This window comes from Tardiphaga sp. 862_B3_N4_1, assembly GCF_051811085.1.
GTDB classification, from domain to species: Bacteria; Pseudomonadota; Alphaproteobacteria; order Rhizobiales; family Xanthobacteraceae; genus Tardiphaga; species Tardiphaga robiniae.
Genome location: NZ_JBPWQB010000002.1, coordinates 341,708 through 399,378, shown reverse-complemented (window position 1 = coordinate 399,378; position 57,671 = coordinate 341,708). Strand labels below are relative to the sequence as shown.

48 protein-coding genes and 1 pseudogene (1 of these 49 cut by a window edge) are annotated in these 57,671 nt (G+C 56.3%); 29 read left to right on the top strand and 20 right to left on the bottom strand.

Translation table 11 applies throughout. From position 1 onward, the window contains the following. The 9 genes from AB8B02_RS19125 to AB8B02_RS19085 form a co-directional block, all read left to right on the top strand. A protein-coding gene (locus AB8B02_RS19125; RefSeq protein WP_439064875.1) for a branched-chain amino acid ABC transporter ATP-binding protein/permease crosses the window boundary here: on the top strand, window positions 1–473 show its 3' portion. 1,282 nt of this gene lie to the left of the window's left edge; 473 of the gene's 1,755 nt are visible here — the last part of the coding sequence; the start codon falls outside the window, past its left edge; its stop codon occupies window positions 471–473. Further along, window positions 466–1,164, top strand: coding sequence for an ABC transporter ATP-binding protein (locus tag AB8B02_RS19120; RefSeq protein ID WP_439064874.1), 699 nt, complete (start codon window positions 466–468; stop codon window positions 1,162–1,164). Before AB8B02_RS19125 ends, AB8B02_RS19120 begins: the two co-directional genes overlap by 8 nt. Before the next feature lie 10 nt (window positions 1,165–1,174). Continuing rightward, the gene (locus AB8B02_RS19115) at window positions 1,175–2,053 is read left to right on the top strand and encodes an FAD binding domain-containing protein (protein WP_439064873.1); all 879 of its coding nucleotides are present in this window, start codon (window positions 1,175–1,177) and stop codon (window positions 2,051–2,053) included. After that, window positions 2,050–2,532 (top strand): (2Fe-2S)-binding protein, encoded by a 483-nt coding sequence (locus tag AB8B02_RS19110; protein ID WP_439064872.1) that lies wholly within the window; start codon window positions 2,050–2,052, stop codon window positions 2,530–2,532. The genes AB8B02_RS19115 and AB8B02_RS19110 overlap by 4 nt, the downstream gene beginning before the upstream one ends. Continuing rightward, window positions 2,529–5,003: a xanthine dehydrogenase family protein molybdopterin-binding subunit gene (locus AB8B02_RS19105; RefSeq protein WP_439064871.1), complete on the top strand. Its 2,475-nt coding sequence runs from the start codon at window positions 2,529–2,531 to the stop codon at window positions 5,001–5,003. Before AB8B02_RS19110 ends, AB8B02_RS19105 begins: the two co-directional genes overlap by 4 nt. 490 nt (window positions 5,004–5,493) lie before the next feature. Beyond that, the gene (locus AB8B02_RS19100; RefSeq protein WP_439064870.1) at window positions 5,494–5,943 is read left to right on the top strand and encodes an SRPBCC family protein; all 450 of its coding nucleotides are present in this window, start codon (window positions 5,494–5,496) and stop codon (window positions 5,941–5,943) included. A 50-nt stretch (window positions 5,944–5,993) separates the two neighbouring features. Further along, window positions 5,994–6,230: a hypothetical protein gene (locus AB8B02_RS19095; protein WP_439064869.1), complete on the top strand. Its 237-nt coding sequence runs from the start codon at window positions 5,994–5,996 to the stop codon at window positions 6,228–6,230. A 357-nt stretch (window positions 6,231–6,587) separates the two neighbouring features. Then, a complete protein-coding gene (locus AB8B02_RS19090; RefSeq protein ID WP_439064868.1) occupies window positions 6,588–6,797 on the top strand; it encodes a ribbon-helix-helix domain-containing protein in 210 nt (69 codons plus the stop codon). Window positions 6,798–7,048: 251 nt separating this feature from the next. After that, on the top strand, window positions 7,049–7,402 hold the full coding sequence (locus AB8B02_RS19085) for a GrlR family regulatory protein (RefSeq protein ID WP_439064867.1): 354 nt from the start codon (window positions 7,049–7,051) through the stop codon (window positions 7,400–7,402). Window positions 7,403–7,527: 125 nt separating this feature from the next. On the opposite strand, the gene AB8B02_RS19080 is transcribed toward AB8B02_RS19085, so the two are convergent. Then, window positions 7,528–8,229 carry a hypothetical protein gene (locus AB8B02_RS19080; protein WP_439064866.1) on the bottom strand — a complete coding sequence of 234 codons (702 nt, stop codon included), beginning with the start codon at window positions 8,227–8,229 and terminating at the stop codon, window positions 7,528–7,530. A gap of 175 nt (window positions 8,230–8,404) precedes the next feature. On the opposite strand from AB8B02_RS19080, the pseudogene AB8B02_RS19075 reads away from it, so the two are divergent. The 3 genes and pseudogenes from AB8B02_RS19075 to AB8B02_RS19065 all read left to right on the top strand — a co-directional run. After that, window positions 8,405–8,846, top strand: a pseudogene (locus AB8B02_RS19075) (helix-turn-helix transcriptional regulator); the annotation flags it as partial. Between the two features lie 209 nt (window positions 8,847–9,055). After that, window positions 9,056–10,747 carry an outer membrane beta-barrel protein gene (locus AB8B02_RS19070; protein ID WP_439064865.1) on the top strand — a complete coding sequence of 564 codons (1,692 nt, stop codon included), beginning with the start codon at window positions 9,056–9,058 and terminating at the stop codon, window positions 10,745–10,747. A 928-nt stretch (window positions 10,748–11,675) separates the two neighbouring features. Beyond that, the gene (locus AB8B02_RS19065; protein ID WP_439064864.1) at window positions 11,676–12,083 is read left to right on the top strand and encodes a VOC family protein; all 408 of its coding nucleotides are present in this window, start codon (window positions 11,676–11,678) and stop codon (window positions 12,081–12,083) included. Window positions 12,084–12,771: 688 nt separating this feature from the next. Here the strand turns inward: AB8B02_RS19065 and AB8B02_RS19060 are convergent. The 3 genes from AB8B02_RS19060 to AB8B02_RS19050 are packed head-to-tail and all read right to left on the bottom strand — an operon-like array spanning window position 12,772 to window position 17,537. Further along, on the bottom strand, window positions 12,772–13,524 hold the full coding sequence (locus tag AB8B02_RS19060) for a DUF3223 domain-containing protein (RefSeq protein ID WP_439064863.1): 753 nt from the start codon (window positions 13,522–13,524) through the stop codon (window positions 12,772–12,774). 58 nt (window positions 13,525–13,582) lie between these two features. Then, complete coding sequence (locus AB8B02_RS19055) at window positions 13,583–16,732, bottom strand: DEAD/DEAH box helicase (protein WP_439064862.1); 3,150 nt, start codon at window positions 16,730–16,732, stop codon at window positions 13,583–13,585. Then, window positions 16,725–17,537 carry a hypothetical protein gene (locus AB8B02_RS19050; RefSeq protein WP_439064861.1) on the bottom strand — a complete coding sequence of 271 codons (813 nt, stop codon included), beginning with the start codon at window positions 17,535–17,537 and terminating at the stop codon, window positions 16,725–16,727. The genes AB8B02_RS19055 and AB8B02_RS19050 overlap by 8 nt, the downstream gene beginning before the upstream one ends. Before the next feature lie 233 nt (window positions 17,538–17,770). Between AB8B02_RS19050 and AB8B02_RS19045 the strand changes: the two genes are divergently transcribed. Beyond that, window positions 17,771–17,914: a hypothetical protein gene (locus tag AB8B02_RS19045; protein WP_439064860.1), complete on the top strand. Its 144-nt coding sequence runs from the start codon at window positions 17,771–17,773 to the stop codon at window positions 17,912–17,914. A gap of 150 nt (window positions 17,915–18,064) precedes the next feature. On the opposite strand, the gene AB8B02_RS19040 is transcribed toward AB8B02_RS19045, so the two are convergent. Together AB8B02_RS19040 and AB8B02_RS19035 are read right to left on the bottom strand one after the other, a co-directional pair. Then, a complete protein-coding gene (locus AB8B02_RS19040; RefSeq protein ID WP_439064859.1) occupies window positions 18,065–18,844 on the bottom strand; it encodes a hypothetical protein in 780 nt (259 codons plus the stop codon). An 11-nt stretch (window positions 18,845–18,855) separates the two neighbouring features. After that, the gene (locus tag AB8B02_RS19035; RefSeq protein WP_439064858.1) at window positions 18,856–20,088 is read right to left on the bottom strand and encodes a hypothetical protein; all 1,233 of its coding nucleotides are present in this window, start codon (window positions 20,086–20,088) and stop codon (window positions 18,856–18,858) included. 121 nt (window positions 20,089–20,209) lie between these two features. On the opposite strand from AB8B02_RS19035, the gene AB8B02_RS19030 reads away from it, so the two are divergent. Further along, on the top strand, window positions 20,210–20,482 hold the full coding sequence (locus AB8B02_RS19030; protein WP_439064857.1) for a helix-turn-helix domain-containing protein: 273 nt from the start codon (window positions 20,210–20,212) through the stop codon (window positions 20,480–20,482). Here the strand turns inward: AB8B02_RS19030 and AB8B02_RS19025 are convergent. Next, window positions 20,479–21,057 (bottom strand): DUF4339 domain-containing protein, encoded by a 579-nt coding sequence (locus tag AB8B02_RS19025; protein WP_439064856.1) that lies wholly within the window; start codon window positions 21,055–21,057, stop codon window positions 20,479–20,481. The two genes, AB8B02_RS19030 and AB8B02_RS19025, sit on opposite strands and share 4 nt — an antisense overlap. A gap of 191 nt (window positions 21,058–21,248) precedes the next feature. On the opposite strand from AB8B02_RS19025, the gene AB8B02_RS19020 reads away from it, so the two are divergent. Beyond that, window positions 21,249–21,458: a helix-turn-helix domain-containing protein gene (locus AB8B02_RS19020; RefSeq protein WP_439064855.1), complete on the top strand. Its 210-nt coding sequence runs from the start codon at window positions 21,249–21,251 to the stop codon at window positions 21,456–21,458. Between the two features lie 30 nt (window positions 21,459–21,488). Here the strand turns inward: AB8B02_RS19020 and AB8B02_RS19015 are convergent, their stop codons facing one another. From AB8B02_RS19015 to AB8B02_RS19000, 4 genes are all read right to left on the bottom strand, one after another. Continuing rightward, complete coding sequence (locus AB8B02_RS19015) at window positions 21,489–22,121, bottom strand: ribonuclease HII (RefSeq protein ID WP_439064854.1); 633 nt, start codon at window positions 22,119–22,121, stop codon at window positions 21,489–21,491. A gap of 62 nt (window positions 22,122–22,183) precedes the next feature. Beyond that, window positions 22,184–22,942 (bottom strand): metallophosphoesterase family protein, encoded by a 759-nt coding sequence (locus AB8B02_RS19010; RefSeq protein ID WP_439064853.1) that lies wholly within the window; start codon window positions 22,940–22,942, stop codon window positions 22,184–22,186. Between the two features lie 130 nt (window positions 22,943–23,072). Next, a complete protein-coding gene (locus tag AB8B02_RS19005; protein ID WP_439064852.1) occupies window positions 23,073–23,414 on the bottom strand; it encodes a DUF2958 domain-containing protein in 342 nt (113 codons plus the stop codon). Next, the gene (locus AB8B02_RS19000; protein ID WP_439064851.1) at window positions 23,407–24,525 is read right to left on the bottom strand and encodes a PGN_0703 family putative restriction endonuclease; all 1,119 of its coding nucleotides are present in this window, start codon (window positions 24,523–24,525) and stop codon (window positions 23,407–23,409) included. Before AB8B02_RS19000 ends, AB8B02_RS19005 begins: the two co-directional genes overlap by 8 nt. A 165-nt stretch (window positions 24,526–24,690) precedes the next feature. Between AB8B02_RS19000 and AB8B02_RS18995 the strand changes: the two genes are divergently transcribed. From AB8B02_RS18995 to AB8B02_RS18970, 6 genes are all read left to right on the top strand, one after another. Further along, window positions 24,691–25,305, top strand: a complete 615-nt coding sequence (locus AB8B02_RS18995) for a hypothetical protein (RefSeq protein ID WP_439064850.1) — start codon at window positions 24,691–24,693, stop codon at window positions 25,303–25,305. A gap of 92 nt (window positions 25,306–25,397) precedes the next feature. Beyond that, complete coding sequence (locus tag AB8B02_RS18990; RefSeq protein WP_439064849.1) at window positions 25,398–26,225, top strand: hypothetical protein; 828 nt, start codon at window positions 25,398–25,400, stop codon at window positions 26,223–26,225. Window positions 26,226–26,320: 95 nt separating this feature from the next. After that, on the top strand, window positions 26,321–28,375 hold the full coding sequence (locus AB8B02_RS18985; RefSeq protein WP_439064848.1) for an AAA family ATPase: 2,055 nt from the start codon (window positions 26,321–26,323) through the stop codon (window positions 28,373–28,375). Then, window positions 28,372–29,658, top strand: a complete 1,287-nt coding sequence (locus AB8B02_RS18980) for a hypothetical protein (protein ID WP_439064847.1) — start codon at window positions 28,372–28,374, stop codon at window positions 29,656–29,658. Before AB8B02_RS18985 ends, AB8B02_RS18980 begins: the two co-directional genes overlap by 4 nt. Next, window positions 29,658–30,836 (top strand): hypothetical protein, encoded by a 1,179-nt coding sequence (locus AB8B02_RS18975; protein ID WP_439064846.1) that lies wholly within the window; start codon window positions 29,658–29,660, stop codon window positions 30,834–30,836. The genes AB8B02_RS18980 and AB8B02_RS18975 overlap by 1 nt, the downstream gene beginning before the upstream one ends. Window positions 30,837–30,987: 151 nt before the next feature. Further along, window positions 30,988–31,503 (top strand): hypothetical protein, encoded by a 516-nt coding sequence (locus AB8B02_RS18970; protein ID WP_439064845.1) that lies wholly within the window; start codon window positions 30,988–30,990, stop codon window positions 31,501–31,503. A gap of 77 nt (window positions 31,504–31,580) precedes the next feature. Here AB8B02_RS18970 and AB8B02_RS18965 read toward each other — a convergent pair whose 3' ends face one another. From AB8B02_RS18965 to AB8B02_RS18955, 3 genes are all read right to left on the bottom strand, one after another. Beyond that, window positions 31,581–31,886 carry a hypothetical protein gene (locus AB8B02_RS18965; protein WP_439064844.1) on the bottom strand — a complete coding sequence of 102 codons (306 nt, stop codon included), beginning with the start codon at window positions 31,884–31,886 and terminating at the stop codon, window positions 31,581–31,583. Window positions 31,887–32,243: 357 nt separating this feature from the next. Continuing rightward, window positions 32,244–32,426 carry a hypothetical protein gene (locus AB8B02_RS18960; protein WP_439064843.1) on the bottom strand — a complete coding sequence of 61 codons (183 nt, stop codon included), beginning with the start codon at window positions 32,424–32,426 and terminating at the stop codon, window positions 32,244–32,246. Window positions 32,427–32,738: 312 nt separating this feature from the next. Then, the gene (locus tag AB8B02_RS18955; RefSeq protein WP_439064842.1) at window positions 32,739–33,683 is read right to left on the bottom strand and encodes an alpha/beta hydrolase; all 945 of its coding nucleotides are present in this window, start codon (window positions 33,681–33,683) and stop codon (window positions 32,739–32,741) included. Window positions 33,684–34,237: 554 nt separating this feature from the next. Here AB8B02_RS18955 and AB8B02_RS18950 point away from each other — a divergent pair. The 4 genes from AB8B02_RS18950 to AB8B02_RS18935 all read left to right on the top strand — a co-directional run bounded on the left by AB8B02_RS18950 (window position 34,238) and on the right by AB8B02_RS18935 (window position 40,333). Then, window positions 34,238–35,707: an MFS transporter gene (locus tag AB8B02_RS18950; RefSeq protein ID WP_439064841.1), complete on the top strand. Its 1,470-nt coding sequence runs from the start codon at window positions 34,238–34,240 to the stop codon at window positions 35,705–35,707. 1,045 nt (window positions 35,708–36,752) lie between these two features. After that, window positions 36,753–38,537 (top strand): PAS domain-containing sensor histidine kinase, encoded by a 1,785-nt coding sequence (locus tag AB8B02_RS18945; protein ID WP_439064840.1) that lies wholly within the window; start codon window positions 36,753–36,755, stop codon window positions 38,535–38,537. Beyond that, window positions 38,534–39,175: a response regulator transcription factor gene (locus AB8B02_RS18940; RefSeq protein ID WP_439064839.1), complete on the top strand. Its 642-nt coding sequence runs from the start codon at window positions 38,534–38,536 to the stop codon at window positions 39,173–39,175. The genes AB8B02_RS18945 and AB8B02_RS18940 overlap by 4 nt, the downstream gene beginning before the upstream one ends. Before the next feature lie 471 nt (window positions 39,176–39,646). After that, window positions 39,647–40,333, top strand: a complete 687-nt coding sequence (locus tag AB8B02_RS18935; protein ID WP_439064838.1) for a YoaK family protein — start codon at window positions 39,647–39,649, stop codon at window positions 40,331–40,333. A 52-nt stretch (window positions 40,334–40,385) separates the two neighbouring features. On the opposite strand, the gene AB8B02_RS18930 is transcribed toward AB8B02_RS18935, so the two are convergent. Beyond that, a complete protein-coding gene (locus AB8B02_RS18930; RefSeq protein ID WP_439064837.1) occupies window positions 40,386–40,928 on the bottom strand; it encodes a DUF488 domain-containing protein in 543 nt (180 codons plus the stop codon). 73 nt (window positions 40,929–41,001) lie between these two features. Here AB8B02_RS18930 and AB8B02_RS18925 point away from each other — a divergent pair, with 73 nt between their 5' ends. Continuing rightward, window positions 41,002–41,247, top strand: a complete 246-nt coding sequence (locus tag AB8B02_RS18925) for a DUF2945 domain-containing protein (protein WP_439065897.1) — start codon at window positions 41,002–41,004, stop codon at window positions 41,245–41,247. Between the two features lie 476 nt (window positions 41,248–41,723). On the opposite strand, the gene AB8B02_RS18920 is transcribed toward AB8B02_RS18925, so the two are convergent. Both AB8B02_RS18920 and AB8B02_RS18915 read right to left on the bottom strand, forming a co-directional pair. Beyond that, window positions 41,724–42,122, bottom strand: coding sequence for a DUF488 domain-containing protein (locus tag AB8B02_RS18920; protein WP_439064836.1), 399 nt, complete (start codon window positions 42,120–42,122; stop codon window positions 41,724–41,726). A 127-nt stretch (window positions 42,123–42,249) separates the two neighbouring features. Next, window positions 42,250–43,236: a catalase family peroxidase gene (locus AB8B02_RS18915; protein WP_439064835.1), complete on the bottom strand. Its 987-nt coding sequence runs from the start codon at window positions 43,234–43,236 to the stop codon at window positions 42,250–42,252. Between the two features lie 359 nt (window positions 43,237–43,595). Between AB8B02_RS18915 and ybaK the strand changes: the two genes are divergently transcribed. From ybaK to AB8B02_RS18900, 3 genes are all read left to right on the top strand, one after another. After that, on the top strand, window positions 43,596–44,069 hold the full coding sequence (gene ybaK / locus AB8B02_RS18910; protein WP_439064834.1) for a Cys-tRNA(Pro) deacylase: 474 nt from the start codon (window positions 43,596–43,598) through the stop codon (window positions 44,067–44,069). Window positions 44,070–44,319: 250 nt separating this feature from the next. After that, window positions 44,320–45,357, top strand: a complete 1,038-nt coding sequence (locus AB8B02_RS18905; RefSeq protein WP_439064833.1) for a quinone oxidoreductase family protein — start codon at window positions 44,320–44,322, stop codon at window positions 45,355–45,357. Between the two features lie 106 nt (window positions 45,358–45,463). Then, window positions 45,464–45,928, top strand: coding sequence for a nuclear transport factor 2 family protein (locus AB8B02_RS18900; RefSeq protein ID WP_439064832.1), 465 nt, complete (start codon window positions 45,464–45,466; stop codon window positions 45,926–45,928). A gap of 44 nt (window positions 45,929–45,972) precedes the next feature. Here AB8B02_RS18900 and AB8B02_RS18895 read toward each other — a convergent pair whose 3' ends face one another. From AB8B02_RS18895 to AB8B02_RS18885, 3 genes are read right to left on the bottom strand one after another with little or no spacing between them, the layout of a single operon-like run. Beyond that, complete coding sequence (locus AB8B02_RS18895) at window positions 45,973–46,389, bottom strand: response regulator (RefSeq protein WP_439064831.1); 417 nt, start codon at window positions 46,387–46,389, stop codon at window positions 45,973–45,975. Further along, a complete protein-coding gene (locus AB8B02_RS18890; RefSeq protein ID WP_439064830.1) occupies window positions 46,386–51,977 on the bottom strand; it encodes a trifunctional serine/threonine-protein kinase/ATP-binding protein/sensor histidine kinase in 5,592 nt (1,863 codons plus the stop codon). Before AB8B02_RS18890 ends, AB8B02_RS18895 begins: the two co-directional genes overlap by 4 nt. A 48-nt stretch (window positions 51,978–52,025) precedes the next feature. Beyond that, window positions 52,026–57,548, bottom strand: a complete 5,523-nt coding sequence (locus AB8B02_RS18885) for an AAA family ATPase (RefSeq protein WP_439064829.1) — start codon at window positions 57,546–57,548, stop codon at window positions 52,026–52,028. Window positions 57,549–57,671 lie beyond the last annotated feature (123 nt).

Sequence of the window (57,671 nt, the reverse complement as noted above, 5' to 3'; positions counted from 1 at the left end):
TCCTGTTCAAGGAGACCTTATTCGCCGCGCTTTTTCGTTCCAGAAGTTTCGTCACACGGGAGCTGGCCCGGGCTGCTTGGGCAACAGCATGTCTTGACAAGGTCGGGCTCTCGGCGCGCGCTGACGAACCGGCGGGCACGATGGCCTACGGAGAACAGAGGATGCTGTCCATTGCGGTCGCCATCGCCGCGCGCCCTGACATCCTTTTTCTTGACGAACCTGCGGCCGGATTGAATCACACCGAGGCCCTGCGGCTCGCGGATGTGCTGCGCAAGCTCCGTGACGAGGGAATGACGCTCGCCGTCGTCGATCACAACTTGCGCATGTTGATGAGCTTCTGCGATCGACTCGTAGTTCTGCATCACGGGAAGAAACTGGCGGAGGGCGACCCTGTCGCAGTGCGCAACATGCCCGATGTGGTGAAGGCGTATCTCGGCGAAAAGCGGCTAAAGAAGGAGGTCGCCCATGCTTGAGCTCGAAAGGCTATCGGTGAATTACGGCCCGGTACGCGCCGTCAACGAGATATCCCTCACGGTCGGCGCCGGCGAGATCGTCGCGCTGGTCGGGGCGAACGGGGCAGGCAAGTCCTCCACCATGAAGGCCATCGTCGGCCTGGCTGAGGCGACGGGCAGCATCCGCTTTGACGGCAAGGACATCTCCGAGACGTCGAGCACGCACCGCGTCGGTGACGGTATCGCGCTGTCTCCAGAAGGCCGTCACGTCTTCGCACAGATGAGCGTTCTCGAGAATCTGCAGTTGGGTACGGTCGCCCGGACCCAGTCCCGGCAGGCCGCGCTGGTGGAGGAGATGTTTGAGCTGTTCCCGAGGCTGTGCGAGCGATCTACGCAGCGGGCGGGTAGCATGTCGGGTGGAGAGCAACAGATGCTCGCGATCGCCAGGGCGCTGATGTCCGAGCCGAAGATCTTCATCCTTGACGAACCCACCCTTGGCTTGGCCCCGATCATCGTCGATCAGATAGCGGAGCTTTTAATCAAGCTTCGGCAGCGCAAGCTCGGGCTTCTATTAGCGGAGCAGAACGCCGAAATGGCGCTTGAGGTGGCTGACAGGGCGTATGTGATGGAGACAGGTGCTATTGTGAAAGAGGGACCGAGCGCGACGATCGCCGCCGATCCGGCGATTCAAAAAGCCTATCTCGGATTCTGAGGAAGCAAAAATGAAACCTGCTCCGTTCGAATATGTGCGTCCAGCGACCGTGGACGAGGCGTTGCAGGTCTTGCGCGCCCATCTCAACGACGATGCGAAGCTTCTTGCGGGGGGCCAAAGCCTCGTGCCTATGATGAATTTCCGGGTGCTTCAGCCTGCAATCATCATCGACATCAACCGACTTCATGATCTGGCATATATCCGCGAGAGCGACGACGAGCTCCTCGTCGGCGCGATGACCCGGCATGCTGCGCTCAAGTCGAGCGAGGTGATTGCGAAGCACGCCCCGATGATTACCGCGGCGTACGAACATGTGGCGCACGCGACCATCCGCAACCGCGGCACGATCGGCGGAAACCTTGCGCATGCGGATGCTGCTTCGGAAATGCCAGCGGTGATGTGCGCTTTGGATGCCACGATGGTGCTGCGCAACCATGAAGGAGGCCGGGCCGTCCGAGCCCGCGACTTCTTTCTGGGGGTGTTCACGACGGCGCTGGAGGCAGATGAGCTGCTTGTCGAAATCAGGATACCGAAGCGGACCGCTGGAGAATGGTGCGCTTTCGAAGAGATGAATCTGCGAAAGGGCGACTTCGCAATGGCGGCCGTCGCGGCCAAGCTCCGCATGTGGAACGGCAGGTGTGACGACGCGGTTGTATATCTGACTGGGATCTCGGACCAGCCCGTCAGGATCGAGCGCGCGGACCGGAAGCTCGAGGGTACGCGACTATCGACGGAGGAGATTGCCGCCGCCTCAGAAGCCGTTGTGAGGGAGGTGGAGTTTCATTCCACCGCGAGTGTGAGCGCCGCCTACCGCAAGGATTTGACCCGGGCCCTGATCGTGCGCGCGCTCACAAATGCCCGGGACCGTTCGTCGGAGGATGCCTCGTGACCAAAAAGACCATTGAGCTCACCGTTAACAGCGAGGCCATGACTCACAGTGTGGAACCCCGACTGCTTCTCTCGGATTTCATACGGGTTGATCTCGGACTTACCGGAACACATGTCGGTTGCGAGCACGGCGTCTGCGGTGCATGCACGGTCCTGCTTGACGGTGTCTCGGTCCGTTCTTGCCTGACTTTCGCCGTCCAGGCGGACGGATGCGTGATCGAGACCGTAGAAAGCCTCGCACAAGACGATGCCCTTTCGCCGCTGCAGAACGCGTTTCGTGATGCGTATGGTCTTCAGTGCGGGTTCTGTACGCCAGGCTTCCTGATGACCGCGACAGAGTTGCTTCGGACCGTCAACTGTCCTGGCCGCGAGGAAGTCCGCGAGGCGCTGTCCGGGAATCTGTGCCGCTGCACCGGTTACGAGACCATCATTGACGCAGTAGAGGCCGCTGGCCGGGCTGCGAGAGGAGATCGGCCATGAATAGCCCTTCGGGACGGAATTTCCGGTGGATCGGCCAGAGCATCAAGCGTCCAGAAGACGCTCGCTTCTTGATGGGGCGCGGCAAGTATGTCGATGACGTTGCGCTGCCGAGGATGGCTCATGTGGCCGTTCTTGCGAGCCCGTACGCCCACGCGAATATCGTGTCGATCGATGTTGAAGAAGCGCGCCGCCTGCCGGGGGTACTCGCGGTTGTCACCGGCCGCGAATTGGCGGAAACCACCGGTCCTCTCCCGACGCTCAGCAATCCGCCCGTCATTCAGCATTGCATCGCCATCGACAAGGTTCGTCACGTCGGTGAACCGGTTGTCGCGGTTGTCGCCGAGAGCAGGTACATCGCCGAAGATGCGGTGGCGCTGATCCAGGTCGATTACGAGGCGCTTCCGGCAGTCGTGGATCCCGAGCAGGCGGTCTCCGCGACCGGAGACGCGGTGCTTCACGAGGAATTCGGCAGCAATGTCGTTCATCGGAGCCACTATAAGTGGGGACCAGTGGACGAGACCTTCGGAAATGCCAAGCATGTCATTCGCCGCCGCTTCCGCTGGCCGCGTGTGTCGCCGCAGCCGATTGAAACGTGCGGCGCCGTCGTCGAATACGATCCGGCGGAACGCAAATTCACCGTCTACTCCAACATGTCTCAGCAGAGCGTGATCGGTGCAAGGCTGGCGCGCGCGCTTGGTGTCGCGCCGTATCAGATGAACTTCCACATCCGCGACGTGGGTGGAAGTTTCGGAGGTAAGTCCTCGCTATATCACGTGCCGTTGATCGCCGCCGCCTTGGCACGCAAGGTCCGCCGTCCCGTGAAATATTTGGAGGACCGCCTCGAACACATGGCCAACGGGAACCAGCACGCCTCGGACCGTGTCTACGACGCTGCGCTTGCGGTCGATGAGGATGGCAGGTTCACCGGTCTCAGCCTCAAGGTGCTCGACGACTACGGGGCCTATTTCATGATGAACACGGGCTCGCACGGTAACGCGCTGGCCCAGGCGACCGGCCCATACAGGATAGAGGCGCTTGAATACGACCTCACTGCGGTCGTCACGAACAAGACGCAGCAGGCGCCGTATCGCGGCTTCGGAGGTGAGGTCGGAAACTTTGTCATCGAACGGTTGGTCGATGAAGCGGCGCGGGAGCTCGGACGGGATCCGATCGAACTTCGGCGTCAGAATTTTATTGCAAAGGAGCAGTTTCCGTATCGCATTCCGAACGGCAACATTTATGACAGCGGCGATTACGAGCGGGTTCTCGACCGCGCGCTGGGCCTCGCGGATATTCCGCACTGGCGCGCCAAGAAGGCCGCTGCCAACAAGCGTGGCAAGCGCATCGGAATAGGTATCTCGACGGTGAACGAGCGCAGTGTGCTCAGCGTGACAGAGTTGTGGTTTCTCGATAAGAATCCGATCTTGCCGCAGTCCAGTAGCCCCGAAAGCGTGCAGATCAAACTCAATCCGGACGGTGTCGCGATTGTAACGCTCTACGCTCCGCACTGGGGCAACAATCCAGAGACGATGGCTACCCAGCTTGTTGCGGAAAACCTGTCCATCGATCCGCAGCGTATCGCAATCAACTATGCCGCAACGGATAACGGACTGATCTCGAAAGGTCCGGTTGGCAGCCGCTACACCGTCATGCTGGCTGGCGCGATCGCAGGTGCGTGCCGCGAGTTGAAGGCAAAGATGTTCCGTTACGCATCTCATCGCACCGGTGTCGCGGTTGAGGAGCTCGAATGTTACGACGAGCGGATTTTTGCGCGAAACGAGCCGACGAAGGGGCTTTCATTCGCCGAGGTCTCGCGGGCCGCGCACAGCTTCCGACTTCAATTTCCGGCCGATGACAGTTTCCGGAGTGGGCTGGTCGCGCAATACACATATGACCACCCGTACACCACGATGCCGAATGCGGATCGCTCGGACCTCGGCGTTTTCTATCCGATCGTCGGCCATGCCTGCCACGTCGTCGTCGTCGAGGTCGACGAGGCGACCAACAAGACCGAGATCCTGCATTATGTAGCCGTCCATGACGCTGGCACGATCGTCAATCCGAAAACAGTGGATGGCCAGATCCGGGGCGGTATCGCGCAGGGCATCGGGACGGCACTCTACGAGAAGTATCACTACGACGAACAAGGGCAGCTCGTAACGGCTACCCTTGGTGATTATGCGGTGCCGACCTCACACGAGGTGCCGGACATCGTTGTAGATCACGTGGAGACGCCATCGCCCTTTACAGAATTTGGTATCAAGGGGTGCGGGGAGGGCGGCAGACTGGCAGCGATGCCCGCCATCGCCTCGGCTATTGACGACGCGTTCTCCGAAGAACGGATATTTGTCGATGAATTGCCAGTCACTCCCTCGTTCTTGCATGAGTTGAGGGGACGAGCCAGCGCCCCGTCGCCGAAGCCATCCACGCCGTACTACGAGCCAGGTGCGATGTATCCACCAGCGATATAGGCGACGGCGGACATTAGATAACGACTCTGGCAACCGTGGATCCAGGCGAAAATCAACCGCATGCCAACGTCCGCACAGGCCTCCATCTACTCATCGGTCGTGACATATCTGAAGGCTGTAAAGGCCGCCGACCACCGACTCCGCCGCTGTGATGGGAGAGATGAAGAAGACCCGAATCGACGAAGTGTTCGTCAAGGACGGCAATATCCGGGAGGGACGGCGGGATGATCCACGACACGTACTGTTCCAAATCAAAAAGCTCTCGGAATCGAAGGGGCGATGGGACAATTACAGACTTCTGGCGGATCATCCCCGGCTAGACGGCCTTCCAACCGCTGTCGCTTTCGAGATCTCCGCTCGTGAAGAGGTGACACGAATAACTTGCGTGGCTTGATCGTTGTCGGGGCGGATGGGCACAGTCGATTATGGCGATCAATCGGCGGCTATGGCGAACAATTGAATTTTAAGACCCGACAACCTGGAGTTACTGATGGCAATGACGATGAACGGCTCGGTCCGGTTGGAAGCCGCACGGGAAGCGGTATGGGCAAAACTCAACGATCCGGCAGTGCTGAAGGCTTGTCTCCCCGGTTGCGAAGAGTTGGAGCAGACGGAGGACGGCGGCTTTCGGGCCACGGCGAAGATCAAAGTTGGGCCCGTATCAGCTCGTTTCAGAGGGCGGGTTACTCTGAGCGATCTCAATCCGCCCAATGGATACCGCATAGCGGGCGAGGGTGAGGGCGGCATTGCGGGGTTCGCCAAGGGCGGGGCAATCGTGGTCCTTCACGAAGACGGCGATGGCACGGTCCTGACCTACGATGTTGAGGCTCAGATAGGTGGCAAGCTTGCTCAGCTCGGTCAGCGCCTCATCAATGGCTCGGCCAAGAAAATTGCCGACGAATTCTTCGGCAATTTCGCAAAGGCCTTTCGCGTAAACTGAGAGAACTCAGGCTGTTTATTGCGGACTATGGTCCGGCAGACCTGAGAATCGTGCGGCAGATCAAGATGCTGGGCGCCGCCGGGGTGAAATTGGAAATCATCCGACGATTGCTGCCGTGTGTGACCAGTGACAATCCGGCATTCAAGCCGTGCAATGACCTGCGACGAGGCTTGTTCGAGCGGCGGGGCGCAACGATGAATTCCAAGCATGCTGATGACGATCCGCGCACGCCGCTTCACGCATTTAGCGCAGTGATCCGCCCTAGATGGAATCGGAACGCGCGCTGAGTGCCGTCGTGTTCTGCCCTGTCAGGGGACCCTTTGCCGCTCATCGGCCAGATCTAAGGTGCACGAAAGCCTCTGCGGGGACTGGATAGGAATGGGATTGCAGTAAAATAGGTCGGATCTATAATAAAAAGGAAGAATCTGGGCTCGCGTCACGAATAGACGAGTGAGGAATAATCGTTCCAGCTAGGGTGCAGCGCCCACGCTGGGCTAATCACATCAATTTGGCCGCGTCATCTCTCGGTGGCGCGGCTTTTTCCTGGATGGTCGGTGAGGCATAGGACTTTGGCCGATCGTTCACTGCTGCGGGCAACTTAGCGTAAAGGGCAGATTGTGAAGCCGCGGGGAAAGTCGCTGGTGATGAAACGCGGCGTTGTCGTTTGTGGGATTAGAACCAGCGCGACGTTAGAGCAGGCCTTCTGGGAAGGTCTGAAAGAGATTGCCGATGAGCGAGGGGACTCCGTCACCAACGTGATCGCTCAGATCGAAGAGATGCGCGGGTGCCCAAATTTGTCATCGGCGATCCGGGTCTTCGTCCTCGGACATTTCGAGATAGGTCATCATGATTAGAACTGGACGTCTGCATCGGCCACATGCGCATCAGTACGAGCCGCTCCCCCCTGGACTCCCGGGTGGCTGAAAGATCCGCAGTACGAATGGGAAGATGGCCAAGCCGCGCTTTGAGTCATTTTTCCGAAGCGCAGACGATCTGGCGCATCCATTAACCGAGATTTCGATGTATTTATATCGTTGCGAGTTCTAAGTTTCCGCGATCTTCTTAACTTAGCCGATTTTCGCCTCGGTTCGAACCGGACCTGTCCATGCCAATTGCCAATGGGCTCTATTCGATACGCATTTCGATGGATGGAGAGGATCGCCGCCGAGCGTCTGGCATTATTCACTTGCAGGATGGAACGCTTATGGGAGGCGACAGCTTCTTTTATTACGCAGGGACCTTCGATGCCAAGAATGGACGATGGCGCGGCGAGTTGATGACGCGTCAACACACCGATGCGCCGGGGAAGAACCTCTTGTTTGGCGGCCGGGAAGTCAGCTGCGGGTTCTCGGGATCTTATGCCGGCAAGACTGCAAAGGTCGAGGGCACAGCACTTGTCGGCAAGGTCAGTGTTGCTTTCAGGGCTGAACTACAGCTGCTTATACCAACGCAAGGCTGAATCCGACATTCGTGAGCGCACGTCGGGGACGCCAACTGGAGCGATTGAACGAGCTTTTCTACGCATCAGGACGCCGCGGGGTGTTGCAATGGGAATGAGATGATCTGGACACAGCCGTCAGTGTTTTAGCGCCTGCTTTTGCCGTGCAGTTTGTCTGGCCTCATGCGGACGAAGACTGGATGGCGAAATTTACCGGCCGCGCTGAGCTCCATGGCACTAACCTCGACAACCTGCCCAATGAGTGTGCCGGCATTTGCTTCAGCCCAGAGCGCGACTCGTTCCTCGTCTGAGAAGCCAGAGCCGACGTCTCCGAGTGCAGTGGCGATGATCCCAAGGCGACCAGCATGTTTGCCGCGCCCTTCACTGAATCCGGTGATCGGCACATCTAGCGTCTCGTGCGGCTTCACCTTGATCCATCGAACTCCTTGGCGAAGGACGACGCCTTCAAATCCTGATGCTTGTGCACTGCTAAGCGTCGCAAAGATGTCTTCGGCAGATGGGTCGATCAGGGCGCCGGCGTTTAGCCGGCCGTCAAGTATGTCGAGCCCGAAGAGGTGTTCGCGCAGGATCGTTGGAGTATCCGTTTTTCTGAACTTGGTGCGAGTTGCTCTGATCGTGTCACGAAACGAGCCCACATAGAGTTCGCAGTCCCGAGGGCCGCCTTGATACGGCGGAATATTATAGAGGGGCTTGCCTGCGCGGCTGATCCACCCGAATTCGTCGTGCCAAATGGCCCGCACCCCGTCCACCTTGAGCGTTACGTGCCAGGTTCCGGCCAATGCTCGCCGATTCCACGAGATTGGCTTGTTGATATCTGGGCAAATCATCTGCAATTCCTTTCAGCATCGGCTGACAGGGATTCGATCGACGGACCATTAAATTGCCGCGGGGTACGCCCGTTTGGGAGACGGCCAGATCGGAGGTATTGGCGCGTCGCTGGCGATTGAGGCGCTGAGCTAGCGCTATGAGAGATCGTTGCGCAGAAGCTTGCGCCCGCCGAGCGCCGAGGAATGCGCCACCGATTATCCCGGCAAAGAGCTGATCATTCAGCGCATGCTGGAGACCTTGCTGGTCGAGGCGCTTCGCTGGCGCAGCCTTGGCAACGAGGCTGCCCGGGAGGCCTGTTGAGCGGGATGCAGGATCCGGCGATCGCCCGCGCATTACAGGCGATCCATACCGATGTCGGCGCCAGCTGGACAGTGGCAGAGCTTGCGAGCATGTCGCGCTCTGCCTTCTCGGCCCGGTTCGGTGAAGTCTTGGGATGCGCGCCGATCGAGTATCTGATGCGCTGGCGCATGGCGATCGCAAAGGACGCTCTAGCCCGTGGCAACAAGACGCTAGATCGGATCGCAGAGATTGGCTACGAGTCTGCCAGCGCCTTCAGCACTGCGTTCGTAAGCGCCTCGGATGCCCGCCCGGCAAGTTCGCGCGCGCCGCAGCCTGAGCCCATACATCGCGAGCGCTTCTACCCGCTCCGAAAGGCCAATAGCCTGTTTAACAACGCCTGCTGCCTGTCGCTCGGGTAAGAGCGCGTCGCCGGTCTGTCATCGTTGACGTCTTGCTAAAAAACATAGTTAGCGGATCGTAAAGGGGAAATTTAACGAATCTCGCCGAAGCTGCGCGCAATCTTGGTGCGGTGTTCGAGTGGGGCCCATGACCAGAGTATCTGTTGTCGTCGCTTCTCTGCTGCTTGGCGCAAGCCACGCGGTCGCTGCGGATTTGCCGGAATACGGTCAGCCTTATCCCCTCGCGGTTTGGACATGGGCCGGACCTTATCTCGGCGTCCATATCGGCGGCGGATTGGGACAATCCAGATTTACAGATAGCAATGGCCCGGCCGTTTATGGCGGCGATGTCCGAACGCCGACGGCTTTGGGAGGCGCGCAGGTAGGCTTTAATTTTCAGCCGAGCCGGAATCTGGTGCTCGGTGTCGAGGCCGATATTAGCGCAGTCAGCTCCAATGGCACCAATACGTGCCTTGCGTCATCCGGCTATTTCCTGTCGGCCAATTGCCGCGTGCGGCAGAACGCGCTGGGCACCGTTACAGGGCGCGTTGGCTTGGCGACTGGCGAGGCCGGACGCACCTTGATCTATGGCAAAGGTGGCGTCGCTTGGCTCAATCAGCAGATTGATATCAATACCAACCCGATTGACCTCTCGACTGGCACAAAGAACAGCCAATGGGGCTGGACCGCAGGCGTCGGCATCGAACGGGCGGTGGCGCCAGCTTGGTCGGTGAAGGTGGAATACGACTATGCCGGTTTCAACAGCTTCGGCATGTCGACGCCCGGCAGCTATTTCCAGCCGTTTCCGCCCTTTGCGCTGTATGGGACGACGTCGCCAGGCAGCACCAGCGTTTCGCAGAACATCCAGACTGTCAAAGTCGGGCTGAACATGAAGTTCGGCGGCGAAACCGATGCGCGGTGGGACGATGCCGAGAACATGCATCTGCGCGGCTCCCAAAGTGTTGAAGATCCGAGCATGCGCGGCGACATCGAGATCGGCGGACGCGTCTGGTATTCGTCGGGTCGTTTTCAGAAGGATCTCGGTGCAGGCACCGATCCGGCACAGCAGAACATCCTGAACTCGCGACTCACTTATGAGAGTCCGGCGGTCTCTGGCGAAGTGTTCGGTCGTGTCGATGGCCTGGCCGATTTCTTCCTCAAGGGCTTCATCGGCGGCGGCAAGTTGCTAAGCGGCAAGATGAACGACGAGGATTGGATGCCCGGCTACGGTGTTCCCTATTCGAACACGGTGTCGGACCCCGTGCAGGGCAGTATCGCCTATGCTACGGTCGATGTCGGCTATGCGTTTATCCGCGGCCCGGGAGTCAATGTGGGCCCGTTCATCGGCTACAATTATTATCGTGAGAACAAATCGGCCTATGGCTGCACGCAGATCGCCAATGCGACCGTCGCGGCACCTTGTGTGCCGGCGATCCCTGGATCGACGCTGGCGATCACGGAGGACGATACGTGGCATTCGTTACGAGTCGGCCTTAACGGGGTCGTCATGCTGAACGATCGGCTGAAACTCACCGGCGATGCGGCCTATCTGCCTTATGTTCGCTTTTCGGGCGTCGACGACCACGTGTTGCGCAACGCATATGATACCCGTTCGCCGGAGAGCGGCGAAGGCAGGGGCGTGCAGCTGGAAACGATCCTCTCTTATTATGTGACGCCGTCATTCTCCGTCGGTGCAGGCGCGCGCTATTGGGCGATGTGGGCCACGGAGGATGCCAAGACCAATTTCTTCGGCACGCCATGTCCCTGTCAGACCCTGCCGGTCCGCACCGAGCGCTATGGCGGCTTCCTGCAAGCGGCCTATTCGTTTAATACCGACTAAGAGGCGAAAGCCGTGGCCGATCGTCCGATGCGCCGCGCTTCGATGCCGCTGACCTCCGGGAATTTTGGTTCGCAATTGTCGTCATATCCGACCGAAAGTCTCAAGATCAGCGGCTCTCTTTTGCTGTCACGCCCTCAATGCCGACCAAAGCCGGTAATGAGTGGCACGGCCTTCGCGGTAGCCAAGGCGTGACGGCCGGGGCGGTGGCCCATCCGATCAGCTTGGCGGGATCAACTGTGGATCAGCAAGCCATTTGACCCCCAATCGGCTATCGATGTCGACCCCACCCGTGTCGTCGATGTGCCTAACACTGTGTGGGATGACACTGTGGACTGGGTCACGGTTGGGCGCCGATCCGGGTCAAGGTTCGGAGCCGATACACACCGAAACGGACCTCCGACCGAGCCTAGCGCATCTCACAAACCAGTTTTGGCGCAACACGGTGGCCGCCCACGGCGACTTATCAACGCGCGGCAGGTTAGCGGACCGGCAGCGCAGTCCCGCAGCCGGCCGATCGGATTCGGGTCCAAGCCTTCCCGCAGTGTCAGCTTCCAGGCTCGCCAACAGGCGTGCCTGATGGCTTGACGTGGTCGGCCAGTGACGGCCGCCGGCGCGGTCGGCGGGAAACCGATAAGTTAGCGCTTACGGGAGGGCCTTCCCCTTGCGACCCCAGCCTAGGTCTCGGCCGACGTCTTCTGCGGTATCGTAGCGCAAGCGGCGCCAGGCTCAGTGATGTTGACGCCCGCGAGTTTGGGGCGACCAGATCATGAACTGGTGCCGTACCGCGCTCAATCATCGCACGCGGCTCACGTTTGGCAGCCGGAACGGAGCAGCATCGCATCCGCCCCGATAGCTTGATATGACGCAATCCAGTCTTCGGTCAGACCCGCTACAAACCGGGGAAGCAGAACCGCAAAGGGGTATCCTCATGATCGATCATATGGGCATCAGCCCTGCCGATATCGAACGTGCGCGGCAGTTTTACGACGCTGCGCTCGAGCCACTCGGCCTCACGAACGTAATGGAAGTGACGTCCGAACAGACTGGCGGCTATCACGGTATCGGATATGGCAACGGCCGAAAGCCGTTCTTTTGGTTGTCCAGCGACATGCGGCGTGCCGCTCCGGACGGTCCACGCGGAACGGGTATCCACATTGCGTTCGAGGCCGAAAGCAGAGCAGCGGTGGACGCCTTCTACGCGGCAGCGATGGCGCAAGGCGGCCGTGACAACGGTCTTCCCGGCATCCGGCCGCATTACCATCCGGCTTATTATGCAGGGTTCGTGATCGACCCCGATGGCGTTAACGTCGAGGCCGTGTGCCAGATACCAGAGTGACGTAGCCGCCACTGACCGATGGGCCCAGGCCTCGCTGAAAGTGTGACGCCTCACCAAGCGCTTTGCCCTGAACAGACGATGGAAGCGGCTTTTGTCTTAGCACCAAGACCATAATGAAGGGCTATCTGGCGGAGACTGAGGCCGGTGGCTTTTTGGCATTCGCCGCAAAGAATCCGACAGGACCTTTATTTCCCGAGTTAAAGCCCGATCCCTTTGGCTCTCGTGGAGGCACAGGCACGAAAGTTATTAGTAAGTGGATCAGGTCGCTCGGGATCATCGATAAGCGTATCTCGCCAAATCATTCGTGGCGCCACCGGCTCAAGACGCTTGGTCGGCGTTATGGGCTTGCCGTTTGACTGACGCCGGCCCAGCTCATCGTCTTCCGTACAATTTGGAACCCGCAGCGATCCAACGACCAGCCACCTCGGCCGGCTTTCTGTCGGGCCTGAACCCTGCTGCCGCCGGCACGAAGACGAAAATGCTTGCAAAGGACTGGATAGGGGAAGACGTTGCGAATCCTTGCTATCATACAACCCAAGCGGGGATTCCACGGTTACAGCGACTGTCGTCCAGACAGCGCCTCAACTTCCGCTGACGGCCGGCGACAGCCTACCTTCATGACGGATGTGCGCCGTGGATTGGGACCAACAAATGATCACGGCTCATCGGCATAGATGGACCTCGTCCTTTAGATCAACCGAATGGGCCGTCTAGGGGTCTGCGATCGGGTTGCCAGGATCTGTGAACGCGTTGCCGATTTCGCGACCAGGCGGAGCGATGCATTTTTCACGTGGAGTTGCCGGAAGCGAACCATGGCATCAATGTCCACGAAAGTGGTGCTCGTCTGCGCGTCGGCGGGATTTGACACGACATTGGCTGGGATCGCGTCCTGCCATCCTTCGGCAACACGAAACGCCCAGACGATATCACTGAAAGACGTAGGCGCGTAATCGACCCGTCCTGTGAACTTGGTCACGAGTTCGCCTGTGATCTCGCAAGGCAACTGACCGGTTTGGCCCGCCAAGAAGGCAAAATGCGCCTCTTTGGATTGGATGACCTGCTGATGGACGCAGTCGCGACAGGCATCGATGAATTCCGTATTAAGGTTCACCGGACTTCGCGTAATAGCTTTAATGAAGCTGAAATCTGTCTCGCTCTGATCGGTTCGAGCGACCCAGAAGCCGATCGTCTTGCCGCCATTGGTGTAATTCACCCGTGTCACAAAATACGCGATTCCGCATCCGATTTTAGAGGGGCCTGCTGAATAGACTTCGTCGAATCTCTCAAGCAAGGCGCATAGGTCATTGTGGTCGGTCGGATCGGTGATGGGTGTGTCGTAGGGATATCGATCGCGGAGAGCCCTAAAATGCGCGCGCGCCTCTTCCTGCGTTGGCCATTCGCGGCCATTTGAGAGTACGACTGGTTTTCCGCGCCCGCCCATTATGCACTCGTCCAGATCATCCGCCCCTCGACCGAAAAGCCAAACCTACAATGCTCGTCTATGCCGGCGCAGCGTTCGGACGTCGTCGGTTGAGGCCTTGGGCATCGCGCCACACCGTACGTAAGTCGTCCGGTGAAGCGATGCTAGCAATTTTCGTATCGATGACCGCGTCACGCCAGACTTCGACGGGGCTTGTCTCGAGGAACGACCGGAATTTCGCGCCATCTTCAGGTGTCATCGCGCCATTTGCTGCGTCATATTGCTCCGCAATACGGGACGCGACCTGCCTGGGGACGCCCAAAATCGAGGCGAGAACCGAGGAGGGCGTGTTGACGCCGTATTGGATATAAGCGGGAAGCATGTGTTCTTCGCTGTTGAGATCAACGGCTTCGCTCGATTGCATGTCGCGGCCGCGTATATATGCATGAGCTCCCCATGAGACCGTTTGAGAAACTTTACCGAAGACATAACGTCCAGCTTTTCGGAGCCGGTCGGCATCGTCACTCCCAACAAACAAGGAGGAGATTTCCTGCACGGTGCCACCATTGATCCAGCGATGGACAACATCGGCGACCGCTTGGGTATCGATCGTGCCGTGGCCGTATTCGATGGCAAGCGACAATTCGGGAAGCTTTGCAAGCGCGTCGATCAAATGCTTCAAACCGTCCGCACGTTTCAGCGTCGTCGCGTCGCCGCGTGCAAGAACCGGATCGGACCGAATATTTGCATAAAGCTCATCAAAGCTGAAGGATGCGAGACCTGTCTGATCAGCGACCTTCATATAGCTTTGTTGCTTCTGGGCGACCTGAGCGATGTAGCGGCGCGCCAAGCGCATCAACGCATTCCGGGTAATCTCGGATCGCCCTGCAAAGCTCGCGGTCACCAAGCGCTCGAGGTCGCTTGAGGTTTGCTGAGCCCCGATCCGGGCGACGGAATGCCCGATATATTGGATGAAAGGCCGGATCCCTTCATTTGAGCGGTAAATCGCTTTAACCTGGTCGGCCTCTTTGACGCTCTGAATGGCTTCGGCCAGCGCCGAATGAACCTTCTCGCTGAGATATTGCGTGTAGCGAAGCCAATGATTTCGATGGTTCGAACTTGCAAATACAACGACGCCCTTTTCGGACATGCCGACGCGTCCGGCTCGGCCTGCGATATTCCAGAATTCGCCAGGGGTGAGCGGCCCGGCATTTGGTTTAGTCACAGAGTGCACGACGACGCTTGAGACCGGGAAGTTCATGCCCTGGGCGAGGGTTGTCGTCGCTGCAATAAAATCGAGAGTACCGATCGCAGCAAGGCGCTCGACCAAGTAACGAAGCTCGCTGCTCAGCGCTGAATGGTGGAAAGCGACGCCTTTCCGGAGGCATTGAACGAGATCGCTATTCTCTCCATAGTCATTGGTCGCCAAAGCCAATGCGACCCGGAATTCAGCGGGTGCTGTTTTCGGATCAACTTCGGATTTGTCATTCGCGATCTCGAGCGCTGCTTGCTCTGCGCGCACGCGTGAGGAGGGGAACATGACAAGGGAAGGGCCCAGGGGGCGCAAGCGGCGGCTGATCGTTATCGCGCGCTTTGCAATGGAGGGATTACCCCGCATTGTGATTCGTTCGGCATCTGACAAAACCATCAAAGTCTTGGAAAGCTCAGAAGGCCGATGCGGCTCCCGCCACTCGATCTCAATATTTCGATCTTGGCCTTTGCCAGCAATGGTGGCGATGCCAACGATAAGCCGCGAAGGCCGCCATTTGACATCGACCTCATTGCCGCGCTCTTCGCTCAGCCAGGATGCAACTTCCTTGGCGTTTTCAATGAACGGCGTCAACAAGAGCAGACGAATGTGGGCGTGTTCACGGCGGATATTGGCGAGGAGCAATTCGAGGCGGGCACCGCGCTCGCCGTCTTTGAGCAAATGGGCCTCATCGATAATGACGAGGCGGATGCCTTCGAACCACTCGGTATGCGCGCGCAGGAGCAAATCGAGCTTTTCGGGGGTCAGCACGACAACGCCTGCGGCCTTGTTGAGGAGCGCCTGCTCGAAAGGATCTTCTTCAAAGGCGCTGCCGGCAGCTGTCACGTCGACGCCGAGTTCGGCAAAGTCAGCCCCAAGCGTTCGTCGCACCTGAGTTGAGAGGGCTCGGGTTGGCGTGACATAGATGACTTTGGCGTCGGCATAGCCGGACAAGGTCTGCAGGATGGCGAGTTCGGCCATAAGCGTTTTGCCAGAGCTCGTCGGCATCTGCAGAACGATTGCTTCGCGTTGCGGATCGAGAAGATTGCGCGAAAGCGCCTCTTGCTGGGACGGCAACATGCTGAACATTGCGCCGTCTCGGCTGAAAGCGCGAATAAGTGCGTCGGTCTTCTGGTTGATGTTGGCGCCGCTGGCGAAGATCGAGTCTGAACGCAGCTTGCTTGCAATAAGGGTGACAGAATTTGTCCAGGTTACGAGCTCTGGGTCAGATGTGAGCGTCGCATATTCCAACGCTTTGCGGAGGAGCGTCTGCAACTCCGTTACAACGCTCAGGGCTTGCCCGCGATCGCCAACCACCTGGCCGGTAAGAACGTAATCAGAAAGGACGATTGTCACCTGCGCTGTGTGATAGAGGGCGAGCAGGCCGAGCGCCGTCTGTTCACGCCGATCGGTGCTTTCGAGCATGGCCCTATCCATGGTCGTTTGCAATGCCCGCAGGTCGTTGACGCTATCACGCGCGCTTGCGATATCGCCACGGCCTGACTGGCGGGCAATCAGGATCAGGGCGCGGGTGATAGCATGGCGAACGCGATCGGCCCAAGATCCATCTTCTTTCCGCGCAATCACATCAGAAATCTGCGCAAGCCCAAGGACGTGTCGCAGTTCGGTCGGCCGGCGGGCCCAGAGCGCAGTGCAAGTGGTAAGGAAAAGATCGTGGAGCTCGATGCGTCGGCTGCCTCGGGCAGCGAGCACGTAAGCGAGCCATTGATCGAAGACGGCACTCGCCTGCTCGTCGGCAAGGCTCCCGCCCGACGCAGGTGCCGCAATGATATTGTTCATCTCGACGGCCGTGACCCAGCGCTCGAATTCGAGCATCGCGCCAAGTTTCAGTTCGATCAGCGAAGTATCGTCCGTCGCTGCTGAAGTATCGCCAAAGCCAGATTGGAAGATCGCGTCGTCCATTTGGTCGACGAGAAGTCGTTGGTTGGTAGGATCGAGGATGTTGTTGGGATCAACCATTCTGGCGAGCCCTGGTCATGGCCGTGCGGCCGAATTCGGTAAGCTCGGTTCCGATCGACAAACTCATGCCGCGCGCTTTGGCATGGAGGAACGATGGCGTCGCCGCCCGCAGCGTCGTCAGGTCGTCTTCATTCGCCTCGACCGCGCCGCGAATGATCACGGGCGCCAAAATCGTATTGGCAATTTTTCCGTTGGTCGTGAGTTCAATAATCATGTTCATCAGAGGAGCGCTGTATTCTGTGTCTTTGCAGCGCAGCACGCAGGCGATGAGGAAGCCTTGTAGCTTGGTGTTCGCGATGACGGCTCGACCACATTCCACAATAAGTTCACCGGCAACGCCCGGTGGCCGGCTTTTGTCTTCACTTCCTTTGACTTGGATGAGGACAAGAGCGAGTTCGGTGCCCATTTGCATGATCGACCAGCCATCGAACCCCAGAATCGGCTGGTTACGGTTCCCCTTGGTCGCGTGTAGCGTTGGCGGCGTTGCCATTTGATATACGGTGGCAAGCGCGGAACGTGCTACGAGTTCGGCCGTCTCGGACCGATAATTGGTCATCTGGGCAGGTTTTCCACCTTCCGCAGCGGGATCCGGGAGGGAACTTCTGAAGGCTGCCATCAAATGGTCGACGGCAAATTTGTTGGCTACGCTATCGGCCGGGTCCGGTGGGACGATGAGGGGCGCATTTTCCGCCAATTCACGGATTTCTTGCTCTCCATAGGCATCCCTGATCGCCGTGACCGTATGCTCCAGGAAGGGATCCGCGATATTGGTGATGTCGCAGGTCTCTTTGACGACCGCCCACACGTGGTCGTCCGCATCTGGGATCAAAACGCAGTTCGAATAATGCAACCTTAGGCCCCCGCTCCCTCAGGCACAGGTTCCACAATCGCCCTTGAGCGTCAAGCGTGGTCGGCCGTGACGTCATATGCCGTTGATCGTAGGCGCTCTAGATTCGCTACGGCCGGGATGAGTGCATCTCAGGCCACCCTCCACGTCGAGTCACACCCGGGAGGCGTTGTGACGACGAGCGCGTCGAATTGGACGACCTGCGCGCGTCGCTTCGGAATATGTCGCAGGCCCAGCTCGACGCTGGCGAGGTTGCCGGGTTCGTCGCCAATATCAAAAGTGGAAAGTTCAAGGAGCAGGTGCCGGATCGGCTGGCGCTTACGTTGCTCTGGTGACTACAGGGGTGCCCATGGCCGCAACCTTACTCAAATGAAGAAAAGAAATGCGAAACCGCTACTCAAATTTCAGCTGCGGTGGCGCTAGCGGAGTGATCCGTCTGAGCTGCTCGCTAAATTGCTGCGCAACTAACTGTGCGATAGCGCCGTTCATCGATCGTTCAAGCCAATTGTTTCATACAGCGACTGAAGCATGGGTTTTTGCTCAGAGATGGTTTTTTCTTCCATATGGATCGCCCGCAAGACCCAGGCAGCGTCAGCTCGTTGCAGATCCATAATGAAGGGCCGATGTTTTACGGCATAATCCGCATCTTCTGGATCGTGCGCATCGATAAAACAGAATACCGAGATGCTCGTCGATATGGATTGATCGGCTACAAAGCACGAATATCCAGCGCCTTCGGCTGTCGATAGAAAATTATCGATTGATGTTATGTCACGCACGGCAGCTTGAGATGCGACGCGCATGCGATCATCGGTTTGAAGCACTGTTTGATAGGATCCGTGGCTGGTAAAAGGATTGTCGATGAAGGTTTCATATTCGAGGACGCTGAGTTCCTTACCTTCCACATTGACGCGCTTGAGGTGGAGAGCGCTGTCGCCTGCCTTTCCGTGGAATTCGAAGGTGATGCGGCGCGAGCCGACGTAAGCGGGACATGAGGAGAAGATTGCAACATCGGCGGTTTCGGCCTGGATCGCTTGCTTGCGCCACGTGCAGGTTCGAGTTGGAAAGTGCCGTTCCCAGAGTGAGCGGTCGCCGATGTCTATCGGCCGAGTTCGCGGAGCCCATGCCTTTATCGAATAAAAGCTTCGGAAGGATTGCTCCGCTACCGGATCACTCTCCGGATGTTCAGCGAACGCTGATGATGCCGACATCAGCAAGAGAAACGCAGCTGCCGGATATTGGAGAAATCTCGTCGTACCTCGCATGTCGTTGTCCTTCACCGGCCGGATTGAGTGAGATACGCATCGACCTGCGCGGTGTACTGAGAGTAAAAGTTCACCACGAAGAAATTGGGATTTCCAATAGCGATCTGCCGGTTTCGTTGCGCTGCGCCCGTCAATACTAACGCGCTAACTCCGCCAACAATTGGCGATTCGAATGCGACGTCGATGTTCCGATCTTTCAAGAGGCGGCGACGCGCAAAGGTCAAGGTGTAGTCATCAACATTGACCTCGGCGGTGCTGCCAGAGCTGAGGGCAACAGACACATTGTTTGCAGTCAGTATTGGACCGCAAAGAAAGGTGGCAAGAGGCACGCCGCCTAAGCCATCTTGCACAACTGCCTCTCTGATCTCGGCGGGCACCCGGTGCTTTGACAGGAGTAAATCGCACTTGGCGTTGCCGCGGGCAGATTCTAGTTTGCCCAATCGACTTTGAATCTCTTGGAAGTAAGAGTTTTGGTCGCGGAAGGATAAGGTCGGGAGACGAAAGTTATTGTTTGTGGCAAGGGTCCGTAACCTCTCGCGCGCCTCGTCACTATCAGGAAGTTCTTGAATTTCTCGAATGAGGCCGGGCAACTGCTTTGCAGATTCTTCTTCCTGGCGCCGTTCAGCGTTTTCTTGTTCGGCTATCTTCATAAGTTGAAACCGTCTTTCGCAGTTGCTGCGAACCGCCAGGCGGACGGCGATGTCCCGGTTTGAACCCCAGATGCCGCGACAGAATGTGCGTAGCTCGTCCTGCGTGTTGTAGGCTTCGACCTTCGCGACCAAACTGGCTTCAGTCTCGCTCGACGCTGCAGCGCCTGTGGCTCCAGAGCTCCGTTGAGCAGGCTGTGGGGTGGTGTCTTGCTCTCGCGACCGAGGCTGTGCTGCTGAAATCTGCGATGGCTGTGCCGTAGGGACAATATTGCGACTTTCTACGCCGCTGGCAGACATTGCGTTTTGTAGCTTTGTCAAACCTTCAAGACGTTGGAGATAGGCGAGCTGGATTCGGGGATTTTGGCCGGCCTGCGTTGCACAGTCGGAAACCCGTCGGCGCAAACTGTCGAACGTCAGCGCATCCCAATCGCGATACTGGACGCCAAATGGCTTGCCATCCATTGACCAGGATTGTCGGGCAATCTCGGATTGGGCAACCTGGGCACAAGTGAGATTGGCGATGTCATTGCTCGATGCGGCGACCGGCGCCACCGGGATCAACAGACCCGCGGCGGCCACCCAAACCAACTTCATGAGAATCCCCCGTTGCCTAAGCCGTTCTCGCGCACTCGGAATGGAGGGCGCGGGCTCAAATCGTGTTAAGTGTGCAATATAATGCGTCGCATTAAAATGCAACAAAATGCGCATTGGCTGCATGTCAAGCGACGTGCGCAAACTGGTTGGAGAGAACGTAAAGAGGGTCCGGATCGCTGCCGGCATCACTCAGTCGGAGCTGGCGGCACGCATGGGGGTGGACCGGGCATATGTCAGCGGTCTGGAACAGGGGCAGCGAAATGCAACGATCGTCAGCCTTTGGCATGTTGCTCAAGCTCTCAATGCGGCTATCCGGGAGTTCTTTGAGCCGCTGGACCCGAAGAAGGGTGAACCGCCTCCGAGAAGACGGAAGCGTGCGACGCCGCCTGCTTAATATGGGATCGACAGTAGGATGCTGATCACGAAGGTGACTATCCAGGTGACTCCATAGCTCGGAAGCTGTCGCAGACGCTTGGACCTGATGAGGAGGTACGCGGGGGCGAGGATGAAGCCGAACGTGGTGAGCCACTTATCAGAATAGCCAGCTCGCTTGAGTTGGCGTTCATCGGCTAGGCACAGAGCAGCGTTGATAACGACCGGGACGAGGAAGGCGAGGAGGTCCAGCCCCCGGTGCGGCTGGAGCGGATCGTCCATCTTAATAGCGTCGATCACACCGCCGAACAGTCCGTATGGGATCGGCGCAATGGCGACGATCCAGACGAACGCATTGTTGATGTTCGAGGCGGCGACTGGCGGTGGAGCGTCCTGGAGCGGGACTCCGAGTTCAGTAGACTTGAGCGGCTGCCAGTCCGACAGTCCTTTGCGCCAGACGGACGTATCTCCGCTGATACGGTTTGACTGGAGGAAGTCGAGCAACGCACTGGCGGGAAAGGGGCCCTTACGCTGGCCATTTTCCGTGAAGTACCAGTCTTGGACGGTCGTATCGTGATCGTTGGTCGTATCGCTCATTTTTGCCCCAGCATTGGCTTCGAGTATAGGTCGCTTGAAGGTTTCGATCTTCTTGCCGGTAAGTTTCGGCTAACAGCACGCAAGATCGCTCTGGAAATGACCGCTTCAGCCTTCCGTATGGTCGTCAAATAAAGTCGTAATATCGACTATAATCCCTAGAGACTATATGCCCGGTATTGCTGAGTCTTGCAATGCGAGACTGGGCTGTTTTGTTTGGGAAGAACGTACGCAAGCATCGCCAGCAACGCGGGCTGACGCAGGAGCAGCTCGCCTTTGAAGCCGAGCTAGACCTGACCTATGTCGGGGGGATCGAACGTGGGAAGCGTAATCCAAGCCTTCTGGTGATGGCTCGCATTGCAGACGCGCTATCCGTCAATCTGATCAAGCTGCTTCAACAGTAGCCTCGCGAGGCGCTCTTTTCAGGAATGAGATTAATATGACGCCTTCGGCATATCTCTGACGCTGATGTAACGAACAGCGGCAGATCTGTGGATCGGAGAAGCGCCATTTTCCTGAATTCTTTGGAGATGGTGCTTTGTCCCGTATCCCTTATGCTGCTGGAATCCGTAACCCGGGTGGACTCGGCTGGTGTTTTCCATGAAGCGGTCGTGGATGACCTTGGCGACGATGGACGCCGCGGCAGCCGATAGGCTGATCTGATCGCCGCGGATGATAGGACGCATCGCTGCTGAACAGGCTATAGCGAAGGGCCCGTCGATCAAGATAAAATCCGGGCGCATTGGGAGATGTTGGACGGCCTGCGCAAGTGCCCAAAGGAACGCTTGATGGACGTTATCGCGATCGATGCGGTGGTGCGAAGCGAAGCCGATGCCGACAGACGAGGTGGCCTTGATCTCTTGGAAGAGAGCTTGTCGACGAGAGGGCGAGAGCCGCTTGCTGTCGTCGATGCCGTCGGGGATTCTGTGTGGGTTGAGAATGACTGCAGCCGCGACCACCGGGCCCGCGATCGCGCCGCGTCCGACCTCGTCGCAGCCAGCCACGTGATGGAAGCCCTCGCGATGAGCTTCATGTTCGAGATTGAAGGTAGGTTTGAAGATCTCCATTCGTAGATGAATGGATGATCTGTGTAGGAGCTGGCTGACCTGCGGCGAGCCTGTGCTAGCGGCTAGCTGGCGCTGAGGAACCGGATTGCCTCGCGGTGGAGGTCGTCGAACACGGCGGCGGTGAGCGGACCGCCATAGACCGCGCCGGTGTCGATGTTCAACCGGTTGGGTCTAATGTCGGGGCGCCCGTTCGGCAGGGGCGTATGTCCATGAATAACGAAAAGCTCGAACAAGGCGGTGGAGGAGAGGAACGGCTCTCTCATCCAGAGGAGGTCATCATCGTCCTGGTCATGAAGCGGGCGGTCGGGATTGATGCCCGCGTGGACATAGATCCGATGTTGGTCTCGATATAATGTCGGCAGGGTCCGGAGCCAATTGATATGTGCTGGCGGGAGGTCGCGCGCGGAGGAGACGCCGTAGCTTTCGAGTGTGCTCTGGCCGCCATGGGCCAGCCAATTATCGGCCCACGCATCGTCATCGTGAGCCGCGAGGACGAGGTCCTCATGATTGCCTTTGAGGCAGATGACGTGATCCGGATCGGCGCGCTGGAGGTCGATAAGGTAATCGACGGTCTCACGGCTCTTCGGCCCACGGTCGATGTAGTCGCCAAGGAAGATGAACTGCATCGGGCGGCCGGCCGCGTCGTCGATGCTCTGGGTGATCAGCATATTGACCTGGGTGTAGCAGCCGTGGATGTCGCCGATGCAATAGGTCCGTGTCATGCCGTTATCTGGCGTTTGGATGAACAGCGAGAGGCTAAGCGTCTCGACTGCGCTCTGGTGAGAGATCGCGCGTACCGCATTTGGGACATTCGTCGTCATAGGTTGCGGACTTGAAATCGTCCCCTTCGCGGTTGGAGCGGTAGCAGCGATAAAAATGCCGGAAGAGGGACATTGATTCGGCCCCTAGGGGCGATGGCGCTGCAGACCATCGCCCCCGTTGGAGAGCCGATCAGACAGTGATCCGTCCCGCGGCGCGCGCTTCGGTGACGTATTCGGACAACGGCTTATCGGCAACGAAGTGGATATCGCGTTCGACCGGAAGCCCGAGCGGTCCTCTTACTTCCAAGATCTCCTGGAGGCTGACGAATCCTAGCTCAGGGTAACCGACGCCAAGGTCTGCGAGCCCGAAAAGCCGGTCAGGCTCGTCAATGTCACACTCCGTGAGAAGCCATGTTGCGGCTGCGTCCGGGCGCATGAGCTTGACCACGGGCTTGTGGTCACGTTCTCCCGAGAGGCCATTGACCAGGAGCGCCACTCTGTCTTCGACGGTAAGGAGAGTGATTTCACGCATGGCTGGCCTCCACCTCATTTCGTCGGCGCGATCTTTTGGGAGATGAAGGAGGCGGGGCAGCTGCGTTATTCCTGTCTGGAGACTGATCCCCGACCGTCTCCGCCATTGCGAGGTGGAAGATACGTTCGAAATCGCAATAGCGGCCCCAAAGGGTCTTGGCGAGGTCCACCGCGCCAGCTTGACGAACGGCGTCGATGACGGTTTCAAGCGTAATCGCCTGGAAGCGGACGCGATCGTAGTCGAGTTCTTCTTCGGGAATGAGCTCGTTGGCATAAATGCGGATTGCGGCTTGGACACGGCGGTTGAGGCGCGGGGCAATGACAACGAACATGGCGCGCGGCGTAAGGCCGGCGTTGACGGCGAGTTGGCTCAGGGCGTGCTCACGGAAAAATTGTTCGCAGGCAACGGAGCGCAGGACGAAGGAGTCGGGATCGTTGTAGAGTTCGACTTCCCGCGCGGCGATGAGGTAGCGTTCGCGGAGACGTGCGGCGGGGCCCTCCATTGTCTCGCTATACTTGACCTCGATGAAGACCGTGGCGCGATCACCATCGAGGTCCGTGACCTCCGCGGCAAGGTCGAATGCGCTGCCGTCTTGGAGGAAGCGAGGGTCAGCCCGATCGCGTTCGCGGCTGGGCGCTGTTTCGAACCGTATTGAGTGGACTTGCTTAACGAAGTTCGGCAGTAGCGAACGAAAGGTCGCGGTCGCCAGTTCGAGGTCCATGGCCAGGGGTGCGAAGACGTTGAAGCACATCGGCATGGAAGACAAAGCATTCCCGAAGAGCCGTTCTTCGTCGAAACAAGCCCCTTCCTCGCGCATGATCAGTTCGCGGCGGACGAAGGTGTGGACGGCCGGGGAGATGAAGTTCCGGCCGGCGCGTGCAGCCTCGGCCGAGAGAAGGGACTCAAGCGGGATCACGACATCACCTTCGCCGTCCCGCCGAACGTGATGGCCCATAGGGATGCCGTTATCACGAAGCCAGAGATGTTGGAGTAGGCGCGCCGCGGCTCTGAATCTAGAATCTATAATACAGGATACGCCGTGATCCTTGAGGATGGACTGCGGGACGAGAGGAACGCGCGGTAAGGGCGCGGTAGTGAGGAAGGAGGACATTTGAATCTCCGATCGCACAGGAGCGTGCGAGAGGGATTCGGAGGGATGCAGAGAATGTTGACGCGCAGGCTTGAGGCGCTCGCTTCATCAGACAAGCAGAGGTCGTTGAACGGCGAATGAAATGAACAAGAGTTCGCTTTCCGCCTTAACATCCGTCACACGGAAGTGAATTTCGATTCGCAAATCGCGCAATTGTTACTAAGAAATGAATGTGACAAACCAGATGTTCTTTATCTGTTCCTCTATATAGTAGGGGTACTCTTCACAGGTGTGCTGAGGCCCGAACTTATGGAGGGCCACATGGCTCCAGAAGAGAAAAACACGGCCGCTACCGGTGAAACAGAGCGCTGCCACGACTTTTCACCAGTTCGCCAATATTACGGAAGCATTCACGATCGCGATCAACTCGCTCGTGCCATCTTGCAGGGCGGTTCTTGGGCTGACCCAGAGATTGCAGATCTCACGGCGCGAGCTGCCACCTCGCCGTCCGTCGAGGGCCAGCTTCTGAATAGCTTTATCAACGATGACGATCAAGCAGAGGAAGTTGCTTGTGGCGGGCATTTAAAGGTTGATCTGGAGACACCTTCGCCAGCAACGCGGCCGTCCAACAATCCATTTGGTTCAGCACCGACGGCTAGCCCCATTGCGACTCAGCACCGCACGCGCCCGAATGGAGTGGTCAATCCATTTGTAAAGGACCGCGCGCAGGCTCCTGAAGCGGACCGTTCCCGCGCAACTGGCGTGCAAATCAACGCAAGCCCTTTTTTCCACGCGACCTAATCGGTCGCGCGTGTGGCGCCACGCAGCGATCGTGGCGCCACACGTCCTTACGCGCAACCTGTCCCCAAGCGGGCCCACAAACGAGACCCACCATGAAGAAATCAAACCAAGCGCCCGATTGGGCATATGACTTAGCTACGGCCACCCAAACTCTTGAAGTTAAAGATGAGCACAGCCCGGATCATTCTGGAAACGCTCAGATCGACCTCTCGGACCCAACCGCAGTTCGCGACGAGATCTGTCGTACCCATCCCTTCGGCGAGATCTTGCGTTTCGAGGGCATCGTGGATGCATGCGCGAATGGTCAAGGTGCCTCTCTGCTGCACGCAATGTCGCCAGATTATCTGGCGCAGTTCGATGGTCCGTCGAGTGATCTCTCGGCGTGCAGCGTCGCGACTGAACGCCGGTTAGGCGAGGTCGTCGACGCCGATCGTGGCGAGACTAACCACGGATATCGCCATTGGGTGGTACCGGACGATATCGAGCCGATCAAGCGAGTCATTGACGGAGTTATCGCCGAAAATGTCGAGGACATCAGCTGGATTGACGACGAGTTCGAGGAAGGCGGGATGGAGAAAATCCAGATCCGTTTCGCGGCCATGGAAGTCGATGACCTGGTGATCGAGTTCATCGACGGGCAATGGTGGGACTGCGTCGAGCTACACGACGAACTGCGTCGTGCCTGTTCAGGATCCAACGATTATTCAAAGTACCTTGCTCGCCGAGTTGGCTTTGAATTCTTGACGGGCAACATTCGCAGCGAGGCATACATCGGTAACGGGCCGCTCTCGAAGCCACTAGAGTTCACATCAGTCTACCCAGAAACTCCATCATGGAACGAAGAGCCGATTGTCATTCGTGAGGCGTCTCGTCGAGGTGCCGTCACGCTCCTGGACTGCTTCTCTTTCATGATGCATTGAGGCCGGCAAAAGTGGGGCGGGGGTAGCGATTCGCTGCCTCCGCTCAATGACGACCAGAAGCACAAGCAAAAACTTACGAGATATCTGAGGCTCGCGTGGAACGTCTAGCTCTCAAGTACAGGCCCGAGACTTTCCAGGGCGTCATCGGTCAAGAATATCCGAAGCGTATCATCTCCCAGCTCATTCTGAATAAGCAGAGTTGCGCAAACCTCCTGCTGCACGGCAGCGTTGGTTCGGGCAAGACGACGTTGGTTCGGATTTATGCGGGCGCGCTGAATTGTGAGTCGCCGACCGCCACCGGCGATCGATGCTTTGCATGCGACCGGTGCAAAGCGTTGGATGCGGGCGACGATGCTGGCTTTGTCGAGCTCGATACACCGAAGTTCCGCGACCTTGCCGGCCTCAAGGCCGAGATCAACCGCGTAGTGAAGGCAGCAGCCGATAGCGGCCGGCGAACTGTCATATTTCTCGACGAAGCACACGTCCTGTCCAGGTATCGAGATAGTTTCGACTTTCTGTTGAAGATCGTTGAGGAGCCGCCACCGGGCCTATCTTTCTGCTTCGCCACCACGGCGCTTGAGCGAATTTCAGATGCGCTACGTTCTCGGACGATTCGGCTTGAAGTGCGCCCTCTGACGCATTCCCAGAGTCTCGGCCTTCTATCGCGCACCGCGCAGGACGAGGGCTTGACGCTGCATCATGAAGCCATCGCGCTTCTGGCGGGGCTGGGCGAGCATCAGCCGCGCAACATGCTTCAAGCGTTGGACAAGATACGCCTCATCAGTGATGGCACCGAAATTACGCGCGATCGTGTCGCCGCGGTATTCGGCGTGGACTATGTCGAGCACCTCATCCAGTATTTCGAAGCGCTCGGAGCTGGTGATCTCCGGCATCAGACCGGGAAGTTTCTGCAATGGTCGGACAGCGTTCGCAACAAGGCGCGTCTGATTCAGCTGTTCCTTGTTGGATTCTATTATATCGAGCTTTGCGGCCTTGACGTCTCGGTTGACCCGGTCGTCGCTTCGATCAGGCCGGAAGAGCGAAAACGAATCGTCGACGCATTTACGAACCGGCTGCCCAATATCGATCTCAGGGCGGTCTTTGAAGGCCTGATTGATATCTGGCCGGTCATCACCTCGGATCTGACGGACGAAGCGTTGTTCGCCATCCTGCTGCGGTTTCAGATTACGGCAAACAGGAACGAACCAGTGCGTCGGTCCGACGAGTCTGCGGTCCGGATCCGGCCGGAAGCCGTGGCCGCGCTGGAGGATGGGGCCGAACATCAGCGTCGTGTCGTTACGAGTGATGATGCTAAGGCGCCGAAAGACCCTGCCTATCTCAACCGCGGGCATGTGCGAAGCGTTTTCGCCGCTGCGTCATTCTTAGTGCAGCAGGGCTATCCGCCATTCAACGTCCGCATTACAATTCGTCATGGCCTTTTCGGTCACCAAGAACAGGCGTCGGCATCGAAGCATTTTGCGCGCTTCAGCCAAGCGGTGAAAACACAGCTCCTTAGCTACGGTGATTCAGGTTTGCGTGTTTTCGTTCAAGAGCGGGATGACGTGCATGGGTCGTGTGGGCGCTTGATTGCACATGTTTCTGATGTCGAGAAACTGCGTCGATGGATGCTGAAGTGGCAGCGCAAGAGTCGCGTAGCTGGCGCCGAAGACGCAGCGATTACGATGGAGGTGGCACCGGTCGGCGAGCGCCTGGACGAGCATTGGAGGTGCGTACGCTGGCTTTGCGGCGGATTCAATCCGTCCGACCCGATCCATCCCAGACTAGGCATTGAAGGTGAATACCTGCACGTCGCCGGAGACATCGGAACCAGGACCCGTCTGGATCTCTCCGAGGCACTGGGTGGTGCAGCTCGGAATAAGGCTGATCGGGACTGTGGCGTTGATCTCCTTTCGGCATTCAACGATGAACAGTGGGATCGGCTGTATGACGGCTGGGAGTTGGATGAGAGCGTATATCGTGATCAGCAGAGGTTGACCCTGCAGGCAGCGCTCACAGAACTGCGAGCCAAGCATTCTCAGGAGGAGGCGACTTACTCCGAAGAAAGGCGCAGTTATGAGGAGGACGAGCTTCGGTCGACTCGCGCCGCGTCTGCCCCGACACGCAGCTGGGCTATTTGGAGCCGGTCATGAACGGACCTGCGATAACGACCGATGTCGATTTTCTGCAGCTGCCGCAACTCGATCAGACTAGTTACCTCTATCTTTATCGTAAGGAGTCCGCGCTTTTCCGGACCGCGGTTCGCACGAAGATTGTGAGCCACGCCAAGCAAGAGGGGCGTCGCTTACGAGACATTGCAAAGAGCTCAATCGGCGTAAGATTGGATGAAGCTCAATTTCCTGAAGCTACCGCGGGTACTCAGCCGAAAATTGTTCCTAGCTTGCACGCGACAGTGTCGGAGGTTTCGCTCTTCGACGAACCGACGCTCCACATGCGTGATCTCGGCGACCCGACCTTGGAGCATCCGCCGCTTGACGACATTGCGCGCGCCTTAAGTGCCATTGCTGCCGGCAGCGAGCAGCACTCGATCTTCTTGCTCGTTCCAGACACACACAAATTGATCGAGACGGCGGCGTGGCGGTCCACGGTGAAAGCGATCGGTCTGATTGAGGAGCCGTTCGTCACGTCCGAGACCTATCTGGCGATTGCGCGAAGATATCTTCGAGCGAGTCGATTGGGCGATCTTTCCGCGTTGACGGATAATAAGCGCTTCCAATCGCGGTTACGGAAGTGCATCGAGCGGGCGGCGTTGGCGCCATTTGAATTCTCGATGCAAATCGATCTCGTCGTTCTGGGTGAAATGGAAAGCGGCGAGTTCCGTCGAGCCGATGACGTCAACACACGGCGAGTCGAGCGATGGGTTGTGCCCGAGACCTTACGCCGCTTTCTCGATCGGCGCGATGCACCAAGCTTCTCGGCCCTAATGAAGGTTGTCGATGGTCTGCGGCATGATCGGATGCTGGAAGCCGACGAGGTGCTCACACGGCTTTACCGCGCGACGACGGGCACTCTGGAGAGCCGCGATAGACGCTACCGGCGCCTTGAGGATCCACTGCATTGCGTTTGGGCAGCTCAGCTCCTGGCCGCTGAGAAGGAGTGCATGACGGGTAACGTGTTCGTTGCGCTGGACAACGTCTGCCAACGATATGGCCGAATTGACAGTGCGTCTGACTGGATCGCCTCGCACGAAGGCTGGCGGACGCTTCAATTGGTGTTTGCTCGCCATGCTTCAGGCAGCCGAGGTCGCCTCCATCAAGCGCGCATCGGGTTGCAGAACGCGCTTCGCGAGCGGCTACGGTCGATGGGTGAGGGGCAGGTTGACGGGATTCAGCTTGGGCTTCAAGGGGACAGCGATCAATCCGTAGCTCTGTCGTCAAATGAACAGAGCGCCCCGGCCATTGCGGAGGTTCGTTGATGGAGCAGCCGCCGAGTGCCTATCTAGATCCTGGATGCCCGTCGTCATTTAGAGATGTCGTGGGCCATGAACGTTGGTTCGAGGCGTTGATTTCGAACCTACGAAACGAGCATGCGTCTGGTGCTCACCAGCCAATCGCACTGGTTGGAGCGACGGGCGTCGGCAAACGGACGGTCGCGCGTATTTATGCCAAGGCGTTGGTTTGTGAGCGCGAACTAGACACGCGGCGAGACGCCGCGCCCTGTAGAACCTGTGACGAATGCCTCGCCTTTGATCGCTCGAGCTTTGCCTATGTCGAAGTCGATGCGAGGCATTTCGGTCGCCTTGACCAAGATGATGAACGCGTGGACGAGCGGGCTCAGGTCAATGCTGTCCATTCCTTGATCGAGCGAGACGGCGGATTGAACACGGCATCGGTACGCGTCGTGGTGATCAACAACGCCGAAGAGCTCGCGGGCGCCGCAGCCGATGTCGCTTTGAAGACGCTGGAACTCGAGATTTCGTCGAGCCTTTATGTGTTTCTCGTGAACGACGAAACGCGGTTCTCAGCGGCCCTACGGTCCCGCTGCAGCGTGTTCAGGATCGGGCCTCTATCGGTCGAGGGCATGGTTGGACGTCTATTGCCGCTGTGCCGGCAGTTGGCGTTGAGGTCTGATGAAGCTGCGATCCGAGCGATTGCGCGGGCAGCAAATGGATCGTTCGGCGAGGCGTTGGGCATGTTCAGGCGGGTGGCGGCGCATGGCGACCTCACGATCGAAAGCTTGGTCCGCGAGCCGGAATTTGGCTGGGGATCGACCATGTTAGCCTGCTGGCGGGCCGTTTTGCTTGATCGTTGTGATGAAGCGCTCACACTCTTTGGGCAGGTGGGCCGGGACGGTCCGATGAGGATGAAGGCAATGCAAGGCTTCCTCGTGGCGTGCCAGTTGCACCGTCTGCTGGGTACGGTGCCGCCGGTCGGCAGCGTCAGTCCGGCATTGGATCTCGTTTCGCCGGTTGACTGGGGGCGGGTCATGGATGATTGGGCGGCTTGGTCCGCACGTACAGACCTCCCGGTTGATGAAGCGATGGACCGGATGGTTGGCTTCTGGGCCGGTCTTCAGGCGGATATGTCCTGGGAAGCGAGCTTCGTTCGGGGGATGTCAGTACTGACCGCCGAACGAAAAGCTTCGAGCGGTTGAGTTGTTCGGTTGTGTGCCGTTTTAAGTTGCCTGATTTGTTGATTTGAGAATCTTGATTTAGCACCTCGAATCCAAGCCGATGATGAAGGCGGGCCGCCTACTGGTCGGGATGGCCATTGGGCCCGTTAGGCAATCAATCTGGTGCAATGAAATGAGCTCTATCAAGAGGACGAAGGGGCGGGGCAAAGAACCCAGCCAAGCCCATGTGGACCGGCCGTTCGTTGGGCAGTGGTCCGAAGAGGGGGCGGCGATTGCTCGCCAACGCCTTGGCGTGGCGATTGGTCCATATATCTCGGAGGTGGACGGTGCCGACCCGGTTTCGGTGCGCGCCGCGCTTAATCGAGAGCCCTTTGGCGAACTGATCTCTGATGAAGCCATCGCGAAGCTGTGCCGCGAGGGGCGTGGCGCCGATCTTTTCCCTCCACGCTATCCGACGTGGCGCTACGGGATTGATCCGGTCACCTATCCCTGCATCTTGGTCCCGCCAACGCTTGAAGAATTGGAGGCGATCGAGGACAAGCAGCACCTTGCTCTGCTCATCCGGGACCTGAACATTCGTGGCACGACACCGCGGATCCGGGCTCTGATACGCTCGACGGTCGAACCGGAATGGTCCTGGTTGGGCGAAACGGTACAAGATCATCTCGAAGTTGAGGCTGATGAATAGTGGCCTCCGGGGTGGTCGGTGTGTCCAGCCTGGCAGGTGTCGGTCGTGGTGGCTGGGGTGATCAATCCCTCTTCCCACTAACGTCCGCTCATTGCGTCTCGGATATGAAACCCCTGATTACCGGGCGTGTCGGAGCGGTCCGGCCGTGAAGAACGCAGCCCTGACTTTGATTTTCGCTGGACGAGTTCGATGAAACTTGGAAGACCGCGTTCGGGCCGAGCTTCAGGCGCGCCATCAAGATAGATCGTACCCTTACCGGGATAGAAGCTGTAAATGCCAACTTTTAGCTGAAAAGCTGTTGGCTTCCAGTAGCGGATACCATGCGCGTCGAAGGTTTGCATCGCCTCCTTCATCAGTATGTTATTCTCGGCATATCGGCTCATGGTCGGCACTGCAATCCAAGAGGTTCCGTGGGCAAAGCCCAGCTGTAAGGGGAGAAGGGTGGGAAGGTAGAAGGTAAGTGGGTTGGTTAGATAGATAGTGAATGAGATGGAGTGTCTGACAGTCGGACGGAGCAGTAATCGCCCTCTTAATGATATAGACGATGTGTGCACCTCGCTCTGCGGTCAGTTCGAGAACAAATCGTGCGGTGGCCGGAGCGAATCGTCCGCACGACTATGTCGCTCACGGCTCGGCGTGATCACGGCAGACGGCGCATGATCTGGCTCTTCGACAACTTAGGCCGACGATATGTGTCAACTAGCGTAACTGCCATCAATCTGGTTCAGGCGAGCTCATACTCACGACACAAATCCGATGCTGATTTCGTTGCCGCACTGCGCGCCTGATGACGACGCGCCGATGTATGCGTTGGCCGTGGCTTCGTTGTCCCCACGACGTTGCAAGTCGACCCGGCTACACGGATTTGTTTGATCTTTTCCAATGAATCGGTAGATCGTGAACCCTTCACGGGCGATGTTCACGCTAACGCTCCGTTGAAACCGTCGATGTTGCTTGGCTCGCACAAGACGCATCAGTCGTTGCGTATTGAGCTTGATCGCGCCCTGATTCGAATGGCTTGTTGCGACTGCAGTGAACGCGTCTCTAATAGAGAACCTTCGGTCCAATCCAAGAGCGCTCGTGCCATCCTGATCCGACCATTTTGTGATTTCCGGTGGCTATCGGACGGAGAGCCGATCGGATCTTAGCGTCGCCAGTTCCAAAGAGGTTAAGTGCTGGGATCAAGCCACCACCAACAAAACAAGATTCCAGCTCCATTTGCGTGACGTCGACGACTAAGGTTTCTTGAGCCGAATCGCAAGTTCATCGATCGTCTGTTGCAGGGCCATCCGGGCGGGAAGAATGTCAGCGAATACGTTCAACATCATGAAGTCGTGAATGACGCCGCGATATCTAGTCTGCTTTGTCGGAACGCCAGCAGCAACGAGGAGGCGCCCATATGCTTCCCCCTGGTCTCGCAACACATCATGCTCGGCTGTGATGATCAAAGCGGGAGGAAGATCACGAAGGTCATCGATATCCGCAAGCAAGGGCGAGGCAGTGGTTTCGGACCTTGCCGATCGATCCGGCATATAGAATTCCCAGAACCACTTCATGTCGTCGCGGCCGAGCCAGGGCCCGTCGGCGAACTCCTTGTAACTCGCATCGTCGAATTTTGCGCTCGTGAGCGGATAAAGCAGAACCTGGCTCTTGATGGTCGGGCCACCGCGCTTCTTGGCAAGCATAGTTAGCGCGGTTGCCATCCCGCCGCCGGCACCATCTCCCGCGACGGCGAGGCGCGAACGGTCGATATTCAGTTCGATCGGGTGTTCTGACACGTACTTTAGTACTGCGTAGCTTTGCTCCATCGGGATCGGCGCGCGAGCTTCCGGCGTCCGATAGTAATCGACGAACACAACCGTTGCACCGACCCCGTGAGCTAGCGCTCGAACGAGCCGCTCATGAGTCTTAAAGCTCCCCATCATCCATCCCCCACCGTGCAGATATATTATGGCTGGGAGAGCATCCGTTACGCCCTTCGGTCGAACGATGTGAACGTGGGTCCGTGCGCTTGGACCCCCGGCAACGAAGCGACTATGTTCATCGGTCGGTGCGAAGGGAATGGGAAGCCCTTGAAGCCGTTCCAAGACATCGCGAGCTTCTTCGGGATTGCGAGTGTTGAGAGCCGGAAAGTTCTGCGCCTTCAGGCCGTTTATGAAGCTTTCGACAATCGGGTCCAACGCCGGTTCCGCTCTCGTGCCCGCGCATGATAGGACGAGAAGAGTCAACCCGAACAGAAATGTTGGCAATCTCATGAAGAACCTCAAAAGATACGCGTGCTTTCCGGAACGCAAATCGGCGTCTGCTTGGAGGTATTATGTTTCTCCCTAAAGCGCAGTCTTACAGCGAGGCAGCGGTCTTACAAAATCGAACACTTGTTTTCGATCCGCCAATATCGTTGCTCCGCCATTACCGGCGGTTTAACGGTCGAATGATGGCGCTGCTTCTGAGCCTGCGGATAGAAATCGACGCGTGGCACTCGAGCTACAGACGCTCTTCGCGCTCACACAATATCAGGGCTTCCTTTACCAAACGCCGAAGCCGTCCGCGTGAACGTCGTTTGATCGTACCGGAGAGTTGGCGGTGGTCTGTCCGTATGCTTGCAGTGCTTTCGAACAAGTGCCGCGCGACGGCGCAATATTCCCGCTTTGTTTGCGCGTAACGTGCATCTCGGGTCCCGCCGGAAAATTGGCAAGTGCCTCCGCTTTGCGAAGCCCGACCGAGGTGCGTTACGATGCTTCAAACAGTTGAGAGATTATCCGGCCGTGAACCTCGCCCGCTCCCCTTCATAACAAAGCGCTCTGATTATATTTGGATTGTCGTCGCAACTGCCTGCATAGGCGCCTTTATGGGGCAGCTCGACGCTAGCATAACGCAGCTCGTGCTTCCCGTGTTGGAAAGGGATTTCGAGGCTAGTGTAGATTCCGTAAGCTGGGTCGCCGTTATCTACCTTCTGGTCGTTGCGATCATGCTCCCGATCTTTGGCCGGCTTTCGGACATGATCGGACGAAAGCTGATCTATATCGGGGGATTTCTGACCTTCGTGGTAGGATCCTGTCTTTGTGGCCTCGCGCCAAATCTTGAGATGCTCATTGCCTCTCGTGCGCTGCAGGCGGTTGGATCCGCGGCATTGGGGGCGAACAGCGTCGCGATAATCGTATCTGCCGCCGGAGCGCACGAACGCGGGCGCGCCCTCGGCATCCAAGCGGCAGTCCAGGCGATCGGTCTTTGCACCGGCCCGGCATTGGGCGGGCTGATCATTGCCGAACTGGACTGGCGTTGGGTGTTTTGGTTGAACCTTCCGGTTGGGATCGCCGGAGCGATATTCGCCTGGCTGGTCTTGCCGACGACAGACCTACCGGTAGACCGAGGGCGCTTCGACTTTTGGGGCGCCATCTTCTTGGCACCCGGCTTGGCGGCGTTATTGCTCGCCACTAATGAGGCCGGTGCCTGGGGATTGTCGTCTTGGTGGATCTGGATGACTGCAGTTGCCGCGATCGTGTTTCTCATCGCCTTCGTGTGGCGAGAACAGAATACTCACTCGCCGTTAATCTCGCTCGCCTTGTTCCGCAGCGCCGCGTTCACGCTTGGTAACGTAGCTGGTCTGCTTGCGAACACTATTCTTTTCGGCCTCTTCTTTCTTCTTCCTTTCGTATTTGAGCGTGCGTTTCACGACACAGCGCTATTGGCGGGGTTACGGCTCGCGATCATTCCTTTTCTTTTGGCAGTAACTGCGCCGTTGAGCGGCGTCCTGTCGGAGAAATACGGCGAGCGGGTTCTTTGTACAGCCGGCATGCTCGGCACGGCAGCGGGGTTGGGGATATTGTATCTCGCACTTCGGCCTGAAACTCCCGACCTGTATGTGATCGTCGTCTCTCTTGCCGTGATCGGGATCGGGCAGGGCGCGTTCGGAGCTCCCAATAACAGCGCGATTATGGCTACCGCGCCTTCGAGCGAGATTGGAGAAGTTGCCGGAGCAATGAATGTAGTGCGAACCATCGGCACGAGCATGGGGATCGCGATGAGCGCAGCCTTGCTCTCCTGGCAGCTGGGCGGCAGCTCCGGACACTCTCTCACGCTTTTGGCAACACCGGAGCAGATGCTGGCTGCAGCACGCATCATCATTGTTGTCTTTGCGACGCTCGCCGTCCTTGCCGCGGTCGCGTCGGGAATACGATCAGACAGGACGCAGAGATCGAGCTAATTCATATCCGCATACCGCGATGCTAATAGCAGGCTTTCTACGGTGAGGTGGATAAATGTTCGACTACGGCCTTTTCTTATTTCTTCTGGACTCCTCAGAGCTTTGGGAAGGCGAAGGGGCAAGAGGAAGGGCAAGAGGAAGGGCAAGAGGAAGGGCAAGAGGAAGGATGGGGGAGGGAAGAGGAAGGAAGGCTTTGTAAGAATAATCGATGTCAAGTCATCTGTCTCGTCCATCAAGCCCGCTGGCCCCAGCGTTTAACGCACACGCCGTCATGTCGGCGGAGCGAGCACGCCAGCAAGAACCGTTCCTATACGCTCTGAGGCCGCTCCATGGTCTGGAAGCCAGCCTAGCTCGTTCAACGAGCTAATCCGCAATCGGAACGCCCAGGCTCTTACAAATTGCCAACGCCGAAAGACATGACTCCAGATATCTAACCTCTACAACGAGCTGCGCGTCCCTCGCTATCTGCTGTCGGTTACGAATGTATGAGATGACCTCGTCGTGCCAGCTCTCGCTTTCAGGCCGCACGTTTTCATTTAATCTGGGTGGCCTCGGAGCGTTTGTCATTAATGCGGTTGCACTTTGCATGTTCGGGCTTTCTGAAGCGAGAAGGAGATGCTTGGCGTTGGGCTGATCGTATAGCGCTGTCATGCCGGCTCATTTTCGCATCTGGGAAACGTAATTGGGCAACGGACAGGCGTCTATTATGGCTTTGTATTAGAACCGAGGCTGACAGGTCCCTGACCGGTGTAACTGAACAATGGGAAGGGCGTCATAATACGGCAGCTGCCGACGATATGGCCGCGGCTAAGCCGTGCAAATTGCACACGGAAAATGCTGCCGGTCTCCGGGCTTTTCTGGCGTGATTCTTCACTCAAAAGAGTGAAAAACCCGGATTTCTCGCCGTCTATTATATCTTTCTATTAGACGCCGGTGCGGCCCCGGATGATAATCGAATTTCGTGGCTAGATCATAATCCTATTTGGAGCAAGGGGTTCACGTGCGGTCTAAAGCGTTGCCTTTGGTCGCTTGTTGGATATTGGCATTGCCGATCGCTTTGGTTTTTGCCTGGTCAGCCGACGAGTACTCCCCAGCGTTGGGCGTAATTACTGCAATCAGTCTTTTTGGCGGAAGATGGCAAGCGATCGCCGCAATTGCTTTTGCCGGCACGGCTCTTGTGTCAATCGCGCACCTTGCAGGAATGCTCCATTCCGATGACTTGAGGGCCTACCTTCGCATCGCGACGCTCTTAACCTCCGCGCTGATTGTCTGTTGGCTCGTTCACAATTATCGCAAGGCAACATCAACCAACCGAGCAGAAGAGGAAGCTCGGCTGATTGTGGAGAATATGCCGGGATTGGGATGGTCCACAGACCCGAGCGGAAATTATCGCTACGTCAATCAGAGTGTGATGGATTATGTAGGAGCGCCGCAGGAAGATCTCAATCGAATCGAAGGCTCCGACGATTTCGGCTGGAAGATCATGGTGCACCCGGACCACGCCGAGGAAACCGTCGCCCTTTGGCTCCGCAGCTTGAAAACCGGTGTGGCCTTCACGTCCGAAGTTCAACTTCTTCGAGCGGATGGTGCGTATCGATGGTTTCGTGCCGTATGTCACCCTTCGCGCGATAAGAATGGAGATGTAATAGGTTGGTACGGTACCTCAATCGATATAGATGATCAGAAACAAGCTGAGAATGCGCTCCGAAAGAGCGAGCAGCAGCTTCGTCTTCTGATTGACACCATACCGGCACTGGTTTGGTCGGCCGCGCCCGACGGCGCGCCTTCGTATTTCAACAAGCGGCTGATCGACTATACGGGTGTGAGCTTAGAGAAGTATATCCCTGCAGACAATGAAATTGAGCGTGCGGATGGTGGCGACGTCCTCGTCCACCCGGACGAGAAGGTCGAACTTCGAAAACGTTGGTCGCAATCCGTTGCCACCGGAGAATCGTTTTCATTTCGCCATCGCCTCCGTCGAAGTGACGGTGTTTATCGCTGGGTAGATGCGCGCCGTGAACCATTGCACGACGACGATGGCAATATAGTTCAGTGGTATTGTATTAACGTCGATATCGACGAAGAAGCGCGTGCACAGGACGCCTTGCGATCGACCTTGGATAAGTTAGCCCGTGCGTCTCAGGCAGCGAGTCTTGCCGAGATGTCCGCATCCATCGCTCACGAGGTCAATCAGCCGTTAGCGGTCATAGTCCTCAACAGTCATGCATGTCAGCAATGGCTGTCTGCGGAGCCGCCGGACCTTCATCGCGCACGAATCACGATGGAGCGGGTTATCCGTGACGCTAATTCCGCCGTGGAAATTGTGAACCATACTCGCGCGCTCTTCCAGAAGCGCGTTCTCGTGAAAGAGCCGCTTAGCCTGAACGAAGTTATTTCCGAAGTGCTCCATATGATGAAGAGTGAAGTGGGGCCAGGGAGCGTTCGCTTTGAACTGGATCTAGCGGCCGATCTGCCTCTTATCGAGGCAGATCGCGTCCAGATACAACAGGTTCTCGTCAACCTGATCCGCAACGGCATCGACGCGATGGAGTCCACGAACGCGGCATTAAGGGCCATATCCATCCGGTCTACCAGTGATGGCACTGCCAACGTACTCATTGAAATAAGAGATCGGGGTAAAGGAATTGAAAATCCCGAGAAAGTTTTTGAGCCATTTTATACTACTAGGAAGAGTGGCATGGGTATGGGTCTCGCCATATCCCGCTCGATCGTAGAAGGGCATCAGGGCCGGCTTTGGGCGGAACAGAGAGACGATGGAGGAGCCATAGTCAGCTTTGTTGTCCCTTCCTACGATGCTTCCGCTCAATGATCACTGAAGATCATATCATCTATATTGTCGATGACGATGCTCGCATGCGCGAGGGGATATTAGAGCTTCTAACATCGCGTGGTATGCGGGCTGTCGCGTTCGGATCAGCTTCCGAGTACGCTGCGTTTCTCAAGTCTGATGTGCCAGCGTGCATAATCCTGGACGTAGAGCTGCCTGATATAAACGGCTTAGTGTTCCAGGAGCAAATCTCTCATCAGGCGCACCCTCCCATTGTATTTATTACGGGGCACGGTGACGTCCCGTCTTCCGTCCGAGCCATCAAAAGTGGCGCGATCGATTACTTGTTAAAACCATTTACGGAATCGGATTTGCTGACCGCTATTCATGCGGCGATTGCGCAAGATCATAAACAGCGTACGGCAAGAGCCGAGCTAGGCATTCTGCAAGAACGCTTAGCCAGCCTTACCCCTCGTGAGCGCGACGTGTTGCCGCTCGTAGTAAGCGGTCTTCTGAATAAACAAGCGGCAGCGGAATTAGGAATTAGTGAGATTACTTTGCAGGTTCATCGTGGAAAAATCATGCAGAAGATGAAAGCTGCTTCGTTGGCAGACTTGGTGCGGTTTGCGCAAGCGCTCCAAATCCCTATCAACTATTCTAAGCGGCAGGAGCCTTCCTGAACACACATGCGACCGAAGCATGTTGGTGATTAATGCCGCGGTCCATGGGTTTCTAGAGACGGTCTGTCGCATTGTATCGATCGTCGTACCTTGAGCATGCAAAGGGCGCTATTGTGTTGTGCGAGAGCGCTGCAGACGGGAATGCACCGGGTCTCCGTGAGTTTGATTGCGGTAACTGATCTAAGCCAATTCAAGATGCTCTCTCATGCCCCGACCTCGCCATCAACCGCTGCAAGGCCGGCCTGTTGAAGAGAGGATCGTGCGAGTTGGAAATATCGTTCGCTGCAACCATGCTAGAGCGTAGGCAGATTAGCTGTCCGGCGATCGCCGCTCGTTAACTCTTGCCGCAATCGAAGCGGCCGAGATGCGGTCGGCTTAGGAAGCCGCCATTAATTTGTAGCGCTGGTTTCGCGGGCGGGCAGTGTAAACGTTCTGCGCCCTAGCTCCTTCAAGAGGTTTAGAGACGAGAGTATGACCAGGACGCTTGTTAGCTTTAACAGCGCGCGGGTTCCGGCGCATCCGGTGCCAACCTGGAAAATGCTTGCTCAAGCAACGCTGATGACAACGCTCGCGGGGTACGTAGATGGTCTCGGATACACCGCCATGGGGCATCTCTATTTATCGTTTATGAGCGGAAATAGCACGCAGCTCGGGGCGGCCGTCGCAGCGGGCAATGCGTATGTAATGGCCTGGGCAGGAGCAGTTATCGGTACATTCGTTCTTGGTGCATTCGTGGGTACTATCGTTCATTCCGTTGAACCAAAAGTTAGATTGCCTCTCGTACTCGTTTGCGAGCTAGCTTCTATAATTGCAGCCTGGAGTCTTGGCTCTTTAATCCCGATTAATTTTGCTTTGCTGCTTGTTGCATTTGCGATGGGAATGCAAAATTGTCTTCAAAAGGTTGTCGCTGGAGCGGCCACAGGTAAAAGTTTCATAACGGGCTCATTATTTGGAACCGGTCATGCTCTAGCGCAACTGTGCCTCGGCCGCGCGCACGTGAGCGAGGCAGTGGCCAATGCGATCTCCTGGTTAGCCTTTGTTCTGGGCGCGACCGGTGGCGCGCTCGGCGTCAATACCATGGGCCCCTTCGTCGCACTTCAAATTGCGTCTGGATTCGTTCTTTTGATGGTCGTTCTCTCAATATGGTGGAGGGATTGAAGTGGTTCCGGACAGTAGCAAAGCGTCCAGTCCAACCGGAGCGAAAAAAATTCTAAGTCGCTGCGGGATATCTGAGCAGCGCTCCATGTCGCTTGGCCGCGGGGTTGATCACCGCAATATCAGCGCGCGTCTTACTCATTAGATGGTATACCGCTCTTCCATCGTTGAGAAGATAATCTGCAACAAATCGCCTATGACAGCGCCACCATAGTGCCTCTGAGCACATGACCGCACAACGCCGCTCCAAACTCAGCATCTCGAGCTGCAACAAGCCTCTTCGGAACTCGTTCGACAATGCGTAGTCCGCATAATTGTGGAAACTCGCATTGATCCAAAAGCCATTCACCTCCGGCGACACCGAGTTGGATCGCGTCCGTAGACCCCCTAGTTCCTCTATCCGTCGATAAGCGATACGACGCTCGCACAGAGCATTGGTTAGCGCCACAGAGTTGAATTGAGGATTAGCGCGTGATCGTGGGATCTTTCGGATATCGACAATCAGTTCGACCGAGCCGTATCGTAGTATTTCGACGAATTCGTCAATGCTCCACTTGGAGTGACCGACGGTAAAAATTGGGTTGGGGCCATTCAACATCTATCGCCTCCATGTAGAACTTGTTTGATGGTTTATGGCGCGCCAGAGCTTCGGTCTTTCAAAAGACCATCGAATGTGGAGAGACCCAAGAAGGAGATTGCTAGTGAGCGAACCGCTGAAAGTCGGAGATCGGGTAAGGTGGAACTCGGAGGCAGGATATGTGACCGGCACGATTATCAGACGGCATGTGAGTGATTTTGCCTATAAAGGGTATACCCATCACGCGAGCATTGAGTCGCCCCAGTATGAGATAAAGAGTAGCAAAACAGGGCACGTGGCAGCTCACAAAGGTCCGGCGCTGACGAAGTTGATCGACTGACTCCGCATTGGTGGTGGCGGACGCGTTAATGATGGGTGGGAAATAGCTTGAACAGGGAGCTGGGGATGTCAGCTCCGCCGGAAGAACCGACCACGCTAGCGATGTTGCGGAGAGTAGAAGATGACAGTCGGGCTGCGGCGATTGGTGAGGCACAGGACCGCGATTGATCGTGCTCTCCATCTGAGGATCCCGAGTAAATGAGGTTTTCTTCGATCATTCCACGACAACTTGGTTGAACCGCTGGCGGCGCCGCAAATCATGCCATCGCATATAGCTTAGCAGTCTAGATCCGTCCGGCACACGCTTAGGAAACGGAATGCGTGAACCGGAGCAGTCCACTACAGGCTTGCGAGTTGCAGAAGCTATCTGATGACGTACGTGAAAATGAGATCGCCCCGGCTCGCGGCTTCAATGGAGCGACCTCTGGAGGGCATCTCAAACCGACTGATTGCGTTTCGCACTGTTATGGACGTGCATTAAGAAGACGTGTGCTTTGATACCAGTTTCGTTGTCATGGGTGTTATTTCCCTCGCTCGCGCCAGAAAGTCCGCAAGCACCACGGCGTGGTTCACCTGTGTATCGTGGGCTGCATATAACAAGGTGGCCCTGTGCTCTCCGATAAAGGTCAGGAGGGTAGACACGGCAGAATTTGTCCGTAGTTCATCTTTGTACCGTTCTTTAAACTCGTGGAACCGGTCCGCACGATGATCAAACCAGACTCTGAGCGGCGGGGTGGGCGCAACTTCTTTGCACCACAGGTCCAAGGAAGCAACGTCCTTCCGAACGCCGCGCGGCCACAATCGATCGACCAAGATGCGCTTTCCATCCTGAGCGGATACCGAGTCGTAAATGCGCTTTATCAGAATCATCGACATGCAATACCTCTCATTCTGAGCTGTCTCCGAAATCCTCACGAGAAAACTCATGTCACAGTTAAAGAGCGGTCTTTTCACGGGACACGCCGCGTGAAGCGCCCGAATGTCGCGCGGGGCCACCCTGTCGTTACTGTCGCTGTCTATACGAGATTGGATATGCGGCGTTTCGTATGGCCAACATTGGATCGGCGGCTTCAACGCCTGGTGGTAGCGTCGCTGGCATGAAATGGAGGGCCTTGTCAGCTATGAGTTGGTCTCGAACGACCTCCTGCAAGCTTATGGTGCCGAGGAGCGTAGAAACGCGGGTGTCAGGCCAGGATACGGAAGGATCCTCGATCCTGTCACCCTCAGCGGCGTGCTGTGCATACCAGTCGAACCGCACAGGCCCCTCGGCCACGCGCTTCACGATCTCGGGAGCAAGATAGTTGCTGCCCATGGACTTTGCGACTGAGGCGTCAAGGTAATGCTCACCAGCAGTGGGGGCGAACTGGAAACGGACAAATGTCCGTGCTTCAGACTTACTGATGAACGCAAAAGAATTTACTCCGAAGTATGACGTGGTGGCATAACTGACCGGGGGCGGTTTCTGCGTCGTTAAGAACCGCTGTGCGACCGGATGGTTTGCCAAATATTTGTCCAACGGCGTTGGATGCGGCACGCCCTTTCCACTCATCGCAATGTTTTCCAAAAGATGACCGAATTCCTCGGCCGTCGAGACGGGGAAGCCATTGAAGCTGTGACAGACGATGTCAAGATCGCCGCTGTCGCCAACGTTAAACTTAATAGCCATACCGCGAGGGTTTGCTGCGCCTATGTTGTCAGGAATATCCGGAATTCCGGTGAAGTTCGAAAAACGGACTGTAACTGGTACGGATGGTTTTGAAAAAAGCTCGGCTCTACAGAGAGTCCCTGCCTCATCGGCTGGCGTAAACGTGCCTACCAGTATGACGCCCTTTGCGTGGACGGCTCGCGCGTGGTGACTACCGAAAGCTGCATGAAGATCCGCTACCAGCGCAGCGGCTTCATCGGCTAGTGCTGCTTGTGGTCCGCTCGACGAATCGGCGATAGGTGCCGACTGGGCTCTTGAACGAATCGAACTAATCTCTTCTGCCACGCGCTGTCTCCAATATGGTTACCCGGCCGGACTCAGCGGGGGCGATACGTCGGTTGGTTTGCAAGCAAAGCCTTGGGCGACTGTCCGCGCTATGGCGTTCAGCTCAGCTTGCCCACGCCGACGATAGGCGACGAGCATCGCGGCGTATTTCAAATCAACTGTCAGATAGCGCGATTGCACGTTGTCAATGGCGCGATGTTTTACCCGGAAGTCCCTGATCTGTGCGGAGGCCCAGGCGTTAGAGAGCGCCGTGTGGATATGAAAGATATATCGAACGATCGAGCGTAGCAGCAATAGCTCTCGCGCGGTCATTAAAAGTGGCGGAGTTCAAGAAACGATTAGCAGCATGAGAGGCAAGCATGTCAAAGGTGACGCGCGCTACGCAAGCGTTGAAGCAGTTGGGCGTTTCCTTCACTATCCACCTGTACGAATATGACCCCACTGCAAAAAGCATCAGCCTACAGACGGCCAGCGCTTTGGGTATTCCTCCCGAGCGATTGTTGAAGACCCTTATGACGGAAGTTGACGGAAGCCCAATCTGCGTCCTAGTCCCTTCGGATAGCGAAGTAAGCATGAAAAAGCTCGCTTCAGCTTTCAAGGGCAAAGCCGCGAGAATGATGCGGACTTCAGAAGCGGAACGACTTACTGGATACTCGATCGGCGGCATTAGCCCGTTCGGCCAGAAGAAGCGCGTGCCCACCGTAATTGACGTAGCTGCGCTTAGACATGAGACCGTGTTTATTAATGGAGGCCAACGTGGCCTCCAGGTTGAGATCCGTGCGAGCGATGCGCTCCAAGCATTAGATGCGCTCGCGCATCCGCTCACCGCGTAGCGTATTCAACCGAGCGGAGCCCGGCTGCAGCATAGGACTCCGGGATGGTATTCCTGAACTCAGTGCGATGTCGCGATGATCTATATGAAGAGCACGTTGGACGCGCGAGCGAACACGCCCACGATGCGGTGAACCCGTGTCATTTTCGGGATCGTGCATTCTGGAAAGTTCTTAGCGTGTTATCGAAGAAAAGGAGGACTCTAGAGGCTAAGCAGGCCTAGTGAGACCAGTCTCGTATAGGGAAGCGTAAATGCAATCGATCGTTATAAGAGAGCATGGCGGTCCAGAAGTCTTGCGCGTGGAGGCGCTACCGGAGCCTAAGCCGTCCTATAAAGAGGTCGTGGTAAATGTCGCTGCTGTTGGTGTGAACTACATGGATGTAGGTACAAGAGAAGGATACGCACGAGGTAACACGACATTGCCTCTGACCCCTGGAGTCGAGGGAGCTGGGACAGTTATCGCAGTCGGGGCGGACGTGACCTGCTTGAAGGTGGGTGACCGCGTCGCTTGGTACTTCGTTTGGGGTAGTTATTCCGAGCAGATTGTTGCACCAGCCAGCGCACTCGTTCCACTGCCCGATGACATCGATTTCGAGACGGCAGCCGGTTTAATGATGCAAGGTCTGACTGCAAGTCATCTTGTTTTCGAGACGTTTGCTATTGGGCCCGGTAAAACCGCGCTCGTCCATTCCGCAGCTGGAGGGGTTGGCCTCTTAGTCACGCAGATGATTAAGTTACTCGGGGGAAGGTCGATCGGGCGAGTTTCCAGCAATGAAAAGATCGAAGCCGCGCAGTCTGCAGGTGCGAACGCTGTCATTACATCTACGGCGCAAGGGTTCGCAGATGAGGTTCTGCTTTTGACCGAAGGCGAGGGCGTCAATGTAGCCTATGATGGATCTGGTGCTACAACCTTCTGGGGCTCCGTTGCCGCGCTCGGTTATCATGGTGTCTTGGCTTACTACGGGCCGCTTTTCGCGCCACTGAAGCCAATTGACGTCACCGATCTGCCCAAAAGCATTCACGTGACCTATCCGATCGTGATGCATCATGTAAGGACGCGGTCAGACCTCCTTCGACGGACGAAGCAACTGTTTGATTGGATACGTGCTGGCGACCTTAAAGTGAAGATCGGTGGCCGCTACTCGCTAGCGGACGCCGCGCAAGCACATCGGGATTTGCAATCACGACGAACCACCGGAAAATTGCTGTTGTTTCCCGGTGATCATGAACGCCATGAGTTTGGTCGCGCAAATGACGAGCTGCCCCCGCGTGATCGCAAAAGAGGCTAACGCATGAGAGAGCCCAACGCATCTGCTTCGGAGCGTCAGGCGTAATGCTTGAGGAACCCAGTGCGCCGACCGTTATTAAATGGCGTCAACTTAAAAAGGTGATCTGATGATCTCGTTTGAAATCGCGGAAGCAATACGCATGAGCAAAGCCCGATATTGCAGATATGTTGACAGCAAGCTGTGGGACGAGCTTGAAGGATTGATGATGCCGGAAGCAAAGTTCAAGTTTTTCGGTGCCGGCGGCGAGATCTTATACGAATTTGCGTCCGCTAAAGCGATGATCGAGTTGTCGGCTGCTGCGCTAGCCGGCGCTAGAACGAGTCATCGGGTGTGCAATTCCGAGCTGAGAGAGCTCTCGCAAGGTTCGGTTTCTGCGATATGGGCGATGGAGGATTATTTGGTGTTTCCACGCGGAATCGATCGATCGCCCCGAACAATGCGCGGCTACGGCCACTACCATGAAATCTGGCAGGAAAAAAAAGGCGTATGGCTTTTAGCTGAATTGAACTTGGAACGTCAAATTTTGGAGTTCCAGCCCGAAGAGCCAGACCCGCGGAATGCATTATCGTGACTGGTTCGAAAGAATTCGGACGAAATGCACTCGAACTGGCGACGTCAGGATCGGCTAGGCGTGAGCGGTTTAGTCGGACAGGATGGTGGTCCATTCTTGAGCGCTGCATCAATAGCCTCGAAAAGTGATGTGTCACTAAACGGTTTGAACAGGCATCGTACGGGGCCAAGATTCTGTAGTCGCGGCGTTAATGTCTCGGCGGCGTACGCCGTTATGAAGATTACCGGAAGGTGTATGCCACGCGTCCTCAATACCTCATAGAGTTCAGGGCCCGTCATTCCAGGCATGGCCACATCCAAAATCAAGCAATCCGCCCGCTGTCCTCGCTCAGTCGATAGAAAATCTTCTGCGGAAGAAAACGTCTCGACAGCGAAACCAAGTTCACGGAGCAGATCCGGCAATGATTCCCGTACGGATTCATCATCGTCTACTAACGAAATGAGCAGCGGTGAGTTGATCATTGTATCTCAACATTCAAGTAAGGCACGCTGTCATACTGAAGGCTGGCAGAAAGATCTGAGACGGTCGCTGTTCCGAATGTTCTTGTGGGAAGAGAAATAAACAACGATGCGCCCGGACCGTCGTTGTTCAGCGATGCCCAAATGCGTCCGCCATGGCTTTCTACTATCGATCGGCTTACGGATAATCCCATTCCCATGCCGTCGACCTTTGTAGTGTAGAAAGCGTCAAACATTCTGTCTCCTGTTTGAGGATCGAAGCCTGTGCCGGAGTCTGCTACTTCGATGCTGATCGATATGCCTTCATTAAGCCGCGTGACGACGCTCAGTTTTCGTGGCCGGCCCGTTATATACCGCATAGCGTCGGAAGCATTCAGCAACAGGTTCAGGATGACTTGTTGAATCTGTACGCGGTCTGCCAAAATTACAGGTATGTTGGCGGCAAGGCGGATATCTAGAACGACCAGGCTGCTTTGCAGTTCCGTCATAACTAGGGAAATCACCTCGCGGACGACAGAGTTCACGTCTATTGGCTCTCTGACGGTTCCGGAGCCGGCAAATAAGCTCCTCAACCGTCGTATCATGTCAGCCGCTCGATGCCCGTCACGCACCGACCTTTCTGCCGTCTTGCGAGCGCCTTCAATATTTGGGGGACTAGCTGCTAGCATACGAAGACAGGTCGTGGCGTTTGTAACGATGCCGAGCAACGGTTGGTTTACCTCGTGGGCGATCGAGGCAGTCAGCGCTCCAAGCGTCGTGGCTCGCGACACATGAGCCAGCTCCGATCGTGCTTTGGCGAGAGCTTGCTGTGACAGGTGCTGGCGGGAAACGTCTTGAATTGCGCCGACGTATTGCAGGCCGCCGTCTTTAGCTCGCCCGCTATGGGCGACAAGGTGGACGTGCTTCTCTGAGAGGTCGGGCAAGAGCAGCCGAAACCGACTATTTAGGTCGGCGCCGGTAGCGCGAGCATCCTCTATCATTTTGTGAAAGTCGAGAAGATCGCCGGGATAAACGCGGCTTTCCAAAAGACGAATGGTCACGGATTGTCCCGGTGCAATTTGACAGATGCGGTACATCTCTTCTGAGAACTCCAATGCATCGGTCGGTACGTGCCAGTAGAAACTCCCACTAAGACTCAAATGCTGGGCCTCTCGCAACCAAGCTTCGCTGCGTTGCAGATCTGAATACAGCCGTGCGTTGTCCAACCAAATTGCTGCTTGCGATGCAAGAAAATCTAAAACTGAAGCTCTATCCGTCGTAAAGGCGCGTGTTGTCATGGAATTCTCCAGGTATAGCACGCCAATCACGTCAACTGTCTTAATGATGGGTAGGCAAAGAATCGAACGTGGCCGCCAACTCTCCAAGTAATCATCGATCTCGACCAGATCCGGACCAGCGCCTCCATCCAACACAATAGGGGCTTGCGTACGGATAACGTATTGAACGGCGGCGTAGGACAGATCGACTGGCGTGAGCTCGCGCTTTGACACCTGTACTTTGACAGACCCTTGTTCAGTTACAGCCTCGGCTTCGATTTTTAACTTATTGCCATCGAGTAGCAAAAGGAGCCCACGTTCCGCGCCAGCGTGCTCAAGAGCTAAGCGCATGAGCTTTTCTATAAGGTTCTCAAGATCCATTTCGCTCGATAGAGTCTTAGATGCTCTCCCCACAACTTGTACATCGATATGCGCCAAAGGAACTTCGACCGAGGTCATGGAAGCGCCTCTGCGGATATCTGGGTGGCGCCGCTCAAGTAAACGAGTTTTGACAACGCACCCCCAGCGGTCGTAACAATCATATGCGTTTCGTATAAAGATGTCCGATACGCTGACTAAGTTGAGCGATTTGTAAAATCGGCCAGCCAGCTCGTGAGCAAGAGCTTCGACTTGGATGAAGCCGTTCAAACGAGAGAGACGAATTGCTTGTTCGTAGAGGTTTTGAGCGTCGCGCTCCCGGCCTTGCAATCGAGCCAACTCGGCTCTCAACAAGGCCTCACGACTTTCGAATGTAGACGGGTTAATGCATGCCCAGGTCGTGAGCCGATCGCAATGCGCCGACAGGCAATCGAAAAGTTCATCGCGGTCTCTTGGGTAGCTACGGTCGATTGCGGAGGCCTTCGTAAGTCCGGAAAAGAAAATATACTCGGCTTCCTCCGCCGAAGAACGCATCGCCCATATGACGTCATCCAAGCGCGAACTTGCACTCAAGGCAGCATTGTAGTCTTCCGTGAAATAATACTCTTGAAGACGAAAAACCCAATGATAGCAAGCCATCATGGCACGGCCTGGCGGCCCTTCAAGGTCCTTCACGGCCCAATCATTGTCCTCTCGCGATGGCCCGGTTGCGCGAAGCGCCGCGACTAACCGCAGCTGTCCGAAGAACCTGTTTACTGGAAGACCGAGCTCGACGCTCTTCGCGATCGAGATTGCTTGCTCTGCCTCCTGCTGCACCTGAGTGAGGAGGGTCCCTGACATCAACAGATGAGTGATACGATTTCGAGAATTGTAAGCTGCGAAGGCAAAGTCACCCATGGCAGCCCCGATCTGTGAAGCGTGCACCGTCAAGGCATTTGCCGAGGCGATGTGCGCGTTCCACGGAACGGTAAATGCGGCAAGGCAGCAATATACCCGCGCCTTGTACCTGTCGGCATCGTGTCGATCTACCAACTTAAGAGCGACTGCACCAAGGGTGTGCGCTGTTTTATAATCAGCAAATCGGATACCTGTCGCCATGTTGATAGCCGAGTAAGCAACCGCAGAACTCGCGCAGTGACCAAATTGCAAACTGAGATTCACCATCCGCAGTAGCACGAGCTCCATCAGGTGCCGGTCAACCGCGTACGCAGCGGGGAACAGCTCCGTTAAGACAGCCATCGTTGCGAGAATTGTTGGATCGGTCATCTCTGGTAGAGCAAGAAGCGCGTCGCTAGAGCGACCGCCGAGGTCCCGATGCATTGTTGCATATTCGAGGTCGACGTCTGCGGACGTCGGTTGAGCCGGCCACGACATAGTCGCCTTGGAAAGGAAATCTAAACCCACCCGGACCGCGCGCTCGCTTTGACCGCGTGTGAAGTGCATCAGCATAGCAAGACAGGCAGTTCCAGCGCGGTCGGACAAGGAAATGGCGCGTAAAGAAAGCAACGAAAGCCTAGTCTCCGCGAGAGTCCATTCGCCCGTCGCAATCTCACATTCGGCGTGATTAAGGTCGAGTTGGAAGAGAAAATCACTGAGCGGATCGCCGCCGCCCGCGTTAAGCAGCTGCCGGCCGCGGGAGAAATAATTGCTTGCTGAGCTGAAGGCGGAAGCTTTCTTGGCACGCATGGCCGCGATGAAATACAGTCTTGCAACCTGTTCGCTTCTAGGGCCGGCCTCGATCGCGGCGAAGCCACGTTCGAACTGGGCGACAATTTCAAATATATTCTTCTCTAGTTCCGATGATGAATGTCGGGAGAGTAAAAGCCAGCCGACACTTGCGTGGCAGGCGATTCGATCGTTGTCTGAAATTAAAGCGTAGGCGGCTTCTTGCACGTGATCGTGTACAAAGGAGAACACACCTTCCGCGGATTGTACTAATCCCGCATCGGCCGCCGACTGTAGGGCAGCGCAAATATCGTCAGGATTACTGCCTCGCACTAGTGAGATTGTATGGGCATCCGCCGCGTTCCCTAGCAACGAGAGATAACTCAATGCCTCACGCGCTTGGCTCGATAAGCGCCCAATTCGAGCGGCGATCAGATGCGCGACATTGTCTGTCATCTCCTTATCGCGCAAACTGAAGAGGTTCCACGTCCACCTGGCTTGATGCGGGTCGAACCTTAGAAACCCCTCGGACGCAATCTCTCGGAGGAACTGAATTGAAAAAAAAGGATTTCCCGCAGCCTTTTCGTTCACGAGATCGGCCAGTGAGCTTACGTCGTCGGTACTCGCACCTAACGCGTCGGAGAGCAAGATCGTAAGGTCCCGTGTGGTGAGCGGGCCTAAGCGCACATTGGTTACAGCACCTTGAAAGGGGCGAACAGTCTCCAGCGCTTGGAGCAGCGGGTGATTGTCACCTATTTCGTCATCGCGATACGCGCCAATGACAAGAATGTGTGGCAACTCTGAGCTGGTGAAAAGTCGATTCAAAAAGTCGAGTGTCGCACTGTCTAACCACTGTAGATCGTCTATAAAAAGTATCAACGGATGCTCGGGCTTGGCGAACACCCGTAGTAAAGCTCGAAAGACAAGGTGAAATCGAGCTTGCGCGGCACGAAGATCGACCGGGGGCGCGTTCGGCTGTTCGCCGAGAACGACGGCGAGCTCCGGTACCAAACCAATCATGAGCTGCGCATTGGCGCCTAGTACCGAAACAAGTTCGCTTCGCCAGAGGGCGAGGTCTTCGTCTGTCTTTGTCAGCAGCTGCAGGACCAGCCCGCGGAAAGCCTGAGCGAGTGTCGCGTTCGGTATATCGCGCTTGTATTGATCGCATTTACCGGTGGCGAACAGCAAGCCGCGCCCCTTGAGGCTTCGGTGCAGCCCGCTAACCAGCGACGACTTTCCAATTCCTGCGCTGCCCGATACGAGGATCAGCTCGCTCGAGCCTGTAGTTATGACGCGATCAGCGGCGGCTGTTAGCAGCCCGAGCGCGCGATCTCTACCGTAGAGTGTCTTCGAGATCGAGAGCCGATCAGAGATATCATTTCCGCCGGGCTCAAAGTCGTTGATGTAAGAGTTCTCTCGCCAATCCAGTAAACAGCGGGTGAGATCGCTCTCCGCACCTCTTGCGGTCTGATATCGCTCAAGCGGATCCTTCACCAAAAACTTCAGAATGATGCGATTAATCGCCGCCGGAATACCGGGTGACCGCGCCGCAGGCAAAGGCGGCTTCTTCGCTATATGGCAATGGGCCCATTCGGTGGCATCTTTGGCTGTGAAGGGCAGCGTTCCAGTGAATAGTTCATAGAGCGTAATTCCGAGGCCGTATAAGTCACTTCGAGAATCGACAGGCCAATTCACCCGGCCCGTTTGCTCCGGAGCCATATATGCGAACGTTCCTGCGATGACGTCGCCGGCCGCCGAGTCCACGTTGTCGAATGATCGCCCTGCGGCCAAGCCAAATCCAGCCAGCCGAACACCCCCGGCCTCATCGACGAATATATTTTGCGGATTGATATCCCTGTGTGTAACACCGTGCTCATGCATCTTCCGGACGGCGGCGGTTATGGAGCATGCTAGCGATAAGGGATGGGACCAGTCGGTTAGCGGCCGGCGCATGCGTAGAAGAACTTGGTCAAGGGGCTCCCCGCCGGGATCCTCCAATAAAAGCGTCGGTCGATCTTGGTAAAGAACATAAGCAATTGGGCGCAAAGCCCAGTCCGGCTCAAGCTCGTTTGAAATCCGATACTCTTTTTTTAAACGATTCGCGGCGCGAATAAACGGAGCATCACTTCTCGCGACGATTGCTAGCATGGATCGTCCGAATGGGGAATGCGCGCGATATAGCGTCGATGCCTCTCCCGCACGAATTGGCTCAAACCTGAGTTCGGTCGACAGCAGTTGGGCGGTCGTTCCGCCCGCCATCGAATCCAGTTCTTGATCAAACTCTTGGGTCATCCGAACCACCTGAGCGACTGCATATCTTAAAGAATATTCTGCCGCGTTTTAATGTGCCTGCGCCACGAGAGAAAATGTGAATGTTGCTCCCGCTCCGGGGGTGGACGACGCCCATAGTCGACCTGAGTGCCGCTCTATGATCGATCGACAAACCGAAAGCCCGATACCCATGCCTTTAGATTTGGTCGTGTAAAACGGGTCGAACAACCTTTCAATGTTGCTCGGGTCGAACCCTGTCCCAGAGTCTTCCACACTCAGAATAATCTGATACTCTCTGTCACGCGCGGTTCTGATCACCAAATGTTTGCGGTCACTGGTTAGAGAGCTCATCGCGTCAAAGGCATTCTGTAGCAAGTTGAGAATTACCTGCTGCAGCTGAATGCGGTCTCCCAAGATATCGGGTAGGTCATTCGAAAGATCTCGATGAACTAGTATGCCTTCTTTTCGAAGTTCAGATGAGTATAGATCAAGCACCTCTTGCGCCACTTCGCTTAAATCAAGAATCTCAGTGTGCGAGTCATTATTCGAGAACAGTGACCGGAGACGCGTTATTACATCGGTAGCTCGCTGAGCATCACGGATCGTTCGACGGGCTGTCTCCGACGCACCGCCGACATTTGGAGGCTTGTCCGCTAACATCGAGAGACAAGTACCGGCATTGGTCATTATGCCTGATAGCGGTTGATTGAGTTCATGAGCGATTGACGCTGAGAGTTGGCCCATCGTTGCGACACGGTTTGCGTGAACCAGCTGTAATTGGAGTTCGTGATATTGCCTATCGCTGTCCCGAGCGGCCTGTTCCGCGTTGTTGCGTGCGGTTAGGTCAAGAACGTAAGCAACTCCCTGAGTAGGTGCCTCGTCGAATAGCGCTGCGCCGATTAAAACAGAAACGCGAGTGCCATTTTTCCTGAGAAGCTCTCCTTCGTAGGGCGTTACCATGCCGGAGCGGTTCAGAGATCGAAGCCGTTCTTCATCCTTCGCCACCCATTCTGTCGGTGTAAGGTCGCGCCAATGAATATCCCTTGAGCCGAAATCGCTTCGCTCATGCCCGATGATGTTGAGAAATGCGTCGTTGGTCTCCGTGATTATGCCGTCCGTTCCCCAGATGAATATGCCAATGATGTTTGAATCGACTAGTCGTCGCATCCTTGCTTCTCGTTCTTGAAGATCCGCGTATAGGCGGCTGTTTTCTAACGAGATCACCGCCGCGGACGCGAGCAGCTCAAGCACCGCCACCCTGGACGGCGTGAACACATTGGGAATAAGACTGTTCTCTAAATACAGAACCCCGAGCAATCGCGATTGATTGAGTAACGGCATGCAGAGGATGGAACGTACGTCATGAGTGCTGGTATATACGTCGGGCTGAAATGATTGATCGCTCGCGGCGTCTTGTACCAGAGCACTCTCCCTCGTCCGTACCACGTAGTGAAACATCGTCTCCGATAACCGTTCTGCAGTAATTGCTGCTTTGTGAAAGACAACATCAAGGCTGCCGTTGGTAATAGAAGCTTCAGCTTCTATCAGATGTGTTTTCCCACGTGATAAAATTAACAGTCCACGGTCCGCACCAGCGTATTCTACTGCTAGCCGAACCAAAGTGGCTACGAGATTGTCCAGGACGATCTCGCGCGAGACTGCTTGGGAAACCTTTATGACCGTCGCTAAATCTAAATGTTCAATCGGCGCAAGGATGGTGCTGGTCGACTTCGGAGCGTGCTGTTCGCCGTTTAGGCTAGGATACAACTGTTCCAGATGGCGCACTTTGACAGTTGCTCCCCAACGCCGAAAGCAGGACTTCGCATCGCGCGCATAGACTATGGAAACTCGTTCGAAGTTGCGCGATCGGTAAAACCGTGCTGCAAGTTCGCAAGAAAGGCCTTCGATGTGAAGTGTGCCACTCTTATGTGCTAGTTGAATCGCTTCTTCGTAGAGATGTTGGGCATCTAAATCGCGACCCTCGATCCGTGCTAGCTCAGCAAATACGAGTGATCGACAATCGGCGAAGTTGTCAAGACAACCGATGGAGTGTTCGCCAACTCGATGAGCGTGCTTTTTGAACGCTTGCACGTATTCGCCTTGACGTAAGTCAGACGGGTTCTCTGCCATCGCCGCGTATGAAAGAGAGGCATAAAGCTCATAAATCATCAATTCTAAGCCGGACAACATCGCCCATCGGATCGGTTCAACAAAGCTGGCTGCCTCAATTGCTGCTTCGTAATCGTTTGCAAGAAAGCGCTCCTGTAGTTTAAAGATCCAATGATAGCTTACCAGTTGCGCGAGGCCGCGCTGTCCGGTCACATTTTGACGAGCCCAATCGTCATTGACAGTGACGTCTGTAGATTCGCCCCGTAGCGCGCCGGTTAACCAGCGATGACCGACGAAGCGCTCGGCAATTGCTCCGAATCCTGCCGATCGAACGTAGAGAAGCGCTTCTTCCGATCGTTGTTGTACCTCATCCAACGGAACCCCGGAGACGAGCAAGTTTGTTAGGAGGTGGCGCAGAGTGTAAACTGCGAAAGCTGTGTCACCCGTTGCTTTCCCAAGTGCAAAAGCTTGGGCTAACATTGCCCTGCATTCCCGGAAGGGGATGAACCACGGCATGGCGAAAGACGCGGCTTGTGAATACGCGCGCGCCTTGGATCTATCGGATCCGCCGCGGTCCGCGAGGTTGCAAGCGAGCCGTGCGAAGCGAAAGGAAGTTTCGTAATCGCCAAATCTTGAGCCGAGAAAGAGGCTAAGTGCGGAATAAGCGACGCTCGAGGCGTCGCAATTTCCATTTGCGAGACATAAGTTTGTCATCCGTAAGATAACCAAGTCGGCGAGTGCCGTGGACGTGTTTTCTGAGGTGACTGCCGCGGGGTACAATTCATTGAGAACGCTGATCGTTGCGAGATGGACAGGTGCCGCCATTGGCGCAAGCTCGCCGAACTGCTCTATCGATGAACGTTTGAGAGTGCCGAGCATGTGCTCGTATTCTCGCTGGACATCTTCGTGGGTCGGGCGGCGCGGCAGCGGGGTTTCATGTCGTTCGAGCCAATCGAGGCCGATCGCGATGGCCTTGTCATATTGCCCGCTTGTAAATAGGACCAACAATTGGAGGCAGACGGTCTGAGTTTGCTGTGAAGTTGTGCATTCTTCAAGAGCGATAATAGCAAGCCGTCGTTCGGCAGCGCGCAGGTCGCCTGTTACAAACTCGCTCTCTGCTTGAAGCCACTCTAAATTGAATGTTAGATCGCGATGGGTGCTCCAGCTGTCCGCTGGTAGCAGGGCTCTTCCACAACTGAAGTAATGGAGGGCAGAAGAATAGGCGGTGGCCGTCGCTGCCCGTTTTCCAGCAATCAGGTTGTATCCTGCGATCTCCAAGCGCTCCGCGGCGGAATCGAGTACGGCATTCGCTCGATTAAACTGATCAACGAGAAGAAAAATTCTATCGTAAAGGTCCTCGTGTTTTGTGCTTGACGCAATCGCACGGGCGTTTTTTAAATGAATGCTCGCTCTATGGTCTCCGGCAACCATAGCATATGCAGCCTCATGGATCCGGTCGTGTATTAAGCTGATCGATCCTTCGGTACGAACCAAAAGACCGGAATCTATCGCGATTTGAAGGGATGAAAGCAATTCTTGCTCGGAGAGCTCTGTAATCGCGAGAAGCGTTGTAAATTCTGCGGATATGCCCAAGCAAGCCAAATGTCCGAGTGCGTCGCGCGTTTCAATGGGCAGTCGGTCGAGTTTTCCTGCTAAGAGATCAACCACGTTGTCGCTAATGTTCCTGGATCGAATTCCATCAAGGTTCCACCGCCAAATCAGAGAGCTCCGGTCAAACGTAATTAATTCGTCTACCGCGAGTTCTACGATGAACTGTCTTACGAAAAAGGGGTTTCCACCGGTCTTCTCCCGAACAAGGTCAGCGAGCGCGTGGACATCGTCGGTATAACCCCCGCCGAGAGTATCCCTCAGAAGGATCAACACCTCGCCGGCCGTCAATGACGGGAGCTGAAGCTTAGATACCGAGACGCCGCTCTCCTGAATCGAATCGAGCATGTTTGACAGAGGATGAACGCTAGTTATCTCATCGTCGCGATAGGCGCAGACTATAAGTAGGTAATCGGTTCCCGGCTTGGTCGTTAGATGCTTCAAGAAGTCCAGCGTGGCAAGGTCAAGCCACTGCAAATCATCGATAAATATCGTGAGCGGGTGTTCTTTGCTTGAGAACACACGAAGCAAGTTTTGAAAGACGCTGTGAAATCGAGCGCGAGCTTCTGTAGGTCCAACGGGCGGTACGGGCGGCTGTTCGCCGATTACGAGCGCGAGCTGCGGAATCAAAGCGACCATTAACTGGCCGTTTGACCCGAGTGCAACGCTTAGCTCTCTACGCCATGTCGAGAGATCTTCTTCAGATTTGTTCAAAAGTTGGCGGACTAGGCTTTGGAATGCCGGCGCCAATGCTGCATACGGGATATCGTGCTTATATTGATCAAACTTCCCCTCCGCGAAGAAGCCGTTTGAGAGATGCTGGCTTCTGCTTAGCTCTCGTACCAGTGCTGACTTTCCAATACCGGCGCTCCCGGTGATTAATACAAGTTCCGGAGTGCCGGTCTGCGCCACCCGGCTTGATGCCGATCGTAATTCGGCGAGCTGCGGCGCACGCGCATATAACGTCGCTGGTATTGAAAGACGATCGTCTATGTCGTAACGGCCAAGTTCAACATCTTGAAGAGATTGGCGTTCTTTCCAAGCAACGAGACATTTTAACAGGTCATCCTGCACGCCGGCCGCTGTCTGGTATCTGTCTTCAGGAGATTTCGCCAGGAGTCTCATAATGATTGCTGAAACGTGATGCGGAATTGACTCTATGATCTGATGCGGCGGTGGCGGCATCTTGGCGATGTGACAATGAATCCACCCCATTGGATCTGCCGCTTGGAAAGGAAGGCGCCCCGTCAGTGCCTGATAGAGAATTATGCCGAAAGAATATAAGTCTGCTCGGAAGTCGACCCCGCGGTTCATCCGCCCGGTCTGTTCCGGTGCCATATATGGTAGGGTGCCTGCTATGAACTGAGGAGCACTACGTATTTCGGGATCCCGCGAGAGCAAGGACGCGAGACCAAATCCGGTCAGCCGGACCACGCCGGTATCGTCATCGACCAGAAGATGCGATGGTTTAATGTTTCTATGAACTATACCGCCTGCGTGTAGCAGGCATATCGATTGAGCAATGGCGATCCCAAGTTGAAGGAAACGCTCGACATCCATCATGCCGTCAATGTGATCGTGCAGCGGCCGCCCACGAGGCGACTCGAGCACGAGCATGGTTTTACCCTGGGTAAGCACTAGCTCAAGGGGAGGGGCGGCCCAAGTGGAGCCGAGGGACTCTCTCAGTTCGAATTCGCGAGTTAGCCGGTCGATGACTTCTGGACGACTCTCTTCATCCGTCGGAATCACGCATAAACAGTTGAAATGGTCCGCATCGCGCCGCCGTACTCGAAAGTATGTGAGCCCGTCCTCCTCCCACAAGATTTGCGGGGCTTCGGTGTCTTCTGTAGCTCCAAAAGACGTAGCTCTGAGCATGCATTCCCGTCCCTCATCTGTCGATGAAAGTTACTGGATTCCGCGAAGTAGATGACGGACTCTCTAAGATCGGTGCCACATGAGATGTTGGTAGAAGGGGCGACATTTGAACCAACTCCTCCT

Coding starts and splice junctions, on each gene's coding strand:
- AB8B02_RS19080 (WP_439064866.1), bottom strand. CDS start 8,229: ATGATTTGCCCAGATATCAACAAGCCAATCTCGTGGAATCGGCGAGCA.
- AB8B02_RS18950 (WP_439064841.1), top strand. CDS start 34,238: ATGCTTCAAACAGTTGAGAGATTATCCGGCCGTGAACCTCGCCCGCTC.
- AB8B02_RS18890 (WP_439064830.1), bottom strand. CDS start 51,977: ATGACCCAAGAGTTTGATCAAGAACTGGATTCGATGGCGGGCGGAACG.
- AB8B02_RS19025 (WP_439064856.1), bottom strand. CDS start 21,057: ATGAGCGATACGACCAACGATCACGATACGACCGTCCAAGACTGGTAC.
- AB8B02_RS19005 (WP_439064852.1), bottom strand. CDS start 23,414: ATGCGTGAAATCACTCTCCTTACCGTCGAAGACAGAGTGGCGCTCCTG.
- AB8B02_RS18935 (WP_439064838.1), top strand. CDS start 39,647: ATGACCAGGACGCTTGTTAGCTTTAACAGCGCGCGGGTTCCGGCGCAT.
- AB8B02_RS18980 (WP_439064847.1), top strand. CDS start 28,372: ATGAACGGACCTGCGATAACGACCGATGTCGATTTTCTGCAGCTGCCG.
- AB8B02_RS18990 (WP_439064849.1), top strand. CDS start 25,398: ATGAAGAAATCAAACCAAGCGCCCGATTGGGCATATGACTTAGCTACG.
- AB8B02_RS18905 (WP_439064833.1), top strand. CDS start 44,320: ATGCAATCGATCGTTATAAGAGAGCATGGCGGTCCAGAAGTCTTGCGC.
- AB8B02_RS18895 (WP_439064831.1), bottom strand. CDS start 46,389: ATGATCAACTCACCGCTGCTCATTTCGTTAGTAGACGATGATGAATCC.
- AB8B02_RS19085 (WP_439064867.1), top strand. CDS start 7,049: ATGCCAATTGCCAATGGGCTCTATTCGATACGCATTTCGATGGATGGA.
- AB8B02_RS19100 (WP_439064870.1), top strand. CDS start 5,494: ATGGCAATGACGATGAACGGCTCGGTCCGGTTGGAAGCCGCACGGGAA.
- AB8B02_RS18970 (WP_439064845.1), top strand. CDS start 30,988: ATGAGCTCTATCAAGAGGACGAAGGGGCGGGGCAAAGAACCCAGCCAA.
- AB8B02_RS19020 (WP_439064855.1), top strand. CDS start 21,249: ATGCGAGACTGGGCTGTTTTGTTTGGGAAGAACGTACGCAAGCATCGC.
- AB8B02_RS19105 (WP_439064871.1), top strand. CDS start 2,529: ATGAATAGCCCTTCGGGACGGAATTTCCGGTGGATCGGCCAGAGCATC.
- AB8B02_RS19115 (WP_439064873.1), top strand. CDS start 1,175: ATGAAACCTGCTCCGTTCGAATATGTGCGTCCAGCGACCGTGGACGAG.
- AB8B02_RS19035 (WP_439064858.1), bottom strand. CDS start 20,088: ATGAAGTTGGTTTGGGTGGCCGCCGCGGGTCTGTTGATCCCGGTGGCG.
- AB8B02_RS19010 (WP_439064853.1), bottom strand. CDS start 22,942: ATGACGACGAATGTCCCAAATGCGGTACGCGCGATCTCTCACCAGAGC.
- AB8B02_RS19040 (WP_439064859.1), bottom strand. CDS start 18,844: ATGCGAGGTACGACGAGATTTCTCCAATATCCGGCAGCTGCGTTTCTC.
- AB8B02_RS19030 (WP_439064857.1), top strand. CDS start 20,210: ATGTCAAGCGACGTGCGCAAACTGGTTGGAGAGAACGTAAAGAGGGTC.
- AB8B02_RS18975 (WP_439064846.1), top strand. CDS start 29,658: ATGGAGCAGCCGCCGAGTGCCTATCTAGATCCTGGATGCCCGTCGTCA.
- AB8B02_RS19015 (WP_439064854.1), bottom strand. CDS start 22,121: ATGGAGATCTTCAAACCTACCTTCAATCTCGAACATGAAGCTCATCGC.
- AB8B02_RS18965 (WP_439064844.1), bottom strand. CDS start 31,886: ATGAGCCGATATGCCGAGAATAACATACTGATGAAGGAGGCGATGCAA.
- AB8B02_RS19090 (WP_439064868.1), top strand. CDS start 6,588: ATGAAACGCGGCGTTGTCGTTTGTGGGATTAGAACCAGCGCGACGTTA.
- AB8B02_RS18940 (WP_439064839.1), top strand. CDS start 38,534: ATGATCACTGAAGATCATATCATCTATATTGTCGATGACGATGCTCGC.
- AB8B02_RS18925 (WP_439065897.1), top strand. CDS start 41,002: ATGTGGAGAGACCCAAGAAGGAGATTGCTAGTGAGCGAACCGCTGAAA.
- ybaK (WP_439064834.1), top strand. CDS start 43,596: ATGTCAAAGGTGACGCGCGCTACGCAAGCGTTGAAGCAGTTGGGCGTT.
- AB8B02_RS19060 (WP_439064863.1), bottom strand. CDS start 13,524: ATGGGCGGGCGCGGAAAACCAGTCGTACTCTCAAATGGCCGCGAATGG.
- AB8B02_RS18930 (WP_439064837.1), bottom strand. CDS start 40,928: ATGTTGAATGGCCCCAACCCAATTTTTACCGTCGGTCACTCCAAGTGG.
- AB8B02_RS19055 (WP_439064862.1), bottom strand. CDS start 16,732: ATGGTTGATCCCAACAACATCCTCGATCCTACCAACCAACGACTTCTC.
- AB8B02_RS18920 (WP_439064836.1), bottom strand. CDS start 42,122: ATGTCGATGATTCTGATAAAGCGCATTTACGACTCGGTATCCGCTCAG.
- AB8B02_RS19070 (WP_439064865.1), top strand. CDS start 9,056: ATGACCAGAGTATCTGTTGTCGTCGCTTCTCTGCTGCTTGGCGCAAGC.
- AB8B02_RS19065 (WP_439064864.1), top strand. CDS start 11,676: ATGATCGATCATATGGGCATCAGCCCTGCCGATATCGAACGTGCGCGG.
- AB8B02_RS18885 (WP_439064829.1), bottom strand. CDS start 57,548: ATGCTCAGAGCTACGTCTTTTGGAGCTACAGAAGACACCGAAGCCCCG.
- AB8B02_RS18900 (WP_439064832.1), top strand. CDS start 45,464: ATGATCTCGTTTGAAATCGCGGAAGCAATACGCATGAGCAAAGCCCGA.
- AB8B02_RS19120 (WP_439064874.1), top strand. CDS start 466: ATGCTTGAGCTCGAAAGGCTATCGGTGAATTACGGCCCGGTACGCGCC.
- AB8B02_RS19000 (WP_439064851.1), bottom strand. CDS start 24,525: ATGTCCTCCTTCCTCACTACCGCGCCCTTACCGCGCGTTCCTCTCGTC.